The following is a 57,671-nucleotide window of genomic DNA, read 5'->3' on the forward strand; positions in this document are numbered from 1 at the left end:
AAATCATGTCAGATAAAACGAACATGGAACTTGAAGCAGAAGATTCTGGTGTTCTTTTGAAGATTACGCGTCAGGCTGGTGAAACAGTACCAGTTACTGAGGTTATTGGTTATATTGGAGCGGAGGGTGAAGTTGTGGCTGATAATGCAGCCAGTGCACCTGTTGCAGAAGCAACTGCTCAATTAGAATCTGCTGGTCTTGAAGTTCCTAAAGCTCCTGCCACAGCTGCTCCAGCAGCTACTGCAGAAAAAGCACCACTTGCTGATAATGAGTACGATATTATTGTTGTCGGTGGTGGTCCTGCTGGTTACTATTCTGCCATTCGTGGGGCACAACTTGGTGGTAAGGTTGCTATCATTGAAAAATCTGAATTTGGTGGAACATGTTTGAATAAAGGATGTATTCCAACTAAGACCTACCTTAAAAATGCAGAAATCCTTGATGGGCTTAAGATTGCTGCAGGTCGTGGTATCAACCTAGCGTCAACAAACTACACTATCGATATGGATAAGACTGTTGACTTTAAGAACTCTGTTGTTAAGACACTTACTGGTGGTGTTCAAGGTCTTTTGAAGGCTAACAAGGTTACTATTTTCAATGGTCTTGGTCAAGTTAACCCAGATAAGACAGTTACTATTGGTTCAGAAACAATCAAGGGACGTAATATTATCCTTGCGACTGGATCAAAAGTTTCACGTATCAATATCCCTGGAATTGAGTCACAACTTGTGATGACATCAGATGATATCCTTGACTTGCGTGAATTGCCTAAATCACTTGCTGTTATGGGTGGTGGTGTCGTTGGTATCGAACTTGGTCTTGTTTATGCTTCATACGGTGTAGAAGTAACTGTTGTTGAGATGGCTGACCGCATTATCCCTGCTATGGATAAAGAAGTATCACTTGAACTTCAAAAAATCCTTGCTAAGAAGGGCATGAAGATTATGACTTCTGTTGGTGTTTCTGAAATTGTTGAAGCTAACAACCAATTGACCCTTAAACTCAATAATGGTGAAGAGATTGTAGCTGATCGCGCCCTTCTTTCAATCGGTCGTGTTCCTCAGTTGGATGGTCTTGAAAATCTTAACCTTGAATTAGATCGTGGTCGTATCAAAGTGAATGCTTATCAAGAAACATCAATCCCTGGTATCTATGCACCGGGTGATGTAAACGGAACTAAGATGCTTGCTCACGCTGCTTACCGTATGGGTGAAGTTGCGGCTGAAAATGCTATGCATGGTAACGTTCGTAAGGCTCACCTTGACTACACACCAGCTGCTGTATACACACACCCAGAAGTCGCAATGTGTGGTCTTACTGAAGAAGATGCACGCGCTAAATATGGTGATGTACTCATTGGTAAATCAAGCTTTGCTGGTAATGGACGCGCTATTGCTTCAAACGAAGCTCAAGGTTTTGTTAAAGTCGTTGCAGATGCGAAGTACCATGAAATCCTTGGTGTTCATATCATTGGACCGGCTGCAGCTGAATTGATTAACGAAGCGTCAACAATTATGGAAAATGAATTGACTGTAGATGAGCTCTTGCAATCTATCCACGGTCACCCAACCTTCTCTGAAAACATGTACGAAGCCTTTGCTGATGTACTTGGAGAAGCTATCCATAACCCACCAAAACGTAAATAAAGATAAATTAAATTCTCGGACAAAGGTTCGGGAATTTTTTCATACATTTTCATTTGTATTTATTTGAAAAAATCGTTACGGATTTTCAATAGTTTTATAGAAACATACGAATAATAAGTTAAAGAGTTTTCTATCAAGAGAGAAAGTTTGTTTATAATTTTATAATATTTCTATTTTATTTAGAAAATTTTTAATAATAACCTTTCCACGAGAGTTTTTCTGTGGTAAAATGGTTCAAGTATTACAAATGCAAAAGGAAAGTTAAATGCGAACAAAAGATTTTATCTACTATGCTAGTGCGGCTGTTCTCTTGGCTGTAACTACTCAGGTTGCTCAAGCAGACGAAGTGGCAACACAAACGCCTTCTATTACTGAAGGAAATCAGTATCAACCTGCGACAGCGGCTGAGATTTTTGGTGGAGAAGCAGCCTTACCTGTAACTCCTAGTTCAACGGTTTCAGCACCCGCAGCTTCGAGTGAAGTGACAAAAGCTAGTGCTCCAGCGGTATCTACGTCTCCTGCTTCACAGAGTTCCGAGGCTGCAACGGCATCAACTTCGGTAGCTAACTCTACTGTTGCTGCAACATCAAATTCAGTTGCGACTTCTGTAGTAAGTTCAGAAAGTGCTACAGCTTCTACAAGTGCGACAAATTCTGAAACGTCAAACAGCACTGTAGCAACACCTGCTAAATTAACGAATTCTACGGATGTTCCTTCGCCAACCCTTAAGGTTCAACCGAAGACTTTTATCGATGTCAGCAGCCATAATGGTGAAATCAGTGTAGATGACTATCGTGCTCTTGCACGCCAAGGTGTTGGTGGTGTCGTTGTCAAGTTGACTGAGGATACTTGGTACAACAACCCTAAAGCACCATCACAAGTTCGCAATGCTCAAATTGCCGATCTTCAAGTATCTACCTATCATTTTTCTCGATACACAACAGAGGAAGAAGCACGTGCAGAGGCTCGTTTCTACATTCAAGCTGCACAAAACCTTAACCTTCCAAAGAGTACTGTTATGGTTAACGATTTCGAAGACTCTAAGATGCTTCCAAATATCAACCGTAACACTCAAGCTTGGGTTAACGAAATGCGTAAGCATGGATACAACAACTTGATGTTCTATACAAGTGCTAGCTGGTTGGATGAGAACAATCTAGGCTATCGTGGACCTGTCTCAACCTCTCAATTTGGTATTGAAAATTTCTGGGTCGCACAGTACCCATCATCAACTCTTACAGCAACGAACGCCAAAAACATGCGCTATAATGCCAAAACTGGTGCATGGCAGTTTACAGCTACGGCTAATCTCTTGTCAGGTAAACATGTCTTCGACCACAGCGTGGATTATACAGGACGTTTCACAGCTAATGCTAGTGCTGAGGTTGATGCAACTCAAGGCAATTTGAGTGGAACCATTTCTATTGTCAACAATAATCCAACTGTTGGTAGCTTTGATGTAGTCATCTCTAATGTCAAAGCACCAAATGGTGTTGAAACAGTCTCTGTTCCAATTTGGTCAGAAATTAATGGTCAAGATGACATTATCTGGTATACTGCTAACCGTCAAAATAATGGAACTTATACAGTAAACGTTAAGGCTTCAGCGCATAAAAACTCGACAGGGCTTTATAATATCCACCTTTATTATGTTCAAAAAGATGGTCAATTGACGGGTGTTGGTGGAACAACTACGCAAGTCTTCATTGGTAAGACACCTGAGCAGTTGAAACCTAAAGCAAGTTTTGCTATTGAAAACAATAATGCTAAGGCTGGAACTTTTGACGCCGTTATCACTAATATCTCAGCACCACTAGGTGTTAAAGAAGTTTTGGTGCCATCATGGAGTCTTGAAAATGGTCAAGACGACCTTATTTGGCATAAGGCGACTAAGCAAACTGATGGCAGCTATCGTGTAACCATTAAGGCAAGTGAGCATAAGGGCACTAAAGGAAATTACCGTGCCGATGCTTATATCGTGGATAACTCTAACAATCGCCATTATATTGCTGAAAAAGTAGTGGCTGTTGATTATGCTCGACCAAGTGGTCTCCTTACGATTGAAAACAACAATACTGCAGCAGGTACTTTTGATGCCGTTGTTCGTAACATTGTTGCTCCTACAGGTTTGAAAGAAGTTCTTGTTCCTTCATGGAGTTTAGCTGGTGGTCAAGACGACCTTATCTGGCATAAGGCAACTCGTCAAGCCGATGGTTCTTACCGAGTGACTATCAAAGCAACGGATCATAAGAATTCAACTGGTAAATACCGTGCCGACGCCTACCTTGTAGATGACTCTAACAAACGTTTCTACCTTACTGAAAAAGTGGTAGAAGTTACTCAAACTCGTCCTAGTGCAAGCCTCTTTATTGAAAATAATAATGCCGATTTAGGTACTTTTGACGCTGTTATCCGCAATATCGTAGCACCAAATGGGGTTAAGGAAGTTTTAGTTCCTTCATGGAGTCTCGTTAATGGACAAGATGATCTCGTTTGGCACAAGGCTAGTCGTCAATCTGATGGTAGTTATCGTGTAACAATCAAGTCTAGTGAGCATAAGAATTCACTAGGAAATTACCGTGCTGACGTTTACATCGTAGATAATGCCAACCAACGTCATTATGTCACTGAAACCATTGTAGACGTAAAACATAATAAGCCAGTCGGTACTATTTCAGTTGTTAATAACAATAATGATACTGGTACTTTTGATGTCATTATCAGTGATGTTTATAGTCCTAAAGGTGTTCGCACTGTTCAAGTACCTATTTGGTCTGAAAAAGACGGACAAGATGATATTCGTTGGTATGAAGCAACACGTCAAGCTAATGGTACTTATACGGTAAATGTTCAAGCTACTAACCACAAAAATTCAACAGGTTTGTACAATATTCATTTGTACTACATTTTAAATGATGGGTCACAAGTTGGTGTAGGAGGGACAACGACAACAGTTGAATTCCGTAATGCTAAGACTAAAACGCAAACCTATATCACTAATGTTAATTCAGAAGCAGGTAGTTTTACAGTTGTTGTTGATCAAGCTCCACAAGGACGTCAGATTAAGAATATTCGTGTAGCTGTATGGTCTGAGAGCAACCAAGGAAACCTTTCTTGGTACAATACAGCACCTACTGGAACACATACTGAAATCAATGTTTCGACTGTTAATCATAAGAATCTCATTGGTAACTATACGACTCACGTTTATGTGGACTATGTAGACAATACTGTAGATGGATTTAACCTTGGTGAGACAGCTCTTGCTCCACGTAATCGTCGTTTATAAGCCTGAACCGCTTTTTATTCAAAACATAAACTTCGATGGATTTATAAGTGATATGGTGCTAAAAAATGAATTTATCAAGTTGTCTTCTTCAAGTCATGTCCTCTATAGATATGAAGGAAACTAATTTACATATTAGCTTTCTTATACTAAAATACAAATTTATTCAATTTAACTAACGCCAATAACAATGGTTGGTATTCTTTGGATTACATTCACGGTGTTCAGAGTCGAGATGTAATGGATACTAAACTTGGTGCACCATTCTTCTCAATCTTTGCTTAATCTGATATATAATTAATAAATCGAGGGAATCTGATGGTTCTCTCTTTTTAATAATCTCGCAGAGAAAACGCTTACATAAATCTAATCTAAATGGTATATTAAAAAACATGAAAACGTTAACAAAAAGGAGTTAGTATGAAAAGGAATACTCAAACTAATGACGAAAAAGTCCTTCGTTATAGTCTTCGCAAGTACAAGTTAGGGTTGGCTTCTGTAACCATTGGAGCTGTTTTTTTGAGCTTTGCTGCTACTCATGGAGTCAAGGCAGAAGAAGTAGTGTCAACACCTGCCTCAAGTACACAGGTAGAATCAGCTGATTCTAGTCTTACCACCAGTGGTCTAGTAACTGAAACGCCAACAGCTCCTCTAACAGCTGAGAATACCACAGTGTCCAAGGAAAATGAGCCAGTTTCTCTTCCAGCAGAAAATACTAGCCGTACTGAGCCTACCAAGCTAACTGAAACTAGCGAAAACACGCCAAAAATAGTAAGTACTAATAATAGTCAAGCTCTCACTAATGCATCTGAGGAACCTATTGCTGAGGGGTCTATTCGCTTGCATTTCCAAGAGTTGCCAAGTCAGGATAAGGCATCACTTGGGCTTTGGACTTGGGATGATGTGGAGACGCCATCATCTCAGAAAGGTGCTTGGCCAACAGGAGCAACCTCATTTGCAGAAGCCAAACAGGATGATTATGGTGTCTACTTGGATGTGAAGTTGTCTTCAACACCTAAAAAACTTAGCTTCCTTATTAATAATGCCGCTGGAACGAACCTTTCAGGGGATAAAGCAGTGGAAATTCTTAGCCCTCAAATGAATGAGGCTTGGATTGACAAGGATTTTCAAGTTTACAGTTATCAACCTATCCCTCAAGATCACGTTCGTATCAATTATTTCCGTACGGATGGCGACTATAGTAATAAGTCTGTCTGGTATTGGGGTGATGTTAAGGACGCTCCAAGTAATTGGCCTGATGGTGTCAATTTCCAACCAAATGGTAAGTATGGTGCCTATTTAGACATTCCGCTAACCGAGGCTGCTAAATCTATCGGATTTTTACTCTTAGATGAGAGCAAAATAGGAGATGATGTGAAAATTCAACCAAATGATTATAAATTTAGTGACTTGAAAAAAACTCGTCAGCTTTTCGTACGAGATACTGATACGACAGTCTACACCAACCCTTATTTTGTTAAGGATGTGCGTTTGACTGGAGCTCAGCAGCTTAGTCCAAGCCAAATCGAACTTAGCTTCACCAATTTAGAAGATGTTTCATCTGAGGATATTCTCAAAGACCTAAAGGTGACAGACAAGGATGGTAACAGTGCAACTCTTAAACAGCTTGAGTTGGATGCTAAACTCAAAAAAGCTACATTAACAGGTGATTTTGCTGCGGAAAATCTACCTTACAAGGTCACTTTGGGTAATGATAGTTTTAAAACGTCTGAGAGTTGGCAATTGAAGGATGCGCTCTACAGTTACGATGGTGAATTGGGTGCCCGTCTTCAAGAGAATGGTACTAAGGCACATGTGACACTTTGGTCACCAAGTGCAGATCAAGTAGATATCATTGTCTATGATAAGAATAATCAAGACATGGTTCTTGCTGAACATGCCCTAAGCAAAGGACCTCGAGGGACTTGGCAAGCTGACTTGCTTGCGACTGATCTTGGTTTGGAAAACTTAACAGGTTATTTCTATCAATATCGCATTAAACGTGGTGATCAGTCAGTAATCGTTTTGGATCCTTATGCTAAGTCTTTGGCTGCTTGGAATAGTGACGATGCCAGCAAGGGACCTGAACACAAGATTGCCAAGGCTGCCTTTGTAGATCCTGCTAATTATGGACCAAAAGATCTTGACTACGCTAAGATTCCAAACTTTAAATCTCGAGAAGATGCCATCATTTATGAGGCTCATGTCCGAGATTTCACTTCTGATAAGGCTATCTCAGCTGAATTGAAACACCAGTTTGGGACTTTTGCAGCCTTTGCAGAGCGTTTGGATTATCTTAAAGATCTCGGTGTTACCCATATTCAGCTTTTACCAGTATTAAGCTACTATTTTGTCAATGAAATGCAAAATGGGAAGCGTTTGGATGCCTATGCATCAAGTGATAGTAACTACAACTGGGGCTATGATCCACAAAACTATTTCTCTTTGACGGGTATGTATTCTGAAAACCCAAGTGAACCAGCTAAACGTATCGAAGAATTCAAGAATTTAGTTGCTGCTATTCATGCCCACGGTATGGGCGTTATCTTGGATGTGGTCTATAATCATACAGCTAAGACAGCTATTTTTGAAGACCTTGAGCCAAATTATTATCACTTTATGGATGCTGATGGCACTCCTCGTTCGAGTTTTGGAGGGGGGCGTCTAGGCACGACTCACTATATGAGTCGTCGTGTCTTAGTGGATTCGATTGCTTATCTTACTAAAGAATACAAGGTGGATGGTTTCCGTTTTGATATGATGGGTGACCATGATGCTGAAAGTATCGAGCAAGCTTATCATACAGCACGCGCTCTAAATCCAAATCTTATTATGCTTGGTGAGGGCTGGGTGACTTATACTGGCGATGAAAACAGCGCTGTTCAGCCTGCCGATCAGTCTTGGATGAAAGACACAGATACCGTAGCTGTATTTTCAGACGATATTCGAAACACCCTCAAATCTGGTTATCCAAACGAGGGGACACCTGCCTTTATCACAGGTGGCAAACGTGACATTAATAAGGTCTTTGACAATATCAAGGCACAACCAACTAACTTCGAGGCTGATTCTCCAGGTGATGTGATTCAATATATTGCTGCTCACGATAATTTGACCCTTTTTGATATTATTGCCCAATCAATCAAGAAGGATCCAAGCAAGCCTGAGAATAATGCTGAAATTCATCGTCGCTTGCGTCTAGGAAACCTCATGGTCTTGACTGCTCAGGGAACACCATTTATTCACTCTGGTCAGGAATACGGCCGCACCAAACAGTTCCGTGATCCTGCCTACCGTTATCCTGTGTCTGAGGACAAGGTGCCGAATAAGTCACATCTCTTAGTGGATGAAAAGGGCAATCCATTTGACTATCCTTACTTCATCCATGATTCTTATGATTCAAGTGATGCGGTTAACCATTTTGACTGGACTAAGGCGACTGATAGCCAGACCTTCCCAGAAAATACGAAAACGCGTGCCTTTACCAAAGGTTTGATCGCCTTACGTAAGTCGACAGATGCCTTCAATTTCAAATCAAAAGCAGATGTAGATGCACGTCTAACGCTATTGACAGTTCTTGGTCAGGACAATGTCGCTCAAGAAGATTTGGTATTGGGATACCAAACTGTTGCTTCGAATGGAGATCGTTACCTTGTCTATGTCAATGCTGATAGCAAGGCTCGTCAGTTTGATTTGAGCAAGATTACAAATGGCCTATCTTATATGGTTTTGGCAGATGGCAGTCAAGTCAATTTATCTGGAATTAGTGAGTTATCAGGTGTGACAATCAACAATCACATCTTGACCTTGGATCCACTAACAGCGACTATTATTCGTTTGACTAATGCTCAGACGCCAACTGAGGCAGTAGATCAGCCTTCTGAAAAGACCGGGTCATTTGGTGGTAAAGATACTGAAGCAACTAAAGCAAATGTCAAGGCTTCAGGTAAAGAGGACCTTGTTGGAGATGCTGAACTTGTTAATCGTGACAATGGTCAGGCTAAGACTGAAGCTAGTCGTCAGACTGATAAACAACTGCCATACACTGGTGAAAAGACAAATCGTGGACTCTTTTTAGCAGGTCTTCTAAGCATTCTTAGCCTAGGATTCCTTAGAAAACGACGGATGAAATAAATAAGTGACAACAGGTTATTTCCTGTTGTTTTCTTTTATTTAGAATCATTCTTATCTGCTCTTTAGAATAGTTCTTAAATAGCCTAAAACCGTTGACAGTGCTGGTTTCTTCTGTTAGTTTAGATATGTTCTCTTACATACGAGAGATCATTATTGACTTATCATCGTTCGTTCTTTATTAATGATAAAACGACGATTCACATATATAACGACAAATGTCGAACACTATCTTGAAAATAGGAGACATTCATGAAAAAACTTAGCAAACTTGGTGTTGTTCTTTTGGCATCAGGACTTTTATTGACGGCTTGTGCCAAATCTGGTAATTCAAGTAATTCAAGTTCAACTAGCCCAAAACTCACAGCCAGTGAGCAAAAGCAATTGAAGCAGGCCACAAGTGATTATAAGACTTTCGTTGAAGGCGAAATTGATCAGCTTTTGAAAGATACTGAAGGATTCAGTGAAACCCTCAAGTCAGGAAATCTTGAAGAAGCTAAGAAACAATATCCATTGATTCGTATGGCTTACGAGCGTTCAGAGCCGATTGCAGAAAGCTTTGGTGAGTCTGACGTGAAAATCGACTACCGTTTGGTTGATTACATGGACGAAAATAAATCAGAAGACGGTTGGTCAGGGTTCCACCGTATCGAACGTATCATGTGGCAAGATAACACGACAGAGGGTACAGCTGCCTATGTAGATCAATTGGTTAACGATATTAAGGAACTCAAGGCTAAAATTGCAACTGTTAAAGTTACTCCAGATATCATGCTGACGGGTGCTGTAGACCTTCTTAATGAAGTTGCCACTCAAAAGATTACAGGTGAAGAAGAGGTCTTCTCACACACTGATCTTTACGACTTCCGTGCCAATATTGAGGGAGCGGAAAAAATCTTTGAACTTTTCAAGCCGTTGATCCAAAAGAAAGATGCTAAACTTGTTAAGACTCTGGAAACTGAATTCAAGAATGTGAATGGTCTTTTGGACAAACACATGACTGATGAGAAAAACTATAAGTCTTATACAGATTTGAGTGAGGCAGATACTAAGGAATTGGCCGAAGCTGTAACTAAACTTGGTGAACCATTATCACAAATGGGTGTTATCCTAGATGGGAAGTAAGAAAAATGACTGACGAAAAATTTTTAGATCAAAAAATGGACCGTCGTGAATTTCTTAAAAAAGCAGGTATTGGAGGGGCTGGGCTTGCGCTTGGTCTTTCTGGTGCATCTGCTTTTTTCGCTAATCAGGATAGTTCAAGTAAAAAGGCTTATGATGGTGATGAAGATATTAGCTTCTTTGGCAAGCACCAGGCTGGGATTACGACTCCTATGCAGAAGGCTTGCTACTTGGTGGTGCTAGATCTTCATACAACCGATAAAAAAGAAGTCATCCAGCTTTTTAAAGACTGGACCGATTATAGTAGTAAATTGGTCGAAGGAGAGTTAGTCAAAAAAGATGGTTCTAATGCCCTCTTGCCTCCTACGGATACAGGCGAAACGGTGGGACTCAATCCCTATCGCCTGAGTCTGACTTTTGGAGTTTCGGCTGATTTTCTTAAAAAACTTGGTTTAGAATCCAAACGTCCTAAGCTCTTCCGTGATTTGCCTCCATTTCCTAAGGAGCAGTTGCAGGACAAGTATACGGGTGGAGATATCGTTATTCAAGCCTGTGCAGATGATGAACAAGTAGCTTTCCACGCTGTCCGCAATCTGATTCGTAAAGGTCGTAATAAAATCACCATGAAGTGGAGCAAATCAGGGTTTGCAGCCATCGGAGACCGCAAGGAAACGCCTCGAAATCTTTTTGGTTTCAAGGACGGTACTGCCAATGTTACGACAGAAAAGGAATTCGACAAGGTTGTCTGGACTGATAGTAAAGATTGGATGAAGGGTGGTTCTTATATGGCTCTTCGTCTGGTACAGATGCACCTTGAAACTTGGGATCGTACTAATTTGCAAGAGCAGGAAAACACCTTTGGTCGTTACAAGGAATCAGGCGCTCCCTTTGGTAAGAAAGATGAGTTTGATGAAGTAGATTTATCTAAACTTCCTGTAGATTCGCATGTCCGTTTGGCTAAAGAAGTAGACCTTCCTATCTTACGTCGTTCATATTCTTATTCAGATGGCATTGATGAGAGAACTGGCCAGTTTGATTCAGGTTTGATTTTCATTGCCTACCAGAAGGATCCAGACCGTTTTGTTAAAATTCAGACCAATCTTGGTGCTGTAGACAAGATGAACGAGTACATCACCCATATCGGAAGTGGGCTCTTTGCTTGCTTTGCTGGGGTGGAGAAAGGAGGCTACCTTGGTCAAGCACTCTTTGAATAAACTCCTCGTTTTGCTTGGGCTTCTGGCCTTATTCTGGACCTATCCAGTAGCTGCTGAATCATACAGTGACCTCTATATCAAAATTACAGATGCGACAACAGCTGTTCAAAATAAAGATCAAGCTAAAGCTAAGGAATTGGTTGCTGAGATTAAGACTGATTTCGAAACAAAAGAAAATCACGATTCCAAGGCAGGTAAAAAAGTTAGCAAGGCTCTTGATATTAAGGGTGACGTGACAGAAGAGGACCTAACCTCCATTTCGTCAGCCCTTCTTAAATTTGAGAAAGAGCAAAATCCTGTTGATTTAGATGCCGAAAAGGAAAAACTTGAAACACGCCTAGAGCCTTATTTCAAAAACTTACAGGATGCCATTACGGCCAAAGACCTGGCTGCAACACGCAAAACTTACAGTGAATTAAATAATGCTTGGACGAGAAATGAAGCTGTTGTCCGTGACCACAGTACTGCCTACTACGGCAAGATTGAGACGGCCATTTCACTTTTGCGAAGTAGCATTGAGACGGAGCCTACTGATTTCACCAGCATCCAGTCATCTTATGATGATCTCAAGAGTGGGATTGATGACTTTATCAAGGGTGTCCCTCTTGATAGCACAAGCTCAAGTTTAACCCTAAAAGATGGTATTAAGCTCTTGGAAAAGGCTCTAGGTCAATTCCAAGCAGGTGATGAAAAAACGGCTGCGGCAACTATGAAGAAGTTCATCACTATCTGGCCAACCATTGAAGGCGATGTAAGCACAACTAATCCAAGCCTTTATACGCGTGTGGAAAGTGAAACACCTGTTATCATGGTTAAGGGAAAAGAAAAAGCTTATCAGGACAAACTGCAAGCCTTGATCACAGACTTATCTGCTATTGATACAAGTGCTTCTTATAATGCCTTTGATGCCATGTTGATTCTCTTACGTGAAGGGGTTGAAGCCCTCCTCATTGTTATGGCACTTGTGACAACTCTTAAGGCAGCCAAGATGCGTAAGGGACTCAAATGGGTTTATGGCGGAGCCATTGCTGGTGTTCTTGCTAGCGCAGTTATAGCTGTTATCTTACAAGTTGTCTTTCCAGCTGTGACCTCGGGGGCTAACCGTGAAATTATTGAAGGTGGCGTTGGTATCTTTGCAGTTGCGATGATGATTCTGATTGGAATTTGGCTCCATAGCAAGTCTTCAGTCAAACAGTGGAATGACTTTATGGATCGCCAGATGAAGACGGTGACGGCTACTGGAAGCTTTGTGTCCATGTTTGCACTCAGTTTCTTGGCTGTCTTCCGTGAAGGTGCCGAGACTATTCTTTTCTATGTCGGTATTGTCCCACGTATCACGACAGCTAATTTCTTGATTGGTATTGCTTCAGCCATTGCAGTTCTTGTTATCATTGCTGTGGCTATGACTAAAGCGAGTCACTATATTAAACCGCACCGCATTTTCTTTATTTTGACTTGGTTGATTTATGCCTTGGCCTTCAAGATGCTCGGTGTCAGTCTTCATGCCCTTCAGTTAACTAATATGATGTCTAATCATTTGATTAGTGGTTTCCCAACAATTGATTGGGCTGGTATCTATCCAAGCTGGGAAGTCTTGATTCCACAACTTATCTTTCTTGCTATTATTGCCTTTGTGACGGTGAAACAGCATGGCAAGAAATAAAGATGAGATGACTATTGTTGAGCATCTGGTGGAATTTCGGAGACGTTTCATTGCAGTAGTGTTATGCTTTTTCCTAGTTTTTTGTATTACTCTGTTGTTTGCTGGGCAACTCTATGCTTATCTAACCAGAGGATTTGACAAGCCTTTATTAGTTCTAGGGCCTAACGATATTCTTTGGATTTACATTAACCTAGCAAGTCTTATGGCTTTTACGGTGACGCTGCCTTTTACCACTTACCAGATTTGGCAGTTTGTGAAACCAGGTTTAAGGGACAATGAAGCGCGTGCTATCTTTGCTTATATCCCAGCAACTTTTGTCTGTTTTGTATTGGGCTTGGCTTTTGGTTATTATTTTGTGAGTCCAGCTATCTTAGAAGTGCTTTTAAAACTAGGCGAAGGGCTCTTTGATACACAAATTACAGCACAGAACTACCTTAGTTTTTTACTGCATACGACAGTGCCTTTGGCTGTTCTCTTTGAACTTCCCGTAGTTGTGAGTTTTTTGACATCTATCGGCATAATAACACCAGTTTTTCTGACACACTATAGACGCTATGCTTACTTTATTCTCTTGGTTTTGGCGGTCATTCTAACACCAGCTGACTTTATCAGTGACCTGGCCATGACGGCACCCTTAATCTTGCTTTATGAAGTTAGCGTAACTCTAAGTAAGCTCATTTATAAACGTAAACAAAGAAAATATAAAGATAAATAGAAAGGAAATCTCATGGGAATTCTACGTGATATCGGAGCCCCAGGACTTATCATTATTGTTCTAGGAGCCCTCCTCATATTTGGTCCTAAACGCTTGCCAGAACTCGGGCAATCCATCGGTAAAATGCTAGCCGAATTTAAAGCAGCTGTAAATAAGACTGATGAAGATAAAAAGGATCAAGAGACTGGGAAGAAAGACTAGTTCCTAGATACTCTATTTTCTTGACAATTCTAAGCTTTTGTGACATAATACACTTGTATTGAATAGTAAGTCTATATCATAGGCAAGAAAAGACCCCAAGCTAACTTCCACATAAGCTCGGGGTCTTTTTTAGCACTATCTATCCTTGTTTAACCACTTGTCGATCAGACGAAGGATAACACCGACCACAATAGGTCCGATGATAGTTTTGAATAGTAAATCCATCATAGGCAAACTCACCTCCCTTCGTAGGCGGTGTCGAGGTGCCAAGGGATATTATATCATAGATTGAGAGAGTTGTTTAGTGAGTGTCAGGAAGTAAAAGTTAAAAGGTAGTTTGATCATGCCATACAAAAAAATCAGCCTTCTTGAGCTGATTTTTTTATTTTACAAACTGATACGTTTTTCTGTCTCAGCGTCGAAGAAATGACCTTTTGCAACACTGAAAGTAAGATTTACTTTTTCACCTGGATTGTGGAAGTCACGCGCATCAACACGGGCAGCAAATTCAGTTTCTCCAAGTTTTAGGTAAAGCATTGTTTCTGCACCAAGGAGCTCTGAAACGACGACTTCAGCATCTACATTGGCATCTGGATATACTTCTTGAACGATTGGACGGCTTGAAACATCTTCAGGACGGATACCAAAGATAACTTCTTTGCCTTGATAACCTGTTTCTTTCAAGATTTTAGCTTGACCTTCAGAAATTGCAATATCCAAGCCTTCAGAGTTAGTGATACGGTTGCCATCAACCTTAACATTGAAGAAGTTCATAGCAGGACTTCCGATAAATCCAGCAACAAATTTGTTGGCTGGTTCATTGTAAAGTTCCTGAGGTGTACCAATTTGTTCGATACGACCGATAGTACCAGAACCATCAGGATTTTTAGTAGAACTCATGATAACGATACGGTCAGCAAGAGTCATGGCTTCTGTTTGGTCGTGAGTAACATAGATGGTTGTTGCGCCAATATTACGAGTAATTTTAGCAATTTCAGCACGCATAGTGACACGAAGTTTAGCATCCAAGTTTGAGAGAGGTTCATCCATGAGGAAGACTTTAGCATCACGAACGATGGCACGTCCCATAGCTACACGCTGACGTTGACCACCAGAAAGGTCTGCCGGCTTACGATCTAAGAACTCAGTCAACCCAAGGCTAGCAGCAGCTTCACGCACACGTTTGTCGATATCGTCTTTTTTATATTTACGAAGTTTAAGACCAAAGGCCATATTTTCATAAACAGTCATGTGTGGGTAAAGTGCGTAGTTTTGGAATACCATGGCAATGTCACGGTCTTTTGGTGATTTGTCATTAACCACTTCACCATCAATATAGAGTTTACCTTCACTGATTTCTTCAAGACCAGCAACCATACGGAGAGTTGTTGATTTACCACATCCTGAAGGACCTACGAAAACGATGAATTCCTTGTCTTTGATGTCGATACTGAAATCTTCAACAGAGTAGTGAGTTGCATTTGGGTATTTTTTGTAAATTTTATCCAGTTTAAGAGTTGTCATATCATTTATCCTTTATTATTTAACTGATCCGCCGGTTACACCTTCAACATAGTATTTCTGCATGAAGATAAAGAGAAGGGTGATTGGGATGGCGATGATAATAGCACCTGAGGTAAATGGAAGGAACCATTCATTGATAGCGTCTTGGTTAAGCATTTGGTAGAGTCCAAGGGCAACGGTATATTTATCTTTAACGTCACCAAGGATAACAGATGCAAAGATGAAGTCTACCCAAGGTCCCATGAAGGCCATGAGGGCAGTGTAGACGATGATTGGTTTAGAAAGTGGCAAGGTAATCTTGGTAAAGATTTGAAGACGAGTTGCCCCATCAATCATTGCTGATTCATCCAATGAGTAAGGAATGGTATCAAAGAAACCTTTCGCAATGTAGAAACCAAGTGCTGCCCCAGCAGAATAAACCAAAACCAAAGATGTCAAGGTTTGTGTCAAATTAAGGGCCTTCAAAATATAGTAGACCGCAATCATAGACATGAAACCAGGGAACATGTTAAGTACAAGTGCCAATTTCAAGAAGCCATTTCTGTGTTTGAATTTAATACGGCTAAGTGAGTAGGCCATCCCAACGGTAATCAAAGTTGAGAGGATACATGTACATGTGGCAACGATGAAGGTATTGATGAACCATTTTCCAAATGGATAAGCATCGCTGGTAAACAGTTTGATGTAGTTATTAAATGTGTAAGACTTAGGGAAGAAGTAAGGCACCGCATTGGCTCCTTCACCACGGAAACTTGTAAGGAAGATCCAGATAATAGGAATCAACCAGATAACAGCTAGAACTGTCAATAGAATATAAGTACCAGTTAGGTAAAGATTTTTCTTACGTTTCATTATTTAGCAGCCCCTTCCTTGAATGAAGATGATCTTGTGTAGGCCAAGAGACTGAATGTTGCAGAGATGGCGAAAATCAAGATACCGATAACAGATGCCAAGTTGTAGTCTTTAGCGCTAACAGTCAGTTTGTAGAGCCAAGTTACCAAGAGGTCAGTTGAACCCGCTTGATAGTATTCAGAATTTTTAGGTCCACCACCAGTAAGGAAGTAGATAACGTTGAAGTTATTGATATTACCGATGAATTGTTGAATCAATGATGGTGCCATAATCAAGAGAATTTGTGGGAAAGTGATGCTCTTGAAGATTTGGAACTTGCTTGCTCCATCAATTTCAGCTGCTTCAATCTGCTCAGTTGGCAAGTTCATGATGATACCAGTTGCGACCAACATTGTGAATGGAATACCAATCCACATATTAACAAAGATAATAGAGAACTTCGCCCAGAGAGGATCAGTCAAGAATGGAATAGGTCCATTAGTGAGATGCAAGGTTTGAAGCAAACCATTCAAAGGACCATGGTCATTAAGGAAGTTACGCATCAAAAGAAGTGATACAAACTGAGGAACGGCGATAGTGATAACAAAGAGTGTACGCCATACTTTCTTGAATTTAAGGCCCTTAGTGTTAAGCAAGAGGGCAAGGACAATACCGAAGAAGAAAGTAGTTGCTGTTGCAGCAACAGCCCAAATCAAGGTCCATGTCAAAAGTGGGAAGAAAGTACCAGCCATTCGACCTTGTAAAACTTCACCAAAACTTGAGAAACCAACCCAGTCAAAGAGTGATTTAGGTGCTGGGTGATTGTGGTCAAAGTTAGTAAAGGCCAAACAGATCATATAAATCAAAGGCAAGATTGTGAAGAGCAAAACCCCAATCAAAGGGACAGTCATAAGACCCATGTGGAAACGGCCATCAGCCAAGGTCTTGAAGTCTTCGATAAAGTTAGGAACTTTACGTCCAGACTGTTTGAGGGCTATGAGATGGCGAGCGCTTTTAAGGTTACACCAGTAAATATAAGCGAAGACTGCACAGAAGATTAATGACGCAAGTCCAAAAATCAACATAAGCATTGAATTATCTCCAGCAACCTGAACTGTAAGTTTAACGCCATTAACTTCTTTAACGGCCTCACCTTGTTCTTGAGTTCCCAAAGTAACCATTCCTTGAAGAGCTGGGACAATTTGAATAACGAATGCTACTAAGAAGGCAATCTCAGAAAGGAGGAAAAGCAATCCCTTGGTAAACTGTTTGTTAACCAAGTTTGCTAATCCCATTACCAGAAAGGATAATTTGACATCCCATGTACCTTCTTTGAAGACTTGGCGCATAGGAGTTGTGTCGTAGATTGTTTGTGACATAGATATCTCCTCAGATAAATGTGTGATTAGTGATGGTTTCTATTTTGTCTACAAATAAAAGATAAAGAGGATAGGAACTTGACCCACCTCTTTACCTTGTCATTGTTAGGATTCTTATTTAGCCGCTGCCAAATCTTTATCAAATTGTTGTAATTTAGTAAGGAATTGGTCTTCCTTGATTTTACCGTTATAAGCGTCACTCATAAGAGCAGCACTTTCAGTCCAGAAGACTGACATTTGACTAAGTTTAGGCATAACAGTTGTGTACTGATCAGATGAACCCATAGTAATTACAGCTTGTGCAAGTGCATCCTTTTGAACAGCTTCAGAAGCCTGAACTTCTTTGTTGGCTGGGATGATGTGACGGTCTTCATTAGTGAATTGGTTATTTTGACTGTCTTTGCTTGTCAAAGCTTGTGCCAATTGGTAAGAAGCAGCAATACGTTCAGCGTTACCTTTAGATGGTGTTTGGTTAACTGCGTAAAGTTTTACACCCATGAAGGCTTTTTGTTGAACGTCTTGACCACCGATATTAACTGTTGGGTAAACAGCAATACCAAGATTGTCTTTACCGACAGCTTTAGCAGCTGCAGCGTAGTCCCATGGTCCTGATTGGAAAGCATCAACAGAACCATCTTCGAATTTAGCCATCATGTTAGCTGAATCAACATTAACAAATCCTTTGTTGTCTTTTTGAGCTGCGATGAATTTAAGAACGTTCACACCAGCTTCATTGCCCCAGTTAGTCCCTTTAACATCTTCACCGTTAGGGCCAAAGAGTGTGTCACCAACTGAAAGGAAGAGAGGACCAGTTACATAAGCATTAACTTCTTTCAAGTTGCTACCAAATTTAGCTTTAGAAGTGATTGTTTCATATGATTTAACATCTTCTTCGTTAAGTTTAGATTTATTGTAGTATGTAACTTGTGTTTCAATACCGTATGGGAAGGCGTAAGTTTTACCTTTGTATTGAGCACCTACAGTAGCTTGCTCAGTATCTTGATCAGCAATTTCTTTTGAGTATTGCTCTGGGATTTCTTGGATAGCTCCAGCGTCTACCAATTTACCGAGTTGGTCATGTGGAAGTGAGAAGACATCTGCAGCAGTAGAAGCATCCTTAGTCAAGTTTTCTTGAGCATTTGGATCTTCCATTTCAACCATATCAACTTTGTAACCAGATTTCTTTTCAAACTGTGCTACTGTATCTGAGTAAGATTTCTTAGCGCCAGTTGGTACCCAAAGTTTCAAAGTCTTGCTATCTGAACTTGAGCTCTTGCTTGAGTTTGACCCACAAGCTACCAAGAGCGATCCAGCCACAAGTAATCCAGCACTACCAAGTAATACCTTTTGCCATTTTTTCATTTCTATTTCCTCCAGAAATTTAGTTTACGATAATCATTATGCAACCGTTTCCACAATCTGTCAAGTATTTTGTAAAAAAAATTATTTTTTTTGCAAACGATTGCAGAAAACACCTATTTAGTTTATAATTGTTCTTATATTTTACAACTATAAAGAAATATTTATGAGAATGAGAGGGAAATGATGGCTACAATTAAAGATGTTGCTAAGAAGGCTGGAGTCAGCCCATCAACGGTAAGTAGGACATTAAAGGATAACCCGGCTATATCAGAAGAAACCAAAAATAAAGTAAGAGCAGCTATGGAAGAATTAGGTTATGTACCAAACTCAGCAGCACAAATGTTGGCAACAGGCTTAACTCATAGTTTAGGTGTTGTTCTTCCTCCCTTAACAGACCGTGAAAATATCAGCCAGCCCTTCTATATGGAGATTTTAACAGCAATCAATGAAGAGGCTAGTTGTCATTCTCAGGTCGTTAGTATTGCTACGGGTGCTACTCTAGAGGAATTAGTCAAGCAAGTTGAGCTCATGCATCGCCAAAAACGGGCAGATGGCTTTATAATTCTCTATTCAGAAAAGAAAGATCCGGTTAAAGATTACTTATTAAAACAAAAAGTACCTTTTGTAGTGGTTGGAGCAGCAGTGGATAATGAAAATAAAGTAACCTATATTGATAATGATAATAAGGAATTAGGTCATGAAGCTGTGAACTACTTACAGGCAAAAGGTCACCGAAAGATTGGTTTTGTCACAGACGATTTATTTGGGCAAGTAGGACAGGAACGTTATCAAGGGTATCAGGAAGCGGCAGACAATCTAAATTTGGATGTTTTACCTGAACTTGTATTTTCAGCTCGAACAATCGAGACTTTTAAAAAGGAATTGGAAAGATTTTCTCCGACAGCTTTGATTGTTAAGGATGACCTAATTGCCCTTCGTCTCATTCAATGGTTAAACAACCAAGGATTTAGAGTTCCTGAAGATTATGCCATTATTTCTTTCAATAATTCGACTTTTGCTGAAATCATGCATCCTTTCTTGACCACATTTGACATTAATATTCAGGCACTAGCTAAAGAAAGTGTTCAAAACCTTCTTGGGATTCTTAAAGCGACTAAGATTAAGTCGCAAAAAGTCATTATTCCATTTAAACTTATAGAAAGAGAAAGCGTCTGAACTTATCCCTAATAGGTTAAGGAGCATCCAAGTAGTTGGTTAGAAAAACAGCCGGCTACTTTTTTCGTTTAAAAAGAAACCTATTTTTTCGAATTCAATAGAAATAAAGATTTAAGAAAATACTCCCGTAATGTAAGCGCTTGTTTTACGAACTTTATTTTAAAGAGCTATAAATTTTTTTATTTTTTTGTTAAAAATTCTTGACTAATGCAAACGTTTGCATTATAATAATAAGTGTAAAAAATAATTTGAGGTAAACGTTATGAACAAACGAGCAAGCGGTGTTTTGATGCACATCACATCACTTCCAGGTGACTACGGGATCGGATCTTTCGGTCAAGCAGCCTATGACTTTGTTGATTTCTTAAAAGAAACAAAACAAACTTACTGGCAGATTTTGCCACTTACTACAACAAGTTATGGGGATTCACCTTACCAATCATTCTCAGCGGTAGCAGGAAATACACACTTTATCGATTTGGATTTCCTTATTCGTGACAAATTTTTAACTAAAGCTGATGTTAAAAACGCTGACTTTGGGTCAGATCCTGAGTTTATTGACTATGCTAAAGTTTACGAAGCACGTCGTCCAATTCTTGAAAAAGCAGTTAAAGCAATTTTAGCAGATAAGAAAGAAACTAAAAGATTCGAATCTTTTAAAACTAAAAATGCTAACTGGTTAGCTGATTATGCTGATTTCATGGCTATTAAAGAACACTTCGATAACAAAGCACTTCAAGATTGGGATGATAAAAAAGCAGTTAAACGCGATGAAGCAACTCTTGAGAAACTTCGCAAAGAACTTGCTGATGTTATCACATATCACCAAGTGGTACAATACCTCTTCTTTAGCCAATGGGCAGAACTAAAAGCTTATGCTAACAAAAATGGTATTCAAATCATCGGTGACATGCCAATCTACATTTCAGCTGATAGTGTTGAAGTTTGGACGCAACCACATCTCTTCAAACTAGACGCTGAATGTAAACCGCGTTACATTGCAGGAGTTCCACCTGATAACTTCTCAGCAACTGGTCAACTTTGGGGTAACCCAATCTATGCTTGGGATAAACACAAAGCTGAAAATTATGCTTGGTGGGTATTCCGTATTCAAGAATCATTTAAACTTTATGATTACTTGCGTATTGACCACTTCAAAGGGTTCTCTGACTTCTGGGAAATTCCTGGAGGTGATGAAACTGCTGAAAATGGTGAATGGGTTCCTGGACCTGGTTATGACCTTTTCAAAGTGGTTAAAGAAGAATTGGGTGATCTTAAAATCATTGCCGAAGACCTTGGTAACATTGATGATAAGACACGTAAACTTCTTGCAGACTGTGGTTACCCTGGAATGAAGATCGTTCAATTTGGATTCTACGATACTACTGGAAACAGCATTGACATTCCACACGTATACACACAACATTCAGTTGCCTACACAGGTACACATGATAACGAAGTAATCAACGGTTGGTACGACAACTTGACGCAAGAGCAACGTGATTATACTGATGCATACATCAACCGTCGTCAAGGTGAACCAATCACACGTGCTCTTCTTCGCACCCTTTTTGCTACTGTAAGCAACACAGCTATTGCGACTATGCAGGATATCCTTGATAAACCTGAAAATAGCCGTACAAACTTCCCTAACACTGTTGGTGAAAACTGGAAATGGCGTATGCTCCCAGGTGAAATCACTGTCGACAAGAAAGAATTTTTGACAGACATTACAGAAAGATATAATCGAGGTAATAACTAAAATGGCTACATTTACACAATATGTTGAAGCAAAAAACAAAAATCTTAAGGACCTTTCAAACGAAGAAATCTACTATCTTTTGTTGGAATTCGTAAAAGAAGCAGCTGCTCCAAAACCTAAAAACGATAGCAAACGTAAAGTTTACTATATCTCAGCTGAATTCTTGATCGGTAAACTTTTGTCTAACAACTTGATCAACTTGGGCATCTACAAGGATGTTAAAGCTGAATTGGATGCTGCTGGTAAATCAATCAGCGAAATTGAAGACGTTGAACCAGAACCATCTCTTGGTAACGGTGGTTTGGGTCGTTTGGCTTCATGTTTCATCGACTCTATGGCAACACTTGGCATCAACGGTGAAGGTGTTGGTCTTAACTACCACTGTGGTCTTTTCAAACAAGTCTTCAAAGACAACAAACAAGATGCAGAACCAAACTACTGGATTGAAGATCAATCATGGTTGGTACCAACTGATATCTCTTATGATGTTCCATTCAAAAACTTCACATTGAAATCACGTTTGGATCGTTTGGATATCTTGGGTTATAAGAAAGAAACTAAGAACTACCTTAACCTCTTTGACATCAATGGTGTGGACTACGATTTGATTGATAAAGGAATCACTTTTGATCAAGACGAAATCCAAAAGAACTTGACACTTTTCCTTTACCCTGATGACTCAACTCGTAAAGGTGAGCTCTTGCGTATCTACCAACAATACTTCATGGTATCAAACGCTGCTCAACTTTTGATCGACGAAGCTATCGAACGTGGATCTAACCTTCACGACCTTCCAGATTACGCTTACGTACAAATCAACGATACTCACCCATCAATGGTAATTCCAGAATTGATCCGTCTTTTGACAGAAAAACATGGATTTGAATTTGATGAAGCAGTAGCAATCGTAAGCAAAATGGTTGGTTACACAAACCACACTATCTTGGCTGAAGCCCTTGAAAAATGGCCTCTTGACTACCTTGAAGAAGTTGTTCCACACCTTGTTGTTATCATCAAGAAATTGGATGCTATCATTCGTGAAAAATTCGAAGATCCACGTGTTCAAATCATTGACAAAGACAAACGTGTTCACATGGCACACATGGATATCCACTTCTCTACAAGCGTTAACGGTGTAGCAGCACTTCACACAGAAATCCTTAAATCTTCTGAGTTGAAACCATTCTACGACCTTTACCCAGAACGCTTCAACAACAAAACAAACGGTATTACATTCCGTCGTTGGTTGGAGTTCTCAAACCAAGAACTTGCTGATTACATCAAAGAATTGATTGGTGATGGTTACCTTACCGACGCAACTCAATTGGAAAAATTGGCTGCCTTTGCAGATGATCCAGCAGTTCACAAACGTTTGGCTGAAATCAAATATGATAACAAGTTGTCACTTAAACGTTATCTTAAAGCCAACAAAGGTATCGATCTTGATGAAAACTCAATCATTGATACTCAAATCAAACGTTTCCACGAATACAAACGTCAACAAATGAACGCTTTGTATGTCATCCACAAATACTTGGAAATCAAAAAAGGAAACCTTCCAAAACGTAAAATCACTATCATCTTTGGTGGTAAAGCAGCTCCTGCTTACGTTATTGCGCAAGACATCATCCACTTGATCTTGTCACTTTCTGAACTCATCAACAATGATCCAGAAGTAAGCAAATACCTCAACGTTCACTTGGTTGAAAACTATAACGTTACAGTCGCTGAACACCTTATTCCAGCAACTGATATCTCAGAACAAATCTCATTGGCTTCTAAAGAAGCTTCAGGTACAGGTAACATGAAATTCATGCTTAACGGTGCCCTCACTCTTGGTACAATGGACGGTGCCAACGTTGAGATTGCTGAATTGGTAGGACCAGAAAACATCTTCACGTTCGGTAAAGACTCTGATACAATCATCGACCTTTACGAAAAAGAAGGTTATGTATCACGTGATTACTACAAAAAAGATGCTAACATCAAAGCAGCTGTTGACTTTATCGTAAGCGAAGATCTTGTTAAACTTGGTGATAAAGAACGCTTGGAACGTCTCCACAAAGAACTTATCTCTAAAGACTGGTTCATGACATTGATTGACTTGGCTGAATACATCGACAAGAAAGAAGAAGTATACGCAGCTTACGAAGATCAAGATGCATGGAACAAAAAAGTTGTTTACAACATCGCTGAAGCAGGATTCTTCTCATCTGACCGTACAATCGAACAGTATGACAAAGACATCTGGCACACAAAATAAAAATCTAGTTGCATAGAAGGAAACAAGATCAGAAATGGTCTTGTTTTTTTGCATGAAAAAAACACAGCTAATTTAGATAGTTAGCTGTGTTTACATAAATTTAATTCTGTCAGTTATGATAATGATTCAATATATCATTAATATATGCTTCTTTATTTGATGCATCATAAGTTTTAGATGTTGAGTATTTTAGATAATGGATTTGATCTTTTGCAGTTCTGGATTCTTCTTGTAGGTATGAATCTGTTATGGTAATTTTAAAATTCTCGCTCTTACCTGTTAAATCAAGGCTTAGTGGAAAATTTGTAAATTCATCTGAGTAAAAGGCCATCTTGTAAAAGTTGTATTTGTCACCCCTAAAGCTATTTAAGTGAGGGAATTGTATATGGTAGATGCCATTCCAATAATTTCCATACTCTCTAATTTCGTAGTCATCGAAAAATTCCTGGATTCTTTCTTTGTTAGCAAAATCTTTATCAAAAGTAACAAAGGGAGTTTGCCAATCCCATAATGGAATTTTGCCTTCATTTCCATAGATAAAATAACTTTGCATTTTTCCTGATTTAGGATTTTTCAACTGAAAGTGGTATTTACTGACGCCTTCTTTGACAGCTCCAGTTTGATATAGGGTATCATCCCCAGGGACTATCAAAAAAAGAAAATCTCTTAGATATAATTCGAAGTCGGCATCCATTGTTTTATCATGTAATCCAGGGAAACGCTGAATTATTTGTCTGTAATTCTCTGCATTTGAAAACCATTCTTTATCAAAGCCTGGACCGACTTCAAATACTTTATGATCGAAATAGTTTTGATATTCTTCATAATGGTTTTCAGTAGAGGTCACCTGTCCAAATGGTAAAGTCATATTGGTATTATCTGTAAAAGTAATATGTAAGAAAAGTCTTCGGGGATCAATTCCTTTATCAATATAATGGCCGACCTTATAGGCAGACAAATCATCTGGAAAATCGTCTTTTCCGAAGTGTAGAACCTCAATCTCAATATCTTTGACAACTTTTCTTTGAGGTATTATCTTCTTGACACTGTAATGATAAGCCTTGTAATAGTAATTCTCCTTATCATAGAGGTAAGGCTTATAAGCTCTTTGGTAGGCATTATAGAGAAAAATTCCAAGGGTTACAAAAAGAAGCAGAGCTAAGGCTATTTTGAACTTTTTATTTATTTTATTAGTTAGCCTTGAGAAAAAGAGACTCAATTTACTAGGATTTTGTATCATGTCAAAACTCCCCATATATTTTATACTATTATATCATGAAAATCCTTATACCTAAGGCGTCTTCGTGTACTTTGTCACTGTTTTCCTTTATAATATAAGTATCACATTACAAGAGGAGACCTCATGAAATATATCGTAAATACATCAAACGATCCTGCCTATAATATTGCTTTGGAAGCCTATGCTTTTCGTGAATTGGTGAATGAAGATGAATTGTTCATTCTTTGGATTAACCGTCCAGCTATCATTGTTGGTAAACACCAAAATACCATTCAAGAGATTAACAAAGAATATACAGATGCTCATGGTATCAAGGTTGTTCGCCGTTTGTCTGGTGGTGGTGCTGTTTATCACGATTTGAATAACCTGAACTATACCATCATCTCTAATAAGGCAGATGAAGGTGCTTTTGACTTTAAGACTTTCTCTCAACCTGTAATCGCTACACTTGCTGATTTGGGAGTTAAGGCTGAATTTACTGGCCGTAATGACCTTGAAATCGATGGTAAAAAGTTCTGTGGAAATGCTCAAGCTTACTATAAAGGCCGTATGATGCACCATGGTTGCTTGCTTTTTGACGTTGATATGTCGGTTCTTGGTCAAGCCCTTAAAGTCAGCAAAGACAAAATCGAATCAAAAGGCGTTAAATCTGTACGTGCTCGTGTGACCAACATCGTCGACGAATTGCCAGAAAAAATCACTGTAAATGAATTCTCAGATAAAATCTTGGAAAAAATGAAAGAATTCTACCCAGAAATGACAGAATACGTCCTTTCTGAAAGCGAATTGGCTAAGATTCAAGATTCTTATGAGAAACAATTCAATACATGGGATTGGACTTATGGACAGTCACCAGAATACACAGTAGAACGTAATGTTCGTTACCCAGCTGGTAAGATCTCAACCTATGCCAACGTTGAAAATTCAATCATTAAATCTGTTAAGATTTACGGAGATTTCTTTGGTATCGGAGATGTATCAGATATTGAAGACTTGTTGGTTGGTGTACCTTACGAGTACGAAGATGTCTTGGCAAAACTTAAAACTATTGACACAACACATTATTTCTCACGTATGACAACCGAGGAGGTTGCAAAAGCTATCGTAGCTTAATCATTGTTTGAACAATCTGGAAAACTCCAGGTTGTTTTTTCTCGGAAAAATCTTTCAGAGTGAAATAACTAGATAGATATTTTCGCATTGGTTCTGGAAGTTAGTATCTGATTGACCTAGTGTGGTATTTTATATATTCAGATAGTAAACCTATAAAGCCTCTAAGAGAAAATATCCTATAACAACTTTCCGAAAAACTGTAATTTTCTTGAAAGAAAGATAAGGGTGTGGTATACTTCTATTAAGTAATTTTGGAGAAAAAACAAATGAAACGTGAACTCTTACTCGAAAAAATTGAAGAATACAAATCTCTTATGCCCTGGTTTGTTTTGGAGTATTATCAGTCTAAACTATCGGTTCCATATTCTTTTACGACCTTATACGAATACCTTAAGGAATATAAACGCTTTTTTGACTGGCTGATTGACTCAGGTATTTCAGATGCTGATGATATTGCCTCAATTGACATCAAAACTCTTGAAAATCTAACTAAAAAAGATATGGAGTCGTTTGTCCTATATCTACGTGAGCGTCCATCTTTAAATACTTATTCCAAGAAACAGGGTGTCTCTCAAACGACCATTAATCGTACACTTTCAGCTCTATCTAGTCTCTATAAATATTTAACCGAGGAGGTCGAGGGACCTGATGGTGAGCCATATTTCTATCGTAACGTTATGAAAAAAGTTTCTACTAAGAAAAAGAAAGAAACTCTAGCTGCACGTGCTGAGAATATCAAACAGAAACTCTTTCTAGGTGATGAGACCATGGAATTCCTTGATTATGTCGAAAATGAATACGAAGTTAAGCTCTCAAATCGCGCTAAATCATCGTTTTATAAGAATAAAGAACGTGATCTAGCTATCATTGCCTTGCTGCTGGCTTCTGGTGTTCGACTCTCTGAAGCTGTTAATCTAGACCTTAAAGATATCAATCTTAAATTGATGGTCATTGATGTCACTCGAAAAGGAGGCAAACGGGACTCAGTTAATGTAGCAAGTTTTGCAAAACCTTATCTTGAGAATTATCTTAGTATACGTGATAAACGCTATAAGGCTGAAAAGAAAGATGTTGCCCTATTTTTAACAGAATATCGAGGTGTTCCAAACCGTATTGATGCTTCAAGTATCGAAAAAATGGTCGCCAAATATTCTCAGGATTTCAAGATACGTGTGACTCCCCATAAACTACGACATACTCTGGCAACACGTCTTTATGATGCTACCAAGTCTCAAGTTCTAGTTAGCCACCAACTTGGCCATGCTTCCACTCAGGTCACTGATCTTTATACTCATATCGTCAATGATGAGCAAAAAAATGCTCTAGATAATTTATAATTACCCTAGTCTAACCATTCCTATTCGGAGTGGTTATTTTATAGTTTACATAAATTTAATTATGCTAAAATCATTTTATGGCCATCCATAAACATAACTAAATTTATGTAAAATATTACACACAAAAAACAAACTCTCCTTCATGGAAAGCTTGTTTTACTTATTAATAATCTTTAAGGGCTGATTCAACCGCAGCTTTTTCTTTTTCAATCAAGTTTACTCGTGCGGCAATTGTCTTAATTCCCATCAAGATATTACGTTCTAAGGCTTTATCACTTGTTTGTGGCTCGAAGAAAGCAATATATTGATCAAGACGTTCTTGCGTTTTAAAGATTCCTGCTGGGATATTAACAAAGCTATCGAAGCTCATATCGCCACCTAGGGCTGCCTTAATCCAATCCCAGTTATCTTTCGCCCAGTTCCAAACGGTTTCTTGTGCAAATGATTTGTTGAGGAAATTCATATACCATAGGTACAAGTCTTGAGGTTTAACAACATGTTTGTCTTTAAGCTGACCTAGCACGTAGTCGAGACCTTCTTGGTTTTTAAGGTATGAAACTGCTTGAGTCAATTGACGACGGAAATTACTATCATTTGTTGTTACATATGCATTGACATAGTCTTCAACAAGAGTTAGACTGTCTTCTTGTTTCATTTGGTTAATGAGAACGAGACCACGGACACTTGCAGGGATGCTTTCAATGTTCTCTTTATGAGCTTGGAAAACACTTGCGGCCGCAAGGACTGCTGGTTGATAGTCTGCTTGAATCAAGTAGCTAAGAGCTGTTTGACGAACCATTTCGTCTTCATCTGATTCTCCATCTTTGGCATCAAAACCAAGACGCTCAAAGTCGTTTTGGTTTTGACGACGAACTAAAGCCTTGTAATGCACTTCTGCTTCTGTATCCTCATCGATAAAGCGTTTCAAACCAGCGAGGATTTGAGACTTAGCTTGAGCAATCAAGAAGCTTTCTTCTTTTTCGACAAGATCAAGAAGAGCGACTAGTCTTGCATATGAGATACGGCCACTTTCAGCAAGAAGGCGGCGTTCTTGCAAAATCTGAAGTTTACTTACAGTATCAAGGTTAGCAAATTCCTCTAAGAGTTGGTCCAAGAGTTCACCTTGATAATCTGTGATGTAATGTGCTGTATTTGCTGTATTAAGGCGAAGAGCTCCTTTATTTTCAGCAGCAAGCTGGTTATAATTTGGAATCTCAATACGCTCTTCTGAGAGTGTGTCTGGGAGCCCCTTCCAGTTTGTGTTCAATGGAATCTCCCAAAGACGACCTTTATCTTCATGTTCACCAATGAAGAATTGTTTTTGACTAAGAATGAGAGTGTCGTCAACTACTTCTGCACTAACAACAGGGTAACCTGGTTGCTCCAACCAAGTATCCATGAAACTAGAGACATCTTTACCAGAAGCATCAGAAAGGGCATTCCAGAGATCTCGTCCAATAGTGTTGTTGTACTGATGTTTTTCGAAGTAAGCTTTAAGTCCTTTAGCAAAGGCTTCGTCACCTAACCAACGGCGAAGCATATGCATGAGACGGCTACCTTTAGCATAAACGATAGCACTATCAAAGAGGGTATTAATCTCATCTGGGTGATTGACTTCCATGTGGACAGACTGAACACCGTCTGTAGCATCACGTTGGAGGGCATGAGGCACACCAGTTGTTTGGAAATCTTCAAAGATATTCCAGCTAGGCTCAATGGCATCTACTGAAACATACTCCATCATATTGGCAAAGCTTTCGTTAAGCCAGAGATCATCCCACCATTTCATTGTAACAAGGTTACCGAACCATTGGTGAGCCAATTCGTGGGCAACTACAAGGGCTACTTGTTGACGGCTTGCAGCTGAGCTATTTTCATCTACAAGAAGGTAAACTTCACGATAGGTAACAAGTCCCCAGTTTTCCATGGCACCTGCTGAGAAGTCAGGAAGTGCGAGATGGTATGACAATGGGATAGGATACTTGACTTGGAAGTAGTCTTCGTAGAAATCAATGACACGAACGGCAATATCAAGGGCAAAGTCAACGCTGTTTTCAGCTTGTGCAACTGTAGCGAAGACACCAACTTCAGTACCGTTTTGTGTTTTCGCTGTCTTACCTTGAAGAGCTCCAAAACCAAAGGCAAGGAGGTATGTAGACATACGAGGGGTTGTCTCAAAAGTCCAAACCCCAGTCTCTTCACGCAAATGGCTATTGATTTCAGGCATATTTGACAAAGCGATATCGCCTTCTTCAGCATCAAATTTCAATGAGAAATCAAAAGTAGCTTTAGCTTCTGGTTCATCAACAGATGGGAAGGCTTCACGCGCAAAATGAGATTCAAACTGCGTTGAAATAATTTCTTTTTTCTCACCATTGTAGGTGTAATATGATGGGTAAATCCCTGTCATATTATCTGTAATACGACCAGAGAATTCAATGACAAGCGTCAAAACACCGGTCTCTGGAAGTTCAATATGGAAGGCTTCGTTAGCATCATCCATTTGGAAGTTTAACGATTCATTATCCAAGAGAACGGAACTAATGGTAAGGTCTTTTTGGTGAAGGGAGATATGGTTATCAAGGGCTTCACCTGTAATGGCAACATTCCCTGTAAAGGTCTTTTCAGAACGATTAATGTCCAAGAAAAGATTGTAATTTTCAGGGATGAAACTTTCGATAAAACGAGCAACAGATGCTGTCATACGTATATACTCCTAATCTAACTTTTCGTATCGAAACAGACTGACAAATGTTTCGATATTAGACTCTTTTACAAAAGAAAAGGGTCTGAATTATTCAATACAAACCCATTATAACATAGATTGGAAGCTTTGCCTACAGTTCAATGATTTTACCAGATTTGAGGTAGACAACCCACTCGCAGAGATTGCGGGCATAGTCACCGATACGTTCCAAATACATAAGTACTTGGAAATATTCTTTGGCAGCGAAGGCGGCATCAGGATTCTTACGAACACCTTCTACTGTCATGGCTTGAATATCACGGAAATAGTTATCAATGATTTCATCTGAAGCTGCGATTTCATAAGCGCGTCGTTCGTCACTGTTCAAGTAAACATCTAGAGCATCTTCGACCATGTGGCGGACTGCTTTCCCCATTTTCTTGATTTCAGCTTCAATTTCAGTTAGACGCTCTTCACCTTTAATGCGGATGGTTGCTTTAGCGATAGCAACGGCATGGTCACCCATACGCTCAACGTCGCTAGATGCTTTAAGTGCGGTGATAACTGTACGCAAATCACTTGATACAGGTTGCTGTAGAGCAATAATTTCAAGTGATTTTTTCTCAAGTTTGGTTTCGTAGTTATTGACGATTTCGTCATTTTCAATGACTTCCTTAGCCAAATCACGGTCATGGCTGATAAAGGCACGTACAGCTTTCTTAAGCTGAGCTGCAACCTCTGTACCCATAGCGTAAAATTGGTTGTGGAGTTTTTCTAATTCTTCTTCGAAGGGAGTTCGTAACATCATAATTTTTTTAGTAATCTGTCCTTTCTTAACCGAATTTACCGGTAATATAATCTTCAGTTTCTTTATGTTGTGGATTTAGGAACATGTCTTTCGTTGATGAATACTCGATGAGCTCTCCATCAAGGAAAAAGGCTGTTCGTTGTGAGATACGACTTGCCTGTTGCATAGAACGAGTGACTAGCAACAAGGTGTATTGTTCTTTAAGGTTATAGAGGGTTTCCTCAATCTTACCAGCGGATATAGGGTCGAGAGCCGACGTTGGTTCGTCAAGAAGGATGACTTTTGGAGATGTGGCTAGCACTCGTGCAATACAGACACGTTGTTGTTGCCCTCCTGAAAGTCCGAGTGCTGAGTCATGGAGACGGTCTTTAACCTCTTCCCAGATTGAAGCACCCTTTAGTGATTCTTCTACTGCTTGATCAAGAACAGCCTTATCTTTGATACCATTGATACGAAGTCCATAAACCACGTTTTCATAGATTGACATTGGAAAAGGATTGGGTTGTTGGAAGACCATTCCGATTTCTTTACGGAGTTCAACGGTATCTGTTCGAGGACTGTAGACATTGTGACCGTTGTATGAAACAGCACCAGTAAGTGTCCATTCGGGATTTAAATCTCCCATTCGGTTGATAGAACGGAGCAGGGTTGATTTCCCGGATCCTGAAGGACCGATAAGGGCCGTGATTTCATTTGGATAGAAATCCATTGTCACATTATTGAGGGCTTTTTTCTTATTGAAATACACCGATAAATCATTGATTGAAATGATTGGTTCAGTCATAAGTGCTCCTTTCTATCCAAAGCGTCCTGATACATAGTCATTGGTCGACTGTAGGGCAGCATCTTGGAAGATTTTCTTGGTTTTATCATATTCGATAAGATCACCAAGGTAGAAGAATGCCGTATAATCACTAGCACGCGCTGCTTGTTGCATATTGTGCGTCACGATGATAATAGAGTAATCTTCCTTAAGTTCAAACATGGTCTCTTCGAGCTGCATAGTAGCTACAGGGTCCAATGAAGCTGCAGGCTCGTCCATGAGGAGAATCTGCGGTTTCACGGCAATAGCTCTTGCAATACAAAGACGTTGCTGCTGACCACCTGAGAGGGTAAAGGCAGATTTATGAAGGTCATCTTTAACTTGATCCCAAAGTCCAGCTTGCTTAAGTGATGTTTCAACAATCTCGTCCAAGGTTTGCTTATCTCTTACACCTTTACGTTCGTGAGCAAAGGTGATATTTCTGTAAATAGACTTGGCGAATGGATTTGGACGTTGGAAAACCATTCCAATATGTTTACGCATTTCATAAACATTGATATTACTTGCGTTAACATCGACTCCTTGATAAAGGATTTGTCCAGTAACCTTAGCAATATCAATCGTATCATTCATACGGTTTAGACTACGAAGAAAAGTTGATTTACCGCATCCTGAAGGCCCAATAAGAGCTGTGATTTTATTTTTCTCGAATTGCATGTCAATGCCTTTGATGGCTTCTTTTTGACCATAGTAGACATGCAAGTCTTTTGTTTCAAGAGCGAGCTCCTTCTCTGGGAAGGTGATAATATGACGCTCGTCCCAATTATATTTTGTCATAATAACTCCTTTAAGCGGATGTTAATTTCTTATGGAGGTAAGCTCCTAAACGACGTGCACCAAAGTTGAAGATCAGAATGAAAATCAAGAGTACTGCTGCTGAGCCAGCAGATACTGCAGTGGCGTCAGGTGTCGTACCTTCTGAGTTGACCTTCCAGATGTGAACAGCAAGTGTCTCTGCTTGGCGGAAAATCGAAATTGGACTAGAGATGCTAAGCGGATTCCAGTCGCTCCAGTTAAGTGCTGGTGCAGATTGACCTGCTGTATAGATAAGCGCTGCTGCTTCTCCGAAAATACGACCAGAAGCAAGAACGATACCAGTAACAATACCAGGTAAGGCTTCTGGAACAACAACGTGACAGATAGTTTCCCATCGAGACAAACCTAGAGCTAGGCCAGCTTCACGTTGGGTATGGTGAACTGTGCGTAGACTATCTTCAACGGTACGAGTCATTTGTGGCAAGTTAAAGACAGTTAAGGCCAGGGCACCTGATAGGATTGAAAATCCATACTGAAATTGAACAACGAAAATTAAATAACCGAAGAGTCCGACCACCACTGAAGGTAGTGAAGATAGGATTTCAATACAGGTACGGACAAAGTTGGTAAGTCGTCCTTTTTTAGCATATTCTGATAAGAAGATGCCAGCTCCCATTGAAAGAGGCACAGAAATAATCAAAGTAATAACCAATAGGAAGAATGAGTTGTAGAGTTGAACCCCAATTCCTCCACCAGCTTTGTAGGATGATGATCGACTAGTCAAGAAAGACCAGCTGATATGTGGTATCCCGCGAACCAAGATATAGAGAATCAAGGCTGCCAGGATTGTTACAATAATGCCAGCAATCACATAGAGCGTGCTGATGGCAATTTTATCAATTTTTTTAGCGTTCATAATTTCTCTTTCTCTCACGGGTAATGAATTTCACCAACATATTGAAACCAAGACTCATCAATAAGAGCACCAAGGCGAGAGACCAAAGGACATTGTTTGAAACAGTACCCATGACTGTATTCCCGATTCCCATAGTCAAGACAGATGTCAATGTTGCTGCTGGTGTCGTTAAAGAAGTTGGAATCACGGCGGAATTTCCGACAACCATTTGGATGGCCAGAGCTTCACCAAAGGCACGGGCCATACCAAAGATAACGGCCGTGAAGATACCTGGTTTAGCCGCATTAAGTGTCACACGCCAAATCGTTTGCCAGCGTGTAGCTCCCATGGCCAGACTAGCTTCACGATAGTGACGAGGCACTGCACGAAGTGTATCTGTTGTCATAAAGGTTACGGTTGGTAGAATCATGACGAACAAGACAAAGGTACCTGAAAGAATACCAAAACCTGTTCCACCAAAAATTAAGCGAACAAATGGAACCACGACTTGGAGACCAATAAATCCATAAACAACGGATGGAATTCCGACCAAAAGTTCAATAGCAGGTTGTAGGAATTTAGCCCCTTTAGGAGAAATCTCAGTCATAAAGATGGCTGCTCCAATGGCAAATGGGGTTGCAACCAAGGCTGAAAGCAAAGTCACTACGAATGATCCCAAAATCATTGGTAGAGCCCCGAATTTGCCTTCAGATGGTGACCAATCACCACTAAAGAGAAACTCGACCAAGCTAACTTTATTGACAAAGAAAGTCGCCAGCCCTTTTTGAGCAACGAAAAGTAAAATCATCGCCACGATGAAAACAATCAAGGCCAGGCAAAGGAAAGTGATTGTTTTACCAAACTTCTCGAGGCGTGAATTTTTAGAGGGTGATGTTAATTGTTTCACCAATTCTTCATTTTTCATGCTTACTCCTCACTCTTCTTTGAGACTTTACCATCAGCATCCTTGGTAACTTTCATGCTATGGATGGAAATGTAACCCATTTTTGCGACTACGTTTTCTTGGACTTCGTCACTCATCATATAATCTAAGAATTGTTTGGTATAGCTATCCGGTTTTCCCTTGGTATACATATGTTCGTAGGACCAAATCGGCCAATCGTTAGTTGCAACATTTTCAGCTTTGGGTTCAAATCCATTTAACTTTAATGTTTTAACAGAATCATCAAGGTAAGCAAATGATAGGTATGAAATAGCACCTGGTGTCTGAGCAACAATTGACTTAACCATACCGTTAGAATCTTGCTCTTGGGTACGGATTGGTGATTTACCATCCATAATCACTGCATCGAAAGTTGCGCGTGATCCTGAGCTAGCTGCACGGTTAATAATAGTAATCTCTAGGTCTTTACCACCAAGCTGTTTCCAGTTTGTGATTTCACCAGTGAAAATCTTACGCAGTTGTTCTGTTGTCAAGTTATCTACAGAGACTTCTTTGTTTGTAATAACTGCAATCCCAGCAACGGCAACTTGAAAGTCAACAAGCTTACTAGCATCAATTCCCGATTTTTCCTCGGCAAAAAGGTCACTATTACCAATTTGAACGGCACCGGATTGTACTTGAGAAAGTCCAGTACCAGAACCGCCCCCCTGAACGTTAACGATATTGTCAGCGTTCTTTTCAGCGAAGCCATCTGCTGCCGCCTCCACTAAGGGTTGAAGGGCCGTAGAACCAACTGCTGTAATGGACTGGCCACGGTCAATCCAAGAGGCACAGCCAGTTAAAACCAGCATGGCCATTGCCAGTGACAGAATCACTGCAAGGACTTTTGTTTTTTTCATTTTTGTCCTCCGACATTTTGTAACATAAGTAAGAAAGTGTCTCATAGATATGCTGTTAAAAGACACCTATCTAATTATAACAAGTATAGGATAATTAAGTCATATTAAAGTTTGGTTACAGGTTCTTAAATGTGAAATCTTAATCCTTTAGGATAGTAGTTTTTAACCGTATTTCCAACAACTTTAGCAAACCCAAAACCATTGCCGTCCACTAAAAGCTGATACCAACCGTTAGGATGTGTTTGATCTAGAGTAACCACATTACCAGAAACGTATTGGGCAAACTGGTCTTTACTTAGCTCTATACTTGAAACAACTTCATCAGATGTTAAAGCAATTCCAAGAGCAAAACTTGGTTCGAAACGTTTTTTCTTGAAGACACCAAGATGCAAACCGTTACGAGCGATTTTAACTTTAGAAAGGTCTGGGAGCCCTTTTGGAAGCAGGTAGAGATTGTCCCCAAAAACTTGCAGCAAACCATCCAGTCTAGTTTTAAGGTGTTTTTTTGCAAAATCTTCCCAAAGCTGCTTCTGCTCCTTGTTTAGGTTAGATTTTCCCTCTTTGATACGTGTTTGCTCAGGCACGCGCTTATCCTGGAATTTTGCCACAAACTGGCCTTCACCTTTGAAATGGTGTGGATACATTCGAGCTGTTTCTGGAAAATCAATTCCATCACTCATGCCATTCAATTTAGGGATTGCCACCAATTCAAGATCAGGATTATTTTCTAAAATCCAAGCAACAACACCTTCATTTTCCTCAGGAGACCATGTGCAGGTTGAGTAGATCAATTGTCCACCAGGAGCGAGCATTTTCAAACCGTCTGATAAGATGTCCTTCTGTAATTGTGCCAGTTCACTAGGATACTCCTTATGCCAATATTGGATTGCATCAGGATCCTTACGAAACATTCCTTCTCCAGAACATGGTCCATCAAAGACAATCGTATCAAAATAATTTTTGAAAACTTTGGCTAGTTTATCAGCTGACGTGTTTGTCACAATAACATTTCTCGCTCCAAAACGCTCAATGTTTTCAACCAGAATTTTGCTACGCTTTGGATTGATTTCATTGCTGACCAGCAGTCCTGTATTATCTAGGTAACTAAGAAGATGAGTAGACTTTCCGCCTGGAGCAGCTGCCAAGTCTAAGACACGACTTCCCTTGGATGGAGCTGCCACTTGAGCAACCATTTGAGCAGCTGGTTCCTGAGAATAAACCAAACCAGTTGCATGGTCGGCAGATTTTCCGGAAATTTTACCGTAATGGCCCCAAGGTGTTTCAGGGATAGCATCAGGAAAGTCCTTCTGTTGCTTTTTCAAAGGGTTGGTGCGGTAGGCGGATACGGCTTCTTGATCAAAAGATGCAAAGAAGTCCTTCGCTTCATCTCCAAGGAGGTTATTATATTTTTCTATAAAGTCTGATGGAAATTGCATAGTTTCCTTTCTATCAAAAAACTGGACTAACCAAGAGAACTTGCTGTTCTGATTTGTCCAGTATGGTTTTATGTTTCAAATTAATTTTCTGAGCCCATAATATGCTTGATCTCTTCAAGTCTGTCTTTAGGGACAAGCATCACAGCTTGACGACTAGAATAATCCAGTGGTTCTCCGGCAATGGTCTCAAGGTGATAACCCAATTTTTCTCCCATAATACTTGCTGCAGCATAGTCCCATGGGTAAATAACTGAAAAGTAAGCTAAAATTTGACCAGATAGGACTTTTGACATGCTTAAACCAGCACCACCGTAGACACGAACACCCAGAGTCTTATCAATAAGGTCTTTTAAGCCATGAAAATTTTTAGCATACATAGCTCCATTGCTAGCGACTAGACAACGGTCTAAAGGTCGGTTTTTATATACTGGAAGCAACTTGTCATTACAATACACATCAAACTGGCCACCACCATAGAAAAGTTGATCAGCCATGACGTTATAAATGAGGCCAAATTTTCCTTGCCCCTCTTCATAGTAGGCAATCATAACACAAAAATTATCTTGTTGGACAATAAAATTGACTGTACCATCAATAGGATCCAAGACCCAGACATTTCCATCTTTGATATTATGAACCAAGCCATTTTCTTCAGCGAAAATATTGTCTGAAGGGAAGGCAGATTTAATGCGTGCCACGAGTAAATCTTGTGTTTGTTTGTCAATATTAGTGACTAAATCATCAAAAGCCGTCTTTTCCTCGACCGTGATAGTTTTACTTAAACTTTCTTTGATAAAAGTACCGGCTTCTTTGATGATTTCTTTGGCGAAAATCAGTTTATTTTCCAAGTGATACAAATCCTTTATCTTTTGCTTTAGCAGCTTTGACAGCATGATAGGTTGAAAAACCGCTAGCTTCTTCAAAGGCCTTGTCTAGTTGTTTTTCAGGCGCTTTGCCTGGAACAACGGTTTTAAATGCCGTATAGGCTTGCAAGAGTTGGTCACGGTCAACCTTGCTCTCGTATGCTTTTTCTACCTGACTCAAAAAATGAAGCACTGTGGTAATTTCCTCAGTGCTCCATGATGAATCGAGTGGGTAGGAATAATTTCCTTTAGTCATTGTTACCCTCAATTTCAGCTCGAATGGTCGCTTGGCGCAATTCGAGCTTTCTATAATCACGAGGCAAAAAGGCACGAATTTCATCTTCGTTGAAACCAATTTGCATGCGTTTGGTGTCCATAATGATAGGTCGACGAAGAAGATTTGGGTATTCAGAAATCAATTGAATGAGTTCCTTGATGGTCAAATCATCCACATCGATATTCAGCTTCTGAAAGACTTTTGAACGAGTTGAAATGATATCTTCAGTACCATTTTCCGTGTAAGACAAAATCTTCATTAACTCATCGTGAGTTAATGGGCTCGTGATAATATTGTGTTCGTCAAAAGCAACTTCATGATTGGTCAACCAGGCTCGTGCTTTCCTACAGCTGGTGCAGCTAGGCGATAAAAATAAAGTTACCACGCAAACACCCCTTTCACTTTAACATTCCTAATCATTATACATTATTTGATTAGTTTTGGCTACGCTTTCTTAAAATTTTTCCGCGATTTTTTTATCAGCCTCCAGTTGAGCACATAGTTCATCGATATTATTGAACTTAATCATATCACGGATATAATCCAGCCAAAAAACTTCAATTGTCTTTCCATAAATATCGCCTTCAAAATCAAAGATATTGGCTTCAAGACGGAGTTCTGTCCCCCCAAAGGTAACGTTTTTTCCTAGGCTAGTCATGGAACGATAACGTTTGCCATCAATTACAACATCGGCGACGTAGACACCATCAGCTGGTAGAAAAATCCTATCAATAGGTGCTAAATTTGCTGTTGGAAAACCAATGGTACGTCCACGGGCATCACCATGCACCACGATGCCACGTGTAGAGAATTCATGGCCAAGGAGTTTATTGGCTTCTTTAACCTTGCCTTCTCGTATTAATTGACGCACACGTGTTGACGAAATCTTTTCACCATCGCTTTGTTGCTCCTCAATGACATGAACCTTACCAGAAAAATTACGGGCTAGATAGTCCGCATCTGTTCGATGATGTCCAAATTTGTAATCAAAGCCCACAACAACTTCTTGGGCTTTTAGACGTTTAATATAACGAGCAATGAAATCGTCTGAACTTGTTCGAGCAAAATCACTATTGAAATCTGTTAAATAAAGCTGATCAGTGCCATAGGCTTCAAAAAGATCACAACGTCTCTGAGGTGCTGTGATATGAAGGAGGAGATCATCCGTATACCTTTGAAAAGTCAATTGAGGACTCTCATTAAAGGTAAGGACAGCTACTTCAAGCTGTTTTTCATCAGCAATCTGGCGCGCCTTATCAAAAAGGACCTTATGACCACGGTGAAGAGCATCGAAATACCCTAAGACAAGGACCGTTTCCTTGTCCTGATGGATATCTTTATAATCGTTAATAGAAGTTATTTTCATTGACTTAATACTTTTCTAGGTTTATAAACTTGATTTCGCTTTTCCATGATGGCTAGAACCTTGTCTCCTAAAAAGGCCGCAACTAAGGGTTCTTGGCTATCGATAGTAATAAAGCGACCAAATGAAATTTCTTTAGCATCATCCTCAGTGACTTGAACAGCTGGTAGGTCCTGAACACCAAATTCGATGGGAAGGAGGAAGGAAGTATCCCCCGCTTCTACCATTTCTGAAATTTGTGAGAGTGTTAGTGCCTTATCTAAGTTTAGACCAGCTGAGGCTGTTCGACGAAGAGCAGACATATGACTCGCGTATCCGAGTTTAGCACCCAAATCGACAGATAAAGTACGGACATAAGTCCCCTTGCTACAAGCAACACGGAAGGTGAATTTTGCGGTGTTGTTTTCCAATTCAATAGGAGAGGTACGGACAAATTCGGTAATTGTCACTTGACGTTGTGGACGCTCTACTTCTTCTCCAGCGCGGGCGTACTCATAAAGTTTCTTTCCGTTGACCTTAACCGCTGAATACATAGGAGGAATTTGTGTGATTTCTCCTACAAAACTAGCCATTGCCATATCGACGGTTTCTTCATCTAACTCTGTAACTGGAGTTGTTTGAACGACATCTCCACTAGCATCCTCGGTAGTTGTTGAAAATCCAATGGTAATTTCTCCCTCGTAGACCTTTCCTGCTTCAGTCATGTACTCAATAACACGAGTCGCTTTTCCAACCGCTATAGGTAGAACACCAGTAACATCTGGATCAAGAGTTCCGCCGTGCCCAATTTTTTTCTCATGTAATATTTTGCGTAGTTTAAAAACAGCATCATGACTGGTCATTCCAGCCTCTTTTTTTAGATTAATAATTCCTGAAATCATACTTTTAATTATATCAAAAGCAATCCTAAAGAGCTAGGTAGAAACATAAAGAGGCAGAGAGCAAAGTCTCAAACCTCTTAAGTATTATAGTCATAAGCAATCGCAGGTCTGCTAGCTTATTAATCGATATCTCTATTAAGGTCGCTTTCCAATTCAAAGAAAGGCTGAATATCCTGCACATATTCTAGGACACCCTGAAAGTCTCCCTTGTCATCTCTAACAGCTGCATAGGTAACATAAACGAATTTCCCTAAACGTTCAGATTTGAACCACATTGGAACTTGGTCACGCTCCCCACTCTTCAGTAATTCAAAGATTTTCTTGACCTTATCAAGCACTTTTGGCGGATGACAAAGTTCAACGTTTCGTCCAATTTGGCTAGGTGTTCGTTTAAATACCATTTCATTGGCAGGAACATTATCATTATAGTACTGGAAAATATCGTCTTTATTGACGAATGTGATTTCCAAAGGAAGATGGTTGAGAATGAGATTGGCCTGCTCCACAGAAAGATAACCATTCCCAAAAGGCTGAGTCGTTTCTCTATCTACGACAGTTTCAGTTTTTGGTTTTGGAGTGAAGCTGATGGTGAACTGCCCTTCGGGAGTGTCAATAATTCGGGTATTGTCCAGATGTTCGTCACTACTTAGTTCAGATTGTTCTTGCGATGTATCAGCATTTACCTCCTCAAAACGCTCACGCTTAGGTTTCCAGACAGCTGTAGGTTTTATAATTGCATAGCCATAGGCATCACTTTCTTCGGCAATCGAAAGCCAATCATCCTGCGTGAAGGTTTCAAGCAGAATCATAAGTAGGATAGCCTCTTCCTTGAAAATCATGGCTTCAAATTCTTCTGAGAAAGCTTCAAAGGACTTTGAAAATTCCTCTAAATCTCCTTTTGGGAGTTCTTGGAGTTTAGCCTCTGCATCTCGAAAGAGTTTTCGGATGTCATCGTCTACACCCCACATAACCTTTGGAGGAGAATCATGACCATAACGCTCCATTATTGGAAAGAAGAGCTTTTCTTTACGTGTGTAATGGTTATGAAATTGTCCCAATAAAGACATCTGATGTCTAAGCCCATTGAGTAGGTCAGATTTGAAATCTTCATTTTCAGGCTTACTAATGTTTTCGATGATACGTCGAATACGTAGGATAGCTGAACGTAGGGCTAAATTCTCTTGTTTAAACACATAGACAGGGTGGCCCTCTTGATCAGCGTCCGCCACTTCCACATCTGCAATAGCTCCTTTAAAGAGGTTAGCGTGGACATTACAAAGGCTCATAACATCTTCAAAGGTAACCCCATCTTCAGATGCCATAAGTTCATGCTCCATCATAGAGATTTCAAGGGCAGATACTCCCTTGAAGTGTTGATTGAAGCGCTCTTGAACACTCTCAGGACTGGCTCCCTGGTGTAAATCAAGGAGAATTTCTTTGAGTATTTGAATACGATTGTTTTCCATATTAGTCTCCGATGACATCATAACCATTGAATAGTAAGGTTTGCTTGATTTTATCTAGGGGAATATTAGCTAACTTGGAGCCAGCTTTTAGACTGGTTACCTTACCGACAGTATTTAGCATAGCTGGGTTAGACAAGGGCTTAAAACCAAGGTCAATCAGTAAATCCTTAACCTCTGGATGTTCTTTTATGATTGTTGCGACTGGTTGTGATAAATCTATGGTGTTGGTAGTCATAATGACCTCCTAATAACATATTTGCTACTACCATTATACACGAGAATAATGAAAAAAAACCAACAAATCCTAGTTTGCTGGCTTTTGGTTAATTTCCAAATAGAGCTTCTGTAACATTATGCTGGATATTTTTCCACTCTTGCTCTGCACGGACCATCTTACGATGGAAATCGGCACGACCACGTAAATAGGCGGCAATTTGGTAATCTTGTTTAACAATCGGTATTTCAGGAATTTTGATGTCCAAGAGGTCAGCTGTCGACAAATTTAGGACAGCCTTTCCCTTATCAGCATAGTCTAAATAGGCACGACCAATCTCTGTCTCAAGGAAAAACTTGATGTAGAAACCACGGAGTTTTTCCTTAGGTCGTAATACTGTGATATTTGATGAGGCGACAACTTCTCGCTTACCCTGATCTTCGAAAACAGCAACTTTTTGTACAGTTCCCTTAGAAGCAATAAGGACATCACCATCTTCTAAGAGAAATCGTAATAATTTCCGGCGTTCTTCAGAAAACGTCTTTAGGTCATCGTAGGCAATGCCGTTGGGTGTCATATCCGATAGATTAATGACAGAAAATTCGCCAGGTTCTGCCTTAGCAGGGACAGCTTTTCCTTTAAATTGATCGACAACATCGCCTAAACGAACAAGTTTGTCTGTATTAGCTTCGTAATCGATAATCAGTTGAGGTCTTTCTTTTTCAGACATTGAATCTCCTTTTTTATATTTTACTATCCATATTGAGTATTGCTATACAATAATAGCAAGAAGCTAATCCTTTTGCAAGTAAAAACTGTAAGAAAGGCAAAATAAAAAAGAGACCTGAGCCTCATTTTATAAGCTTTTAACCGCTGCTACTGCTGCTTCATAGTTTGGATCAGTATTGATATTGTCCAAATATTCGACATAAGTAATCTTATTGTCAGCATCTGCCACTATAACTGCACGCGCTAACAAGTGCCATTCTTCAATGAGGACACCATAATCTTTACCGAAACTATTATCATAGTAGTCAGAAAGCATGATGGCATTTTCAAGTCCTTCAGCACCACACCAACGAGCTTGTGCAAATGGTAGGTCCACTGAAATAGTAACAACTACTGTATCGTCTAATTCTGACAATTCCTTATTAAAGGTACGTGTTTGAGTTGAACAGATACCAGTATCGATTGATGGAACGATAGAGATAACTTTTTTCTTTCCATCGAATTCTGAAAGTGATTTTTTCGTCAAATCAGTTGTGGTCAAGTTAAAGTCACGCAAGGTATCTCCAACTTGAAGTTGTTTGTCTTCTGCTACTGTAACTGGTTTTCCAATAAATGTTGGCATGTTAGTCCTCCAATACTTTTTTAACCATTGTACTGTAAATATAGCGATAAGCCTAAGCATTTGTTTAGAATTTTTCAAACAGTAGTCTAATTTTTTCAGCAATAACTGCATTAATTGCAGGAATAACCTCATCCGCAAAGTTTTTTAGGTAGGGATAATCACCAATTTGCACTCCATATATAGCATTTTTGAAAAGAGAAATATCATTTTGATCATTTCCAAAAGCTACAAAGTCTTTACCAAAGTGGTTTAAAACAGTACTAGCCTTGGTAACTCCCTTAGGATTAATGTAAAGACATCTTTCAATATCATGATAACTAAGATCTAAACAATCCAGTTTGTTTAGATTAAAGATAAGGTCTTCACGTATATCTTCATGCTCTACAAATGGAATAACAACTTTGATAGGCTCATTAAGTTCATGAACAGGCAAAATCCTTGCTTTGTTTAATGGATCAACATTTGAAAGAAAAGGGATTTGCTCAGGATTTTGAATAGCATAATTAAAGGTATCATCAATAAAATAAGGGAGATTATAAGTATCACAGTAGCTAACAATCGTTCTTAGAGCAGGAGAAGGTATTGTGTATTGTGATACTAAGTGTTCATCTTGAAAGACTTCACCACCGTTTAAGCCAACTACTGTCAGCTTTCTCAATTCTCCTTCTAAAATACTAAGACAGTCTCTGTAAGAGCGTGCTGTTGCAAAAATAATTTCATGACCGTATTTTGGTGCAGTTAAAAGAACCTTTTGTAGGTCTTTTGACATAGTCATACCATCAAAACATAGGGTTCCATCCAAATCAAAAACAAATTTCATAGGGATAGTATAACAAAAAACCAGCTAAAGAGCTGGCTAAATCATTTTGTATTGAAATACTTAGATTTTATCAAGAGCTAGTTTTAAATCTTCAATCAAATCATCTGCGTTTTCCAAACCAACTGAGATACGAATTTGATTTGGAGTGACGCCACAAGCTAGTAAATCAGCTTCTGCCAATTGTTGGTGAGTTGTTGTTGCAGGGTGCACCACCAAAGATTTTGCGTCAGCAACGTTAGCTAAATCTGAGAAGATTTCAAGACTATCAATTACGGTACGCGCTTCGTCTTGTCCACCTTTAACATGGAAAGTGAAAATAGAGCCTGGTCCTTTAGGGAAGTATTTTTGTGACAAATCATAGTAAGGACTTGATGGTAATCCAGGATAGTTAACTTTTTCAACTTTTGGATGATTTTCCAAAAAGTCTACGATTTTTTTAGTATTTTCGACGTGGCGTTCGACACGAAGTGAAAGTGTTTCAAGTCCTTGCAAGAGCAAGAAAGCATTGAAAGGTGCCAAGGCAGCCCCTGTGTCACGCAAAAGTTGTGTACGAAGGGCAGTTACAAATGCTGCTGGACCAACATCACGCGTATAGCTGATATTGTGGTAAGATGGGTCCTCGTCAACCAATTGTGGGAATTTGCCTGAAGCTTCCCAGTCAAATTTACCAGAATCGACGATAAGACCTCCAATAGTTGTTCCATGTCCACCGATAAACTTAGTTGCAGAATGAACCACGATATCTACACCATGGGAGATAACATTGATGAGATATGGAGTTCCAAAAGTATTGTCAGCAACCAATGGAATCTTATGACTGTGAGCAATCTCAGCAATTTTTTCAAAATCAGGAATATTGATAAGCGGATTTCCCAAAGACTCAATCAAGACAAGCTTGGTATTATCTTTGATAGCAGCTTCAATTTCTTCAGGATTGTCAACATCTACAAAAGTTGTTGTGATACCATAGCGTGGAAGAGTTTCTTTTAAGAGATTGAATGTCCCACCATAGAGGGTTGTCGCGGCAACAACGTGATCACCAGCATGTGCCAAACCAAGGATAGCATAGGTGATAGCAGCCATACCTGATGCCGTAGCCAAGGCACCAACACCCCCTTCGAGGGCTGCAATACGTTCTTCAAGTACTGCTACTGTTGGATTGGTAATACGTGTGTAAATATTACCAGGCTTTCTAAGGGCAAAGAGATCTTCACCTTCTTGAGCGTCGTCAAAAACATATGAAGTGGTTTGGTAAATTGGAACAGCACGTGATTTTGTTTCCTTGTCAGGTGTTTGTCCAGCGTGTAATTGTAAGGTTTCAAATGAAAATTCTCGTGACATATGGGTGTCCTCCAAAACAAAAGTTGCCTTCATTCTACACCCAGAAAAGCTAGCTGTCTAATAGAAATTTTTTATCAATGTGATAGGGAGGGCTTATAAAAAGGACCTTTCGGTCCCTTTCTATTTCTTCACAATAGGTGCTACGCTTGCCAAGACTTTTTTAAGTCCAACTTCTGGGAATTTTATCTTAAGTTCCTGTGTCTTGCCACTTCCAGTTACTTCTAGGACGGTACCATCTCCCCATTTCTTGTGGTGAGCGATATCTCCGATTTCCCAATCAGTAGCTGAGTTGCCTGAGTCTGAAGCCTTACCAAAAGGTAGTCCCCCAGTGGCTTTTGAAAATGGCTGAGCACCAGTATGTCTTTGCGGCTGTGCATTTGCTTTTCTGGTCTGAAGCGCTTGTTGTAAACTCATGCCCTGACCAAATTGTATCGGCTCTTCCTTTGTAAAACGAACACCAAATGATGAATTGGCTGGACGTGCTAGACCTTGATATTGTAATAAATCATCTGAAATTTCACGTAAGAAACGGCTAGGACGATTATAGCTAGTCTTACCAAAAAGCGTACGCGTATTAGCGTTGGTAAGGAAGAGAATCTCTTCCGCCCGAGTGATACCTACGTAAGCCAAACGACGCTCTTCTTCGAGTTCATCTGGCTCTTCTGAGGCACGTGACAAAGGGAAAACTCCCTCTTCCATACCAATTAGGAAGACAACTGGGAATTCAAGTCCTTTGGCAGCATGGAGAGTCATCAAGGTTACCTCTGCTGCTTCCATATCACCATCGTCCGTATCAGCAATTAAAGCTAAATCGTTTAAGAAACGGCCTAAACGGTCAATACCTGTCTCGTCTTCCGTACCATCGGTGTTGGTTTCGTCAAAATTCTTAGTAACAGACATGAATTCTTCGATATTTTCAATGCGCGCTTGACTTTCAAGTGTTTGTTGCATCGAAAGAGCATCCAGATAACCAGACTTATCCAAAACAGCCTCTACAGCTTCAGTGATACTTAGTCCATCTAGCTGATCACGTAGGTTCAGAATCATGTTAGCAAAATCGTAAACGCCCTGAGCTGCTTTCCCCTTAATTGGAGACAACATAATATTAGCTGAAGCATCTAGGAGACTCATGTTTTGCTCATAGGCAAAGTTACGAATCTTTTCCAGTGTCCCAGGCCCAACTCCACGTTTAGGTTCATTAACGACACGTTCAAAGCTAATATTATCAGCAGGGTTGGCAATCAAGTTCAAGTAAGAAATGGCATCACGAATTTCTTTACGGCTATAGAACTTGGTTCCTCCAACCATGGTATAAGGAATATTAGACTTGAGTAAAGCTTCTTCAATGGTACGGGACTGAGCATTGGTACGGTAAAGTACAGCGAAATCCTTGAAGTTCTTACCTTCTTCACGAATAATGTTATCAATAGTTGAAGCAACAAAAACAGCTTCATCACGCTCGTCATTAGCACGGTAATAAACAATTTGTTCACCGTCATCATTTTGAGTCCAAAGTTTCTTAGGACGGCGGTTACGGTTGTTCTTGATAACTTCGTTGGCTGCTTGGAGAATTTTCTTGGTTGAACGGTAGTTTTCCTCCAGGAGGACAACCTTAGCTTCAGGATAGTCCTTCTCAAAATCAAGGATGTTCTGCATGTCAGCACCACGCCACCCGTAGATTGATTGGTCAGCATCACCCACGACACAGATATTCTTGAAGCGAGATGCTAAGAGTTTTACCAACTGATACTGAGCATGGTTGGTATCTTGATATTCATCCACGTGAATATACTGATAACGCTGCTGATAATAAGCGAGCACATCGGGATTTTTGTCAAAGAGTCGCAGAGTCATCATAATCAAATCGTCGAAATCCATGGCTTCACTACGACGAAGTTCTTCCTGATAGGCTTTGTAACATTTAGCAACGATTTGGGTGTACATGTCACCAGCTTGATGCTCATAAGCCACCTCATCCAAGAGGTCATTTTTTGCGTTGGAAATCGTCCCTAAGATGGCACGTTCATTCCACTTCTTAGGATCAAGATTAAGATTCTTGAGAATACGTTTCATCAAAGTACGTTGTTCACCAGGATCCACGATAGTAAAGTTCCGATTGTAGCCAATATGGTCCGCTTCACGACGAAGAATTCGCACGCACATACTATGGAAGGTCGCAATCAAGGTTTCTGAAGTTGCTGGATTTAAAGCCATAGCACGCTCACGCATCTCTCGAGCCGCCTTATTGGTAAAGGTAATGGCTAGGATATTCCAGGGATTGATCAATTTTTCGTCGATAAGGTAGGCAATGCGGTGGGTAAGTACACGTGTCTTACCTGATCCTGCACCTGCCATAATCAACAAAGGACCTTCAGTCGTTTGGACGGCTTCGGCCTGCTTTTCATTCATACCAGTTAATAATGGGTTCATCATATTCTCCATTCTCAAAAATAAGCTCTACTATTTTATCATTTTTTGGATGAAAATGCAGACTCTATTCATAATGAGTGTGAAATAACTTTAGCAAATAATCGTTTGTTTTTATTGGGAGGTTGTTTGCTTAAAATGATTGTTATTCCAAGCTTTTCTAGGTTTTGGTGAAAGGGATTCTTAAGTATAATATTCGGTTTTTTATAGTTTTGATGAAAATTAGTGTTGACACTGTTCGGTTTTTTCGATAAGATAGAACCACAATAAAATAAAAACCGAGTGATGTCATCAGGAAGACTGGTGATTGACGGACTTCTGGAGAGATCTTGAAGCAGCCTTAGCTGTAAACAAGACACCGAAGGGGCAAGGGGTAACAACCGAAACTCTCAGGTAAAAGGACAGAAAGCATCGCAAGTTTTTTACTTGTAGTAATAGCTTTGTATTCTCAGAGGTCTGGTTAAGCCAAACCTCTTTTTTGACGTCTCGGTTAAAGGAGATTGGTACATTCATGTTAGACTTTTTTACTTCCATTGATGATTTTGTCTGGGGTCCACCCCTTTTGGTCCTTCTTGTAGGAACTGGGATTTACCTTACGCTTCGTCTTGGTCTTTTGCAGGTTCTTCGTCTTCCTAAAGCTTTTAAACTTATCTTTGCTGAAGATAAAGGGGAAGGTGATATTTCTAGTTTTGCAGCCCTTGCGACAGCTCTTGCTGCAACTGTTGGTACAGGTAACATTGTTGGGGTAGCTACAGCCATCAAAACTGGTGGACCTGGTGCCCTTTTCTGGATGTGGATTGCAGCTTTCTTTGGTATGGCAACCAAATATTCCGAAGGTCTTTTGGCTATTAAATTCCGTACACTTGACGACCAAGGTAATGTTTCTGGTGGTCCAATGTATTACATCACACATGGTTTCTCTGGAAAATGGCAAATAATTGCTAAACCTTTGGCCTACTTCTTTGCCTTTGCAGGTGTCCTAGTTGCATGGTTGGGAATTGGTACTTTCTCCCAAGTTAACTCAATCACCGCCTCACTTCAAAACAGCTTTGACTGGTCACCAAAAATCGTAAGTATCCTACTTGCTCTTATAACTGCTGCCATCATTTTTGGTGGTATCCAATCTATCTCTAAAGTTTCTGAAAAGGTCGTACCATTTATGGCTGGACTTTATATCCTAGCAGCTCTTGTGGTTATCTTTACAAACTTTAATCAACTTTTACCAGTTCTTGAAATGGTCTTCCAATCTGCCTTTACTGGGAAAGCAGCCGTAGGTGGTTTTGCTGGTGCAACAGTCATGGTCGCTATGCGACTTGGTATTGCGCGTGGTGTCTTCTCAAATGAGTCAGGTCTTGGATCAGCTCCTATCGCTGCCGCTGCCGCTAAGACCGAAGAACCTGTTGAACAAGGTTTGATTTCGATGACAGGTACTTTCATTGATACGATTATCATCTGTACGCTTACAGGTCTTGCTATCCTTGTAACTGGTCAATGGTCAGGTAGCCTGGAAGGTGCCCCAATGACACAGGCAGCCTTCTCATCTGTTTTCGGAACTTTTGGTGAGATTGCCTTAACACTTTCTTTGGTTCTCTTTGCCTTTACAACAATCTTGGGTTGGTCTTACTACGGTGAACGTTGTTTCGAATTCATTTTCAAATCAACTAAATTCCTTCCAATCTACCGCCTCATTTTTGTGGTTATGGTTGCTCTTGGTGGTTACCTCACACTTGATGTTGTTTGGAAAATTGCAGATATCGTAAACGGTTTGATGGCATTGCCTAACTTGATTGCCCTCCTAGTCCTTTCACCAATCATCATTAAAGAAACCAAATCATACTTTGAACGCCACAAATAAAGAAAAGAGCTCAGGCTCTTTTTTCTTGGCTTTATCAGCATCAATCCTTGCGACTACCGCTCTTTTGCGTTACAATGAAATTAAATCATTTTAAAACTTATACAGAAAAAATCCAAAGGAATAACTATGTCAATTACCAAAGAATTTGATACGATTACTGCCATTTCAACGCCCTTAGGTGAAGGTGCTATCGGTATCGTTCGCTTATCTGGAACCGATGCTATTGCTATTGCTAATAAGGTTTTCAAAGGAAAAAATCTAGAATCAGTTACTTCACATACTATCAATTACGGCCATATTGTCGAAAATGAGGAAACCATTGATGAAGTCATGGTAAGTGTTATGCGTGCGCCAAAGACCTTTACGCGTGAGGATGTCGTGGAGATCAACACTCACGGTGGGGTTGCTGTGACTAATGAAATCCTCCAACTCCTTATTCGTTCTGGAGCTCGTATGGCTGAGCCTGGAGAATTTACCAAACGTGCCTTTTTGAATGGTCGTGTGGACTTGACTCAGGCTGAAGCTGTTATGGATTTGATTCGTGCTAAGACTGATAAGGCTATGGCCGTTGCCGTCTCTCAACTTGATGGGTCGCTCAAGGATCTCATTAACAACACTCGTCAAGAAATCCTTAACACCTTGGCTCAAGTCGAAGTGAATATTGATTACCCAGAATATGATGATGTTGAAGAAGTTACCACAGCTCTTGTCCGTGAAAAAACGCAGGAGTTCCAAGCACTTTTAGAAAATCTTCTTGCCACTGCTAAACGAGGAAAAATCCTACGAGAAGGCCTTTCAACGGCAATCATTGGTCGTCCAAATGTCGGAAAATCTAGTCTTCTTAACAATCTCCTACGCGAGGAGAAAGCTATCGTTACGGATATTGAAGGTACTACCCGTGATTTCATTGAAGAATACGTTAATATCAAGGGTGTTCCACTTAAGTTAATCGATACTGCTGGTATTCGAGACACAGATGATGTGGTTGAAAAGATTGGTGTTGAGCGTTCTAAGAAAGCTCTCGAAGAGGCTGACCTGGTTCTCCTTGTGCTTAATAGCTCCGAACCATTAACAGAGCAAGACCGTACATTACTAGAAATTAGTCAAAATAGCAATCGCATCATTCTTCTAAATAAGACAGACCTACCACAAGCAATCCAAATGGAAGAGCTTCCCGAAGATGTCATTCCAATTTCAGTCCTCAAGAATGAAAATATTGACAAAATCGAAGATTGCATCAATCAGCTCTTCTTTGATAATGCTGGCCTAGTGGAGAAAGATGCTACTTATCTCTCAAATGCCCGTCACATTTCACTCATTGAAAAAGCTCTCGAAAGTCTTGAAGCAGTCAATCAAGGTCTTGAATTAGGCATGCCTGTTGACCTCTTACAGGTTGATATGACACGCACCTGGGAAGTTTTAGGAGAAATTACTGGTGACGCCGCCCCAGATGAACTCATTACACAACTCTTTAGTCAGTTCTGTCTAGGAAAATAAACTTAACTAAATTTATGTAAAAAGGATGCTTAGTCATCTTTTTATTTTACATACATAAATACAGAAATAAAATTATGTAAACAAAAAACTACCAATACTATAAGACGATTAACTCATGCTTTTTAAGAAAGAAAATGCTATCATGGTATTATCCTATGATTTTGAAAGGTTAATCATGAGTCAAGCAGCTACTGATACTGATTTTAAACATTTGATAGATTTTGATGATAATCTGCTTCCTTTTCGACTGGAGGAAACTATGGTCGAAAATGGACGCCCTGATATTCTATTTCATTGGCATCCTGAGCTTGAGATTCAGTACGTTTATGAGGGGACAGCTCGATATCATATTGATTATGACTATTTTGACAGTCAGGCTGGAGATATTTTTTTGATATGTCCTAATGAGCTTCATTCGATTCATCCCATAGATAATCAGTCTCATCATACTGACACCCTTCATTTTCATTTGGATATGTTGGGACAGTCTCTGGTGGATCTGCTAAGTCTCCGTTATCTTCAGCCCTTACAGAATTCCAATTTTAAGTTTAAACAATGTCTAAGACCGTCAGACGAGGGTTATACGGAAATTAAGGCACTTCTTTTTGAGATTTTTAAGATGATTCGTCGGAAAGATCGTCACTATGAACTTCTTCTCAAGTCAAAACTAGAGGAATTAATCTATCTCTTCTACTTCTATCGCTTGGTAGAGCGAAAGACTTCTGATGATCATTATCGTAAGAATGAAAAAATTCGGGAAATTATTGATTACATTAACCAGCATTATGCCGAAAATCTCACTATTGATAAGTTGTCAGAGCTTATGGGGTATAGTAAGACTCACTTTATGACGATTTTTAAGCAACAAACTGGTACCTCTTGTACCGAATTTATCATTCAAGCAAGACTTAATGCTGCTTGTGAAGAGCTCCGTAATAGTGTTAAACCAGTTTTGGAAATTGCTACTGATGTTGGTTTTAACAATTTATCAAATTTCAACCGTCAATTTAAACACTATTACGACCAAACACCAAGTCAGTATCGAAAAACACATAGCAACAACAAGAAAACAAAAAAGAGTTAGGCAAATGGTTAACTCTTTTTTTATCTGCAAACTTCTTAGTATTTCTCTTTACCTTTGTATTTTCCACTAAGTCCAAAGAGAGTTAGCAACATACCAAGTCCGAGGAGTCCAGCGTGTGAGGCCTTGTCACCTGTTGTAGGAAGAACTTCAGTTTGAGCAGAAGCTTCTGCCACTTTTTCTGTTTCTTTAAGTGCTTCGTTTCTTGTTGAAACGAAGAATACTTTACCATTAGGTGTCGTTACTACTTTAGATACAACTGGTTTAGTTGTTTTAAGGTCTTCTGCAACGCTAGATGGCGTAACAGGACTCAATGGATTAAGTGTAGGGTCTTCTGCATTTTCCTTTTTGTTCAAGGTAGCAAAATCAGCACTTGAAATAGAAATGGTACGTGAGTTTGGATTGATAACTGCATACTTAGAAAGGTCTGCATGTGTCAAGTAATCCGCAAAGACGCTATCCATTGAAGGACCTTCTTCACGAGGACCACCAAGCATTGTGAAGCCATCACCACCAGCAGCCAAGAAATCATTCGTTACAAGGTAGTAAGTTTCATTAGTGTTGAGTGGTTTATAGGTACCAGTTTCTGGATCAAAAATGTCAATTGACAAGATACGTTTTTCTGCTGGAAGTGTTGTATCATAATAAACACGAGCTCCTGATACTTGAAGGAAACCGCCAGATGGTTCAAGAAGAGGTTGACCATTTTCATCTAGAACAGTTTTACCACTTTCGTCAACTTGGAGAATAGAACCAAGAGATTTGACAAACATATCATGGATATTTTGACCTGTCACTTGAATTTGAGCAACTGAGTTACCAAATGGAAGAACGGCAATGATATCACCTTTAGTGATTGGTTTGTCTTTGGCAATTGTTTCACGAAGACCACCACCGTTTGTTACGGCAAGGTTAGACTTGTGTGTGAAGGCTGATTGTCCGTAATCTAAGAGAGAATCAGCGACAACATTACCAAGGTTAGTTTCGCGAACACGAACATCCATACGGTCACCGCTAAGTTTAACTGGACTATTGTCGATAACTACTTTCGAAGAATCTGCCTTGTACTTAGCTTGGATGTCATCAATCATAGTTTTAACTGTTGGGTTAACTTGATAATTCTTCTTAGCTTCGTCGTGTGAAATCACGCCATGTGACAAGATACGGTCAGAATTATAAACGACGCGGCCGACATTGTTAAGGTAGCTACCAGTTTGGTTGTAAGTGACATTATCGCCGTATGTCGCTGTGTGAAGAGTGTGTGAGTGACCATCAAGGACAAGGACACGTTTTCCTTTCAAAGGGGCATAGTTTGAAAGAGCTTCTGCCAATGTTGATCCACGCCATTCAACTGGAGTTGTTGTATCTATACCCAAGTGACTAAGGACAATATAAGTCTTGTATTCCTTACCTTCAGCACGAGCATTTGATTCCACTTGGTCAACAACAGCTTTAACCTCAGTAATAGGATCGGTGAAAGAGACACCAGTGATATTACGTGGGTGTGTCTTAGTAGCTGTCTCAGGTGTAGTAACACCAATAACAACTACTTCATCTCCATCAACACCAGGTGTTTTGTCAACGATTGTAGATGGTTGGAAAAGACGTACGCCATCCACATATACGTTAGATGTGATGATTGGGAAATTGATTTGTTTGCTCAAACGACGCAATTGATCAAGACCAAAGTCGAACTCATGGTTACCCACTGTCATGGCATCAAAACCAACAGCATTCATGACGTTTGCCATGTCTTCACCCTTAGAGCTGTTTGAAATCGGAAGACCTTGGAATGAGTCCCCAGAGTCAAAGACAAGGGTTGTTCCTTTTGAACGAGAATCATTGACGATACCAGACAAAAGGGCATCACCAATAACTCCGTTACGATCATCTTCAACCATACGACCATGAACATCGTTGGTGTGAAGAACAGTTACAGTGTCGTTGCTGGCACTTGTGCTAGCATTTGTCACGACTTCTGTTGTAGGAGTTGCGGCTACAGTTGCTGTTTCACTGGCTGTGGCAACTGGTGTCTCACTTGTTTCAGCTGTTGAAGCAGTAACAACTGATGTTGAACTAACCACTGGAGCTGCAGACTCGCTTGCTGCAGTAGATGTCGCATTGGTAGTTGCCTCTGTTGCTACTACTTCAGTGCTTGGTGCTGTTACAGCTACATGAGTTTCTACCTCGTCAGCTTGAACAGCATTAGCCAAGATGGTAGTTGAGACAAGTAGTGTTGATAGTGTCGTTGCAACGACTGTTTTCTTCTTCATTCCAAAAGACCTTTCTGATTTTTAAATCGCTTTTATTATACCACATTTATAAGATTAGAATTAAATAAATTTCAATATTTTATTAGATATTCAAATAATTTTTTTAAAAATCAATAGCTAGCTAAACGTTTTTCAAGATAACCTTCAAGCAGTTCTAAAGTAAAGCTCAAAGTCCAGTAAATGAGGGCGATTAGGATATACATAGACATGTAGTCATACTCACGCCCACCGATAATCTTAGCATTTTGGAAAATGTCAGGCACTGTAATCATAGCAGCCAATGAGGAACTCTTAACCATATCAATAATAACATTACCAAGAGGAGCTACTGCTATACGCATAGCCTGAGGTAAGATAATCCGACGGATAATAGACTTCTGAGGAAGACCAAGAGAGCGAGCTGCTTCCCACTGCCCCTTATCTACGGCAACTATGGATGAACGGAAAATCTCTGCCATATAAGCGGCACTAACACAGGAGAAGCCAATAAAGGCACAAAGAAGAGCAGGTAGCTGAACTCCAACATAAGGCAAACCAAAGTAAAGAATGAAGAGCACGACCAACATAGGAACCCCACGCATGATGGAAATATAAATGCGGGCTGGATACTTTAACCAAGGCTTTTGAGACATTCGCATAAAGGCAAGGATGATAGCAAAAACATTCCCAACCATAAAGCTTAAAAGCGAGATTCCTAAGGTATAAGGTAGACCTGATAGGACATAAGGAATGCTTTTTAGAATCAGTGAAAAATCAATAATCATAAGTCTAACTTTCTAAACATTTCTTTAGCAAATAAGCGATCCAATTGGATCGCTTATATTATTCAACATCAGAGATATCAATCTCAGTATAGTCAACTTTTGTTTTCTTTGTAACGTCTTGACCAGCAAAGAATTTCTCTGAAATCTTGGTAAGGGTACCATCTTTCTTCATGTCTTTGATGGCTTTGTTGACCTTTTCTTGAAGGGTTTTATTCTTCAATGAGAAGGTAAAGCTTGTTGAGTAAGGGTTACTGTAGATACCGTCGTTGATCTTAACTGGGTACTTGTCTTTGATAGCGGCTACTGCCATCTTTTGCAAATAGTAATCGTTGACGATAACGTCTGTACGCCCATTTACCAAGTCTTGCATGTAAACGTCATTGGTAACATTATCATATACGACGAGTTCAGCACCCATTTTTTTGGCAATCTTCATGTACTTTGTACTTGCAGCACCGGCGGCCTTTTTGCCTTTGAGGTCCTTCCATGAAGAAATTCCTGAGTTATCTGATTCACGAACTACCATTGAAGTAAATGAATACTTGTATGGTTCAGAACGCAAGAATTTTTTAACATTCTTGTTGTCGTCTTCGAGTGAGTAGTTAGCGATATCGACTTGCCCACTATTTACAGCAGTAAGCATGCCATCTACACCCATCTCAGTGAATTCAATTTTCAACTTAAGACGTTTTCCAACTTCTTTGAGAATCTCAACGTCATAACCAGTCAAATTATTCTTATCATCGTGATAGGTTTGTGGGTAAAGTGTTCCAGCAGTCGCAACCTTGATGCTACCACGTTTCTCAATCTTTTCCCAGTTCTTCTCACCTGTACTTTGTGACGAGCAGGCAACCAAAAAGACCGCAGCCAAGATTAGGCTGAAAACGGCGAAAAATCTCTTTTTCATCTATGTGTGTCTCCTTAAAACAAATAATAATGTTAAGTTAAAAACTTATAATTTTAGACTACACTATTTGAAAGGGTTTTACAAAAAATTGAACCGAGAATGAGTATACTTAACTAAAAACCGAACCTTCTTCCATTTGTTGGGCCAAGTGTAAGAGGAGGTCTTCTCTTCCCTTGGCGGCTGTCAGTTGAACACCAAGGGACAGCCCTTGCCCATCACGATAGACAGGTAAAGAAATCGATGGTTGTCCCGTCAGGTTAGCTTGTTGGGTGAAAGGTGTCCAATCTAAACTATCCGCAAACATATCCCAAATAAGTTCTTGTTGTTTTGGCCAATCAAACTCAGACATATGCTTGAGTTGGTTCTGTAGGCTTTCAGAAAGGGCAAACTGCCCATGCTTAGGTGCCACATCCGCAACTGTAGGAGTCAGAAGAATATCGTAAGACTCATGAAAATTCGCCATCAGATGGCTATAATGGTCCCACTGAGTTAGGACTTTAGAGTAAACTTTGGCAGGAATCTTTTGGCCAGATTGGAAAATAGCCCAAGTCATCAACTCCATATCTTCAAGCGTCATCTGACGTCCCAAACCAGCCTCTATACCATCAAACATGGCAGCCGTCTCAACACTATTCATAATGTAATAAGACTGCATAGCTTCAACACCATTTAATGGCTGGTTGCTGATTTCATGGACATGATGTCCTAGACTTTCTAATGCTCTAGCAGCCTTTTTTGTCGCCGCAATAGCAGATTCTGACACCTTACCGCTAATAGGAGATACAGTCAAAAAAGCAATCTTCAAAGGTCTGACTGGTTGGTCTAAAGAATCTTTGCTGAGCTTTGGCAAGATAAAGGGACTTTCCATCTGACACGTCTGCATATGATAAAGCAAGCGTTTTGTATCTCGAACAGACTTAGTCAAAGCAAACTGGACAGAGGCTCCCTGCCATCCACGAAACGAACCAGGACCGACAGGAATTCGTCCTCTGGTAGGCTTGAGACCGATTAGGCCGTTAAAGGAAGCTGGAATGCGAATAGAGCCCCCACCGTCACTAGCTGGGGCCAAAGGAGAAATGCCAGAGCTCACAAGAGCAGCCGCACCGCCACTTGAGCCAC

The 57,671-nt window shown here is 39.9% G+C and carries 46 protein-coding genes and 1 riboswitch (1 of these 47 running past the window's edge); of the genes, 16 read left to right on the forward strand and 30 right to left on the reverse strand.

Translation table 11 applies throughout. From position 1 onward, the window contains the following. The 8 genes from lpdA to AX663_RS09015 form a co-directional block, all read left to right on the forward strand. The coding region (gene lpdA, locus AX663_RS08980; protein ID WP_060973268.1) for a dihydrolipoyl dehydrogenase at positions 1 to 1,646 on the forward strand (1,646 nt) is incomplete at its 5' end. Positions 1,647 to 1,911: 265 nt separating this feature from the next. Continuing rightward, positions 1,912 to 4,935 carry a GBS Bsp-like repeat-containing protein gene (locus tag AX663_RS08985; RefSeq protein ID WP_082759661.1) on the forward strand — a complete coding sequence of 1,008 codons (3,024 nt, stop codon included), beginning with the start codon at positions 1,912 to 1,914 and terminating at the stop codon, positions 4,933 to 4,935. 417 nt (positions 4,936 to 5,352) lie between these two features. Further along, entirely contained in the window at positions 5,353 to 9,066 is a 3,714-nt protein-coding gene (locus tag AX663_RS08990; protein ID WP_060973269.1) for a pullulanase, read from the forward strand. A gap of 249 nt (positions 9,067 to 9,315) precedes the next feature. After that, entirely contained in the window at positions 9,316 to 10,188 is an 873-nt protein-coding gene (gene efeO, locus AX663_RS08995) for an iron uptake system protein EfeO (protein ID WP_013990617.1), read from the forward strand. Between the two features lie 5 nt (positions 10,189 to 10,193). Continuing rightward, on the forward strand, positions 10,194 to 11,399 hold the full coding sequence (efeB, locus tag AX663_RS09000) for an iron uptake transporter deferrochelatase/peroxidase subunit (protein ID WP_037600625.1): 1,206 nt from the start codon (positions 10,194 to 10,196) through the stop codon (positions 11,397 to 11,399). Then, positions 11,377 to 13,062, forward strand: coding sequence for an FTR1 family iron permease (locus AX663_RS09005; RefSeq protein WP_060973270.1), 1,686 nt, complete (start codon positions 11,377 to 11,379; stop codon positions 13,060 to 13,062). The genes efeB and AX663_RS09005 overlap by 23 nt, the downstream gene beginning before the upstream one ends. After that, positions 13,049 to 13,777, forward strand: a complete 729-nt coding sequence (gene tatC / locus AX663_RS09010) for a twin-arginine translocase subunit TatC (protein WP_060973271.1) — start codon at positions 13,049 to 13,051, stop codon at positions 13,775 to 13,777. The genes AX663_RS09005 and tatC overlap by 14 nt, the downstream gene beginning before the upstream one ends. A gap of 12 nt (positions 13,778 to 13,789) precedes the next feature. Then, positions 13,790 to 13,978 carry a twin-arginine translocase TatA/TatE family subunit gene (locus tag AX663_RS09015; protein WP_002890941.1) on the forward strand — a complete coding sequence of 63 codons (189 nt, stop codon included), beginning with the start codon at positions 13,790 to 13,792 and terminating at the stop codon, positions 13,976 to 13,978. 135 nt (positions 13,979 to 14,113) lie between these two features. On the opposite strand, the gene AX663_RS10465 is transcribed toward AX663_RS09015, so the two are convergent. From AX663_RS10465 to AX663_RS09035, 5 genes are all read right to left on the reverse strand, one after another. Continuing rightward, positions 14,114 to 14,206: a type I toxin-antitoxin system Fst family toxin gene (locus AX663_RS10465; RefSeq protein ID WP_004182539.1), complete on the reverse strand. Its 93-nt coding sequence runs from the start codon at positions 14,204 to 14,206 to the stop codon at positions 14,114 to 14,116. A 159-nt stretch (positions 14,207 to 14,365) separates the two neighbouring features. Next, positions 14,366 to 15,502: an ABC transporter ATP-binding protein gene (locus AX663_RS09020; RefSeq protein WP_038676008.1), complete on the reverse strand. Its 1,137-nt coding sequence runs from the start codon at positions 15,500 to 15,502 to the stop codon at positions 14,366 to 14,368. A gap of 15 nt (positions 15,503 to 15,517) precedes the next feature. Continuing rightward, positions 15,518 to 16,354, reverse strand: coding sequence for a sugar ABC transporter permease (locus AX663_RS09025; RefSeq protein WP_060973272.1), 837 nt, complete (start codon positions 16,352 to 16,354; stop codon positions 15,518 to 15,520). Beyond that, positions 16,354 to 17,712, reverse strand: a complete 1,359-nt coding sequence (locus AX663_RS09030) for a carbohydrate ABC transporter permease (protein ID WP_060973273.1) — start codon at positions 17,710 to 17,712, stop codon at positions 16,354 to 16,356. The genes AX663_RS09025 and AX663_RS09030 overlap by 1 nt, the downstream gene beginning before the upstream one ends. Positions 17,713 to 17,826: 114 nt before the next feature. Further along, the gene (locus tag AX663_RS09035) at positions 17,827 to 19,074 is read right to left on the reverse strand and encodes an extracellular solute-binding protein (RefSeq protein WP_060973274.1); all 1,248 of its coding nucleotides are present in this window, start codon (positions 19,072 to 19,074) and stop codon (positions 17,827 to 17,829) included. Positions 19,075 to 19,257: 183 nt separating this feature from the next. Here AX663_RS09035 and AX663_RS09040 point away from each other — a divergent pair, with 183 nt between their 5' ends. The 3 genes from AX663_RS09040 (at position 19,258) to glgP (ending at position 24,275) form a co-directional block, all read left to right on the forward strand. Beyond that, positions 19,258 to 20,250: a LacI family DNA-binding transcriptional regulator gene (locus AX663_RS09040; protein ID WP_060973322.1), complete on the forward strand. Its 993-nt coding sequence runs from the start codon at positions 19,258 to 19,260 to the stop codon at positions 20,248 to 20,250. A 262-nt stretch (positions 20,251 to 20,512) separates the two neighbouring features. Further along, positions 20,513 to 22,012 (forward strand): 4-alpha-glucanotransferase, encoded by a 1,500-nt coding sequence (malQ, locus tag AX663_RS09045; RefSeq protein ID WP_060973275.1) that lies wholly within the window; start codon positions 20,513 to 20,515, stop codon positions 22,010 to 22,012. A 1-nt stretch (position 22,013) separates the two neighbouring features. Then, positions 22,014 to 24,275, forward strand: a complete 2,262-nt coding sequence (gene glgP, locus AX663_RS09050) for a glycogen/starch/alpha-glucan family phosphorylase (protein ID WP_060973276.1) — start codon at positions 22,014 to 22,016, stop codon at positions 24,273 to 24,275. 109 nt (positions 24,276 to 24,384) lie between these two features. Here the strand turns inward: glgP and AX663_RS10470 are convergent, their stop codons facing one another. Then, positions 24,385 to 25,515 (reverse strand): hypothetical protein, encoded by a 1,131-nt coding sequence (locus tag AX663_RS10470; protein WP_231724228.1) that lies wholly within the window; start codon positions 25,513 to 25,515, stop codon positions 24,385 to 24,387. A gap of 123 nt (positions 25,516 to 25,638) precedes the next feature. Here AX663_RS10470 and AX663_RS09065 point away from each other — a divergent pair, with 123 nt between their 5' ends. Both AX663_RS09065 and xerS read left to right on the forward strand, forming a co-directional pair. Further along, a complete protein-coding gene (locus tag AX663_RS09065) occupies positions 25,639 to 26,628 on the forward strand; it encodes a lipoate--protein ligase (protein WP_049545534.1) in 990 nt (329 codons plus the stop codon). Between the two features lie 266 nt (positions 26,629 to 26,894). Further along, positions 26,895 to 27,965, forward strand: a complete 1,071-nt coding sequence (xerS, locus tag AX663_RS09070; protein ID WP_060973277.1) for a tyrosine recombinase XerS — start codon at positions 26,895 to 26,897, stop codon at positions 27,963 to 27,965. A 163-nt stretch (positions 27,966 to 28,128) separates the two neighbouring features. Here the strand turns inward: xerS and AX663_RS09075 are convergent, their stop codons facing one another. The 20 genes from AX663_RS09075 to pcrA form a co-directional block, all read right to left on the reverse strand. Beyond that, positions 28,129 to 30,669, reverse strand: coding sequence for a M1 family metallopeptidase (locus tag AX663_RS09075; protein ID WP_060973278.1), 2,541 nt, complete (start codon positions 30,667 to 30,669; stop codon positions 28,129 to 28,131). A 133-nt stretch (positions 30,670 to 30,802) separates the two neighbouring features. Next, positions 30,803 to 31,456: a phosphate signaling complex protein PhoU gene (gene phoU, locus AX663_RS09080; RefSeq protein WP_004182526.1), complete on the reverse strand. Its 654-nt coding sequence runs from the start codon at positions 31,454 to 31,456 to the stop codon at positions 30,803 to 30,805. A gap of 28 nt (positions 31,457 to 31,484) precedes the next feature. Further along, positions 31,485 to 32,243, reverse strand: coding sequence for a phosphate ABC transporter ATP-binding protein PstB (pstB, locus tag AX663_RS09085; protein WP_002890956.1), 759 nt, complete (start codon positions 32,241 to 32,243; stop codon positions 31,485 to 31,487). Positions 32,244 to 32,255: 12 nt separating this feature from the next. Further along, entirely contained in the window at positions 32,256 to 33,059 is an 804-nt protein-coding gene (gene pstB, locus AX663_RS09090; protein WP_013990603.1) for a phosphate ABC transporter ATP-binding protein PstB, read from the reverse strand. Positions 33,060 to 33,069: 10 nt separating this feature from the next. Further along, on the reverse strand, positions 33,070 to 33,954 hold the full coding sequence (pstA, locus tag AX663_RS09095) for a phosphate ABC transporter permease PstA (RefSeq protein WP_013990602.1): 885 nt from the start codon (positions 33,952 to 33,954) through the stop codon (positions 33,070 to 33,072). After that, positions 33,944 to 34,858, reverse strand: a complete 915-nt coding sequence (gene pstC / locus AX663_RS09100) for a phosphate ABC transporter permease subunit PstC (protein ID WP_002890959.1) — start codon at positions 34,856 to 34,858, stop codon at positions 33,944 to 33,946. The genes pstA and pstC overlap by 11 nt, the downstream gene beginning before the upstream one ends. Before the next feature lie 2 nt (positions 34,859 to 34,860). Further along, the gene (locus tag AX663_RS09105; protein ID WP_060973279.1) at positions 34,861 to 35,736 is read right to left on the reverse strand and encodes a phosphate ABC transporter substrate-binding protein PstS family protein; all 876 of its coding nucleotides are present in this window, start codon (positions 35,734 to 35,736) and stop codon (positions 34,861 to 34,863) included. A 125-nt stretch (positions 35,737 to 35,861) separates the two neighbouring features. Further along, positions 35,862 to 37,172, reverse strand: a complete 1,311-nt coding sequence (locus tag AX663_RS09110; protein WP_060973280.1) for an RsmF rRNA methyltransferase first C-terminal domain-containing protein — start codon at positions 37,170 to 37,172, stop codon at positions 35,862 to 35,864. 80 nt (positions 37,173 to 37,252) lie between these two features. Then, complete coding sequence (locus AX663_RS09115) at positions 37,253 to 38,020, reverse strand: inositol monophosphatase family protein (protein WP_060973323.1); 768 nt, start codon at positions 38,018 to 38,020, stop codon at positions 37,253 to 37,255. After that, a complete protein-coding gene (locus tag AX663_RS09120) occupies positions 38,010 to 38,291 on the reverse strand; it encodes a UPF0223 family protein (protein WP_060973281.1) in 282 nt (93 codons plus the stop codon). Before AX663_RS09120 ends, AX663_RS09115 begins: the two co-directional genes overlap by 11 nt. Then, positions 38,284 to 38,697: a Spx/MgsR family RNA polymerase-binding regulatory protein gene (locus AX663_RS09125; RefSeq protein ID WP_060973282.1), complete on the reverse strand. Its 414-nt coding sequence runs from the start codon at positions 38,695 to 38,697 to the stop codon at positions 38,284 to 38,286. The genes AX663_RS09120 and AX663_RS09125 overlap by 8 nt, the downstream gene beginning before the upstream one ends. A 69-nt stretch (positions 38,698 to 38,766) precedes the next feature. Continuing rightward, positions 38,767 to 39,678, reverse strand: coding sequence for a bifunctional riboflavin kinase/FAD synthetase (locus AX663_RS09130; RefSeq protein ID WP_060973283.1), 912 nt, complete (start codon positions 39,676 to 39,678; stop codon positions 38,767 to 38,769). Continuing rightward, positions 39,675 to 40,556 (reverse strand): tRNA pseudouridine(55) synthase TruB, encoded by an 882-nt coding sequence (truB, locus tag AX663_RS09135; protein ID WP_060973284.1) that lies wholly within the window; start codon positions 40,554 to 40,556, stop codon positions 39,675 to 39,677. Before truB ends, AX663_RS09130 begins: the two co-directional genes overlap by 4 nt. Positions 40,557 to 40,675: 119 nt before the next feature. Beyond that, the gene (locus AX663_RS09140) at positions 40,676 to 42,022 is read right to left on the reverse strand and encodes a DUF438 domain-containing protein (RefSeq protein WP_060973285.1); all 1,347 of its coding nucleotides are present in this window, start codon (positions 42,020 to 42,022) and stop codon (positions 40,676 to 40,678) included. Position 42,023: 1 nt separating this feature from the next. After that, positions 42,024 to 42,257, reverse strand: a complete 234-nt coding sequence (locus AX663_RS09145) for a DUF1858 domain-containing protein (protein WP_004182516.1) — start codon at positions 42,255 to 42,257, stop codon at positions 42,024 to 42,026. Between the two features lie 88 nt (positions 42,258 to 42,345). Then, positions 42,346 to 42,966 carry a restriction endonuclease subunit S gene (locus AX663_RS09150; protein WP_060973286.1) on the reverse strand — a complete coding sequence of 207 codons (621 nt, stop codon included), beginning with the start codon at positions 42,964 to 42,966 and terminating at the stop codon, positions 42,346 to 42,348. Positions 42,967 to 43,092: 126 nt separating this feature from the next. Then, positions 43,093 to 43,587 carry a thiol peroxidase gene (tpx, locus tag AX663_RS09155; protein ID WP_060973287.1) on the reverse strand — a complete coding sequence of 165 codons (495 nt, stop codon included), beginning with the start codon at positions 43,585 to 43,587 and terminating at the stop codon, positions 43,093 to 43,095. A 64-nt stretch (positions 43,588 to 43,651) separates the two neighbouring features. After that, on the reverse strand, positions 43,652 to 44,407 hold the full coding sequence (locus AX663_RS09160; protein ID WP_060973288.1) for an HAD hydrolase family protein: 756 nt from the start codon (positions 44,405 to 44,407) through the stop codon (positions 43,652 to 43,654). Positions 44,408 to 44,467: 60 nt separating this feature from the next. Then, the gene (locus tag AX663_RS09165; protein ID WP_037611586.1) at positions 44,468 to 45,748 is read right to left on the reverse strand and encodes an O-acetylhomoserine aminocarboxypropyltransferase/cysteine synthase family protein; all 1,281 of its coding nucleotides are present in this window, start codon (positions 45,746 to 45,748) and stop codon (positions 44,468 to 44,470) included. A 120-nt stretch (positions 45,749 to 45,868) separates the two neighbouring features. Then, complete coding sequence (gene pcrA / locus AX663_RS09170; RefSeq protein WP_060973289.1) at positions 45,869 to 48,178, reverse strand: DNA helicase PcrA; 2,310 nt, start codon at positions 48,176 to 48,178, stop codon at positions 45,869 to 45,871. Between the two features lie 305 nt (positions 48,179 to 48,483). After that, positions 48,484 to 48,590, forward strand: a riboswitch (glycine riboswitch). Positions 48,591 to 48,686: 96 nt separating this feature from the next. Between pcrA and AX663_RS09175 the strand changes: the two genes are divergently transcribed. The 3 genes from AX663_RS09175 (at position 48,687) to AX663_RS09185 (ending at position 52,611) form a co-directional block, all read left to right on the forward strand. Continuing rightward, positions 48,687 to 50,030, forward strand: coding sequence for an alanine/glycine:cation symporter family protein (locus AX663_RS09175; RefSeq protein WP_060973290.1), 1,344 nt, complete (start codon positions 48,687 to 48,689; stop codon positions 50,028 to 50,030). A gap of 126 nt (positions 50,031 to 50,156) precedes the next feature. Beyond that, a complete protein-coding gene (gene mnmE / locus AX663_RS09180) occupies positions 50,157 to 51,527 on the forward strand; it encodes a tRNA uridine-5-carboxymethylaminomethyl(34) synthesis GTPase MnmE (RefSeq protein ID WP_060973291.1) in 1,371 nt (456 codons plus the stop codon). Between the two features lie 142 nt (positions 51,528 to 51,669). Continuing rightward, positions 51,670 to 52,611 carry an AraC family transcriptional regulator gene (locus AX663_RS09185; RefSeq protein WP_082759667.1) on the forward strand — a complete coding sequence of 314 codons (942 nt, stop codon included), beginning with the start codon at positions 51,670 to 51,672 and terminating at the stop codon, positions 52,609 to 52,611. Between the two features lie 35 nt (positions 52,612 to 52,646). On the opposite strand, the gene nt5e is transcribed toward AX663_RS09185, so the two are convergent. The 4 genes from nt5e to AX663_RS09205 all read right to left on the reverse strand — a co-directional run. Then, positions 52,647 to 54,881 (reverse strand): cell surface ecto-5'-nucleotidase Nt5e, encoded by a 2,235-nt coding sequence (nt5e, locus tag AX663_RS09190; RefSeq protein ID WP_060973292.1) that lies wholly within the window; start codon positions 54,879 to 54,881, stop codon positions 52,647 to 52,649. Between the two features lie 110 nt (positions 54,882 to 54,991). After that, positions 54,992 to 55,645, reverse strand: a complete 654-nt coding sequence (locus AX663_RS09195) for an amino acid ABC transporter permease (protein WP_037599859.1) — start codon at positions 55,643 to 55,645, stop codon at positions 54,992 to 54,994. A 58-nt stretch (positions 55,646 to 55,703) separates the two neighbouring features. Next, positions 55,704 to 56,552, reverse strand: coding sequence for a transporter substrate-binding domain-containing protein (locus tag AX663_RS09200; RefSeq protein WP_022496381.1), 849 nt, complete (start codon positions 56,550 to 56,552; stop codon positions 55,704 to 55,706). A gap of 109 nt (positions 56,553 to 56,661) precedes the next feature. Continuing rightward, positions 56,662 to 57,671, reverse strand: the 3' portion of a protein-coding gene (locus tag AX663_RS09205) for an amidase (RefSeq protein WP_060973293.1). It continues 442 nt past the right edge of the window; the window shows 1,010 of its 1,452 coding nt (coding positions 443-1,452); its start codon lies beyond the right edge, outside the window — the gene reads right to left on this strand; it ends in the stop codon at positions 56,662 to 56,664.

Origin of the sequence: Streptococcus sp. CCH8-H5 (assembly GCF_001556505.1) — a bacterium.
GTDB lineage: Bacteria > Bacillota > Bacilli > Lactobacillales > Streptococcaceae > Streptococcus.

Excerpts from the sequence above, each read along its gene's own strand:
- AX663_RS09075 (WP_060973278.1), bottom strand. The coding sequence starts at position 30,669 with ATGACAGCATCTGTTGCTCGTTTTATCGAAAGTTTCATCCCTGAAAAT.
- glgP (WP_060973276.1), top strand. The coding sequence starts at position 22,014 with ATGGCTACATTTACACAATATGTTGAAGCAAAAAACAAAAATCTTAAG.
- tatC (WP_060973271.1), top strand. The coding sequence starts at position 13,049 with ATGGCAAGAAATAAAGATGAGATGACTATTGTTGAGCATCTGGTGGAA.
- AX663_RS10465 (WP_004182539.1), bottom strand. The coding sequence starts at position 14,206 with ATGATGGATTTACTATTCAAAACTATCATCGGACCTATTGTGGTCGGT.
- AX663_RS09185 (WP_082759667.1), top strand. The coding sequence starts at position 51,670 with ATGGTATTATCCTATGATTTTGAAAGGTTAATCATGAGTCAAGCAGCT.
- nt5e (WP_060973292.1), bottom strand. The coding sequence starts at position 54,881 with ATGAAGAAGAAAACAGTCGTTGCAACGACACTATCAACACTACTTGTC.
- efeO (WP_013990617.1), top strand. The coding sequence starts at position 9,316 with ATGAAAAAACTTAGCAAACTTGGTGTTGTTCTTTTGGCATCAGGACTT.
- AX663_RS09195 (WP_037599859.1), bottom strand. The coding sequence starts at position 55,645 with ATGATTATTGATTTTTCACTGATTCTAAAAAGCATTCCTTATGTCCTA.
- AX663_RS09035 (WP_060973274.1), bottom strand. The coding sequence starts at position 19,074 with ATGAAAAAATGGCAAAAGGTATTACTTGGTAGTGCTGGATTACTTGTG.
- AX663_RS08990 (WP_060973269.1), top strand. The coding sequence starts at position 5,353 with ATGAAAAGGAATACTCAAACTAATGACGAAAAAGTCCTTCGTTATAGT.
- AX663_RS10470 (WP_231724228.1), bottom strand. The coding sequence starts at position 25,515 with ATGATACAAAATCCTAGTAAATTGAGTCTCTTTTTCTCAAGGCTAACT.
- AX663_RS09110 (WP_060973280.1), bottom strand. The coding sequence starts at position 37,172 with ATGCAATTTCCATCAGACTTTATAGAAAAATATAATAACCTCCTTGGA.
- AX663_RS09030 (WP_060973273.1), bottom strand. The coding sequence starts at position 17,712 with ATGTCACAAACAATCTACGACACAACTCCTATGCGCCAAGTCTTCAAA.
- AX663_RS09025 (WP_060973272.1), bottom strand. The coding sequence starts at position 16,354 with ATGAAACGTAAGAAAAATCTTTACCTAACTGGTACTTATATTCTATTG.
- pstB (WP_013990603.1), bottom strand. The coding sequence starts at position 33,059 with ATGACAAAATATAATTGGGACGAGCGTCATATTATCACCTTCCCAGAG.
- pstA (WP_013990602.1), bottom strand. The coding sequence starts at position 33,954 with ATGAACGCTAAAAAAATTGATAAAATTGCCATCAGCACGCTCTATGTG.
- AX663_RS09200 (WP_022496381.1), bottom strand. The coding sequence starts at position 56,552 with ATGAAAAAGAGATTTTTCGCCGTTTTCAGCCTAATCTTGGCTGCGGTC.
- truB (WP_060973284.1), bottom strand. The coding sequence starts at position 40,556 with ATGATTTCAGGAATTATTAATCTAAAAAAAGAGGCTGGAATGACCAGT.
- malQ (WP_060973275.1), top strand. The coding sequence starts at position 20,513 with ATGAACAAACGAGCAAGCGGTGTTTTGATGCACATCACATCACTTCCA.
- AX663_RS09165 (WP_037611586.1), bottom strand. The coding sequence starts at position 45,748 with ATGTCACGAGAATTTTCATTTGAAACCTTACAATTACACGCTGGACAA.
- AX663_RS09175 (WP_060973290.1), top strand. The coding sequence starts at position 48,687 with ATGTTAGACTTTTTTACTTCCATTGATGATTTTGTCTGGGGTCCACCC.
- AX663_RS09160 (WP_060973288.1), bottom strand. The coding sequence starts at position 44,407 with ATGAAATTTGTTTTTGATTTGGATGGAACCCTATGTTTTGATGGTATG.
- AX663_RS09020 (WP_038676008.1), bottom strand. The coding sequence starts at position 15,502 with ATGACAACTCTTAAACTGGATAAAATTTACAAAAAATACCCAAATGCA.
- AX663_RS09145 (WP_004182516.1), bottom strand. The coding sequence starts at position 42,257 with ATGACTACCAACACCATAGATTTATCACAACCAGTCGCAACAATCATA.
- tpx (WP_060973287.1), bottom strand. The coding sequence starts at position 43,587 with ATGCCAACATTTATTGGAAAACCAGTTACAGTAGCAGAAGACAAACAA.
- mnmE (WP_060973291.1), top strand. The coding sequence starts at position 50,157 with ATGTCAATTACCAAAGAATTTGATACGATTACTGCCATTTCAACGCCC.
- pstC (WP_002890959.1), bottom strand. The coding sequence starts at position 34,858 with ATGAAAAATGAAGAATTGGTGAAACAATTAACATCACCCTCTAAAAAT.
- AX663_RS09105 (WP_060973279.1), bottom strand. The coding sequence starts at position 35,736 with ATGAAAAAAACAAAAGTCCTTGCAGTGATTCTGTCACTGGCAATGGCC.
- AX663_RS09140 (WP_060973285.1), bottom strand. The coding sequence starts at position 42,022 with ATGGAAAACAATCGTATTCAAATACTCAAAGAAATTCTCCTTGATTTA.
- xerS (WP_060973277.1), top strand. The coding sequence starts at position 26,895 with ATGAAACGTGAACTCTTACTCGAAAAAATTGAAGAATACAAATCTCTT.
- pstB (WP_002890956.1), bottom strand. The coding sequence starts at position 32,243 with ATGACTGAACCAATCATTTCAATCAATGATTTATCGGTGTATTTCAAT.
- phoU (WP_004182526.1), bottom strand. The coding sequence starts at position 31,456 with ATGTTACGAACTCCCTTCGAAGAAGAATTAGAAAAACTCCACAACCAA.
- AX663_RS09130 (WP_060973283.1), bottom strand. The coding sequence starts at position 39,678 with ATGAAAATAACTTCTATTAACGATTATAAAGATATCCATCAGGACAAG.
- AX663_RS09040 (WP_060973322.1), top strand. The coding sequence starts at position 19,258 with ATGGCTACAATTAAAGATGTTGCTAAGAAGGCTGGAGTCAGCCCATCA.
- AX663_RS08985 (WP_082759661.1), top strand. The coding sequence starts at position 1,912 with ATGCGAACAAAAGATTTTATCTACTATGCTAGTGCGGCTGTTCTCTTG.
- AX663_RS09015 (WP_002890941.1), top strand. The coding sequence starts at position 13,790 with ATGGGAATTCTACGTGATATCGGAGCCCCAGGACTTATCATTATTGTT.
- AX663_RS09120 (WP_060973281.1), bottom strand. The coding sequence starts at position 38,291 with ATGACTAAAGGAAATTATTCCTACCCACTCGATTCATCATGGAGCACT.
- AX663_RS09065 (WP_049545534.1), top strand. The coding sequence starts at position 25,639 with ATGAAATATATCGTAAATACATCAAACGATCCTGCCTATAATATTGCT.
- AX663_RS09150 (WP_060973286.1), bottom strand. The coding sequence starts at position 42,966 with ATGTCTGAAAAAGAAAGACCTCAACTGATTATCGATTACGAAGCTAAT.
- efeB (WP_037600625.1), top strand. The coding sequence starts at position 10,194 with ATGACTGACGAAAAATTTTTAGATCAAAAAATGGACCGTCGTGAATTT.
- pcrA (WP_060973289.1), bottom strand. The coding sequence starts at position 48,178 with ATGAACCCATTATTAACTGGTATGAATGAAAAGCAGGCCGAAGCCGTC.